The organism is Sphaerochaeta sp. UBA5849 (assembly GCA_002432715.1).
GTDB lineage: Bacteria > Spirochaetota > Spirochaetia > Sphaerochaetales > Sphaerochaetaceae > Sphaerochaeta.
In genome coordinates this window covers 1-40407 of record DJGJ01000018.1, presented here as the reverse complement: position 1 = coordinate 40407, position 40407 = coordinate 1, and the positions used below count along the sequence as shown (strand labels likewise).

38 protein-coding genes and 1 pseudogene are annotated in these 40407 nt (G+C 51.2%); 23 read left to right on the top strand and 16 right to left on the bottom strand.

Annotation, left to right across the window (positions count from 1 at the left end; all coding sequences use genetic code 11):
• On the bottom strand, positions 1-1112 hold a 1112-nt coding region (locus tag B3K89_RS02330; protein WP_345907018.1), incomplete at its 3' end, for an LON peptidase substrate-binding domain-containing protein.
• A gap of 86 nt (positions 1113-1198) precedes the next feature.
• Positions 1199-1840 (bottom strand): queuosine precursor transporter, encoded by a 642-nt coding sequence (locus tag B3K89_RS02325; RefSeq protein ID WP_298503357.1) that lies wholly within the window; start codon positions 1838-1840, stop codon positions 1199-1201.
• A gap of 478 nt (positions 1841-2318) precedes the next feature.
• Between B3K89_RS02325 and arcC the strand changes: the two genes are divergently transcribed.
• Both arcC and B3K89_RS02315 read left to right on the top strand, forming a co-directional pair.
• Entirely contained in the window at positions 2319-3263 is a 945-nt protein-coding gene (arcC, locus tag B3K89_RS02320; protein WP_293894849.1) for a carbamate kinase, read from the top strand.
• A gap of 7 nt (positions 3264-3270) precedes the next feature.
• Positions 3271-3813: a hypothetical protein gene (locus tag B3K89_RS02315; protein ID WP_293894851.1), complete on the top strand. Its 543-nt coding sequence runs from the start codon at positions 3271-3273 to the stop codon at positions 3811-3813.
• On the opposite strand, the gene B3K89_RS02310 is transcribed toward B3K89_RS02315, so the two are convergent.
• On the bottom strand, positions 3769-5043 hold the full coding sequence (locus B3K89_RS02310) for a DUF4105 domain-containing protein (protein WP_293894854.1): 1275 nt from the start codon (positions 5041-5043) through the stop codon (positions 3769-3771). The two genes, B3K89_RS02315 and B3K89_RS02310, sit on opposite strands and share 45 nt — an antisense overlap.
• A gap of 85 nt (positions 5044-5128) precedes the next feature.
• On the opposite strand from B3K89_RS02310, the gene recO reads away from it, so the two are divergent.
• The 9 genes from recO to B3K89_RS02265 all read left to right on the top strand — a co-directional run bounded on the left by recO (position 5129) and on the right by B3K89_RS02265 (position 13873).
• Entirely contained in the window at positions 5129-5884 is a 756-nt protein-coding gene (gene recO, locus B3K89_RS02305; RefSeq protein ID WP_293894857.1) for a DNA repair protein RecO, read from the top strand.
• A gap of 30 nt (positions 5885-5914) precedes the next feature.
• Positions 5915-8044 carry a single-stranded-DNA-specific exonuclease RecJ gene (gene recJ / locus B3K89_RS02300; protein ID WP_293894860.1) on the top strand — a complete coding sequence of 710 codons (2130 nt, stop codon included), beginning with the start codon at positions 5915-5917 and terminating at the stop codon, positions 8042-8044.
• A gap of 96 nt (positions 8045-8140) precedes the next feature.
• Positions 8141-8350: a 30S ribosomal protein S21 gene (rpsU, locus tag B3K89_RS02295; protein ID WP_293894863.1), complete on the top strand. Its 210-nt coding sequence runs from the start codon at positions 8141-8143 to the stop codon at positions 8348-8350.
• A gap of 243 nt (positions 8351-8593) precedes the next feature.
• Positions 8594-9478, top strand: a complete 885-nt coding sequence (locus B3K89_RS02290; protein ID WP_293894866.1) for an NAD(P)-dependent oxidoreductase — start codon at positions 8594-8596, stop codon at positions 9476-9478.
• Complete coding sequence (serC, locus tag B3K89_RS02285) at positions 9478-10560, top strand: 3-phosphoserine/phosphohydroxythreonine transaminase (RefSeq protein ID WP_293894869.1); 1083 nt, start codon at positions 9478-9480, stop codon at positions 10558-10560. The genes B3K89_RS02290 and serC overlap by 1 nt, the downstream gene beginning before the upstream one ends.
• A gap of 6 nt (positions 10561-10566) precedes the next feature.
• A complete protein-coding gene (locus B3K89_RS02280) occupies positions 10567-11022 on the top strand; it encodes an Lrp/AsnC family transcriptional regulator (RefSeq protein WP_293894871.1) in 456 nt (151 codons plus the stop codon).
• 150 nt (positions 11023-11172) lie between these two features.
• On the top strand, positions 11173-12165 hold the full coding sequence (locus B3K89_RS02275; RefSeq protein ID WP_293894873.1) for a dihydroorotate dehydrogenase-like protein: 993 nt from the start codon (positions 11173-11175) through the stop codon (positions 12163-12165).
• A 3-nt stretch (positions 12166-12168) separates the two neighbouring features.
• Positions 12169-13302 (top strand): 1-acyl-sn-glycerol-3-phosphate acyltransferase, encoded by a 1134-nt coding sequence (locus tag B3K89_RS02270; RefSeq protein WP_293894875.1) that lies wholly within the window; start codon positions 12169-12171, stop codon positions 13300-13302.
• Entirely contained in the window at positions 13286-13873 is a 588-nt protein-coding gene (locus B3K89_RS02265; protein WP_345907010.1) for a hypothetical protein, read from the top strand. Before B3K89_RS02270 ends, B3K89_RS02265 begins: the two co-directional genes overlap by 17 nt.
• Here B3K89_RS02265 and mutL read toward each other — a convergent pair.
• From mutL to B3K89_RS02240, 5 genes are all read right to left on the bottom strand, one after another.
• Positions 13870-15636, bottom strand: coding sequence for a DNA mismatch repair endonuclease MutL (gene mutL / locus B3K89_RS02260; protein WP_345907009.1), 1767 nt, complete (start codon positions 15634-15636; stop codon positions 13870-13872). The genes B3K89_RS02265 and mutL overlap by 4 nt on opposite strands.
• 38 nt (positions 15637-15674) lie before the next feature.
• Positions 15675-18161 carry a hypothetical protein gene (locus B3K89_RS02255; RefSeq protein ID WP_345907008.1) on the bottom strand — a complete coding sequence of 829 codons (2487 nt, stop codon included), beginning with the start codon at positions 18159-18161 and terminating at the stop codon, positions 15675-15677.
• 20 nt (positions 18162-18181) lie between these two features.
• Positions 18182-19606 (bottom strand): hypothetical protein, encoded by a 1425-nt coding sequence (locus B3K89_RS02250; RefSeq protein WP_345907007.1) that lies wholly within the window; start codon positions 19604-19606, stop codon positions 18182-18184.
• A 74-nt stretch (positions 19607-19680) separates the two neighbouring features.
• Positions 19681-20430, bottom strand: coding sequence for a tRNA 2-thiocytidine biosynthesis TtcA family protein (locus tag B3K89_RS02245; protein WP_293894890.1), 750 nt, complete (start codon positions 20428-20430; stop codon positions 19681-19683).
• A gap of 4 nt (positions 20431-20434) precedes the next feature.
• Positions 20435-21694, bottom strand: a complete 1260-nt coding sequence (locus B3K89_RS02240) for an HD domain-containing protein (protein WP_293894892.1) — start codon at positions 21692-21694, stop codon at positions 20435-20437.
• A gap of 110 nt (positions 21695-21804) precedes the next feature.
• Here B3K89_RS02240 and B3K89_RS02235 point away from each other — a divergent pair, with 110 nt between their 5' ends.
• Both B3K89_RS02235 and pdxA read left to right on the top strand, forming a co-directional pair.
• A complete protein-coding gene (locus B3K89_RS02235; protein WP_293894895.1) occupies positions 21805-23016 on the top strand; it encodes a four-carbon acid sugar kinase family protein in 1212 nt (403 codons plus the stop codon).
• A 9-nt stretch (positions 23017-23025) separates the two neighbouring features.
• Entirely contained in the window at positions 23026-23994 is a 969-nt protein-coding gene (gene pdxA / locus B3K89_RS02230; protein ID WP_293894898.1) for a 4-hydroxythreonine-4-phosphate dehydrogenase PdxA, read from the top strand.
• Positions 23995-24046: 52 nt separating this feature from the next.
• Here the strand turns inward: pdxA and larA are convergent, their stop codons facing one another.
• Both larA and B3K89_RS02220 read right to left on the bottom strand, forming a co-directional pair.
• Positions 24047-25396: a nickel-dependent lactate racemase gene (larA, locus tag B3K89_RS02225; RefSeq protein WP_345907006.1), complete on the bottom strand. Its 1350-nt coding sequence runs from the start codon at positions 25394-25396 to the stop codon at positions 24047-24049.
• Positions 25397-25473: 77 nt separating this feature from the next.
• Positions 25474-26502, bottom strand: coding sequence for a 2-keto-3-deoxygluconate permease (locus B3K89_RS02220; RefSeq protein WP_293894904.1), 1029 nt, complete (start codon positions 26500-26502; stop codon positions 25474-25476).
• A gap of 119 nt (positions 26503-26621) precedes the next feature.
• On the opposite strand from B3K89_RS02220, the gene B3K89_RS02215 reads away from it, so the two are divergent.
• The 4 genes from B3K89_RS02215 to B3K89_RS02200 all read left to right on the top strand — a co-directional run bounded on the left by B3K89_RS02215 (position 26622) and on the right by B3K89_RS02200 (position 31017).
• Complete coding sequence (locus tag B3K89_RS02215; RefSeq protein WP_293894907.1) at positions 26622-27065, top strand: hypothetical protein; 444 nt, start codon at positions 26622-26624, stop codon at positions 27063-27065.
• Between the two features lie 86 nt (positions 27066-27151).
• The gene (locus B3K89_RS02210) at positions 27152-28177 is read left to right on the top strand and encodes an ABC transporter substrate-binding protein (RefSeq protein WP_293894910.1); all 1026 of its coding nucleotides are present in this window, start codon (positions 27152-27154) and stop codon (positions 28175-28177) included.
• Positions 28178-28233: 56 nt separating this feature from the next.
• Entirely contained in the window at positions 28234-29925 is a 1692-nt protein-coding gene (locus B3K89_RS02205; RefSeq protein ID WP_293894913.1) for an ABC transporter permease, read from the top strand.
• Positions 29926-29934: 9 nt separating this feature from the next.
• Positions 29935-31017 (top strand): ABC transporter ATP-binding protein, encoded by a 1083-nt coding sequence (locus B3K89_RS02200; protein ID WP_293894916.1) that lies wholly within the window; start codon positions 29935-29937, stop codon positions 31015-31017.
• A 3-nt stretch (positions 31018-31020) separates the two neighbouring features.
• On the opposite strand, the gene B3K89_RS02195 is transcribed toward B3K89_RS02200, so the two are convergent.
• Positions 31021-31350: a hypothetical protein gene (locus B3K89_RS02195; protein WP_293894919.1), complete on the bottom strand. Its 330-nt coding sequence runs from the start codon at positions 31348-31350 to the stop codon at positions 31021-31023.
• Between the two features lie 79 nt (positions 31351-31429).
• Here B3K89_RS02195 and B3K89_RS02190 point away from each other — a divergent pair, with 79 nt between their 5' ends.
• Together B3K89_RS02190 and B3K89_RS02185 are read left to right on the top strand one after the other, a co-directional pair.
• A complete protein-coding gene (locus B3K89_RS02190) occupies positions 31430-31603 on the top strand; it encodes a hypothetical protein (RefSeq protein WP_345907005.1) in 174 nt (57 codons plus the stop codon).
• Positions 31596-32039: a hypothetical protein gene (locus tag B3K89_RS02185; RefSeq protein ID WP_345907004.1), complete on the top strand. Its 444-nt coding sequence runs from the start codon at positions 31596-31598 to the stop codon at positions 32037-32039. The genes B3K89_RS02190 and B3K89_RS02185 overlap by 8 nt, the downstream gene beginning before the upstream one ends.
• On the opposite strand, the gene B3K89_RS02180 is transcribed toward B3K89_RS02185, so the two are convergent.
• Positions 32006-32911 (bottom strand): cation transporter, encoded by a 906-nt coding sequence (locus B3K89_RS02180; RefSeq protein WP_293894925.1) that lies wholly within the window; start codon positions 32909-32911, stop codon positions 32006-32008. The two genes, B3K89_RS02185 and B3K89_RS02180, sit on opposite strands and share 34 nt — an antisense overlap.
• 457 nt (positions 32912-33368) lie before the next feature.
• Here B3K89_RS02180 and B3K89_RS02175 point away from each other — a divergent pair, with 457 nt between their 5' ends.
• Together B3K89_RS02175 and B3K89_RS02170 are read left to right on the top strand one after the other, a co-directional pair.
• A complete protein-coding gene (locus B3K89_RS02175; RefSeq protein WP_345907003.1) occupies positions 33369-33707 on the top strand; it encodes a hypothetical protein in 339 nt (112 codons plus the stop codon).
• Complete coding sequence (locus B3K89_RS02170) at positions 33704-34168, top strand: hypothetical protein (protein WP_345907002.1); 465 nt, start codon at positions 33704-33706, stop codon at positions 34166-34168. Before B3K89_RS02175 ends, B3K89_RS02170 begins: the two co-directional genes overlap by 4 nt.
• Here the strand turns inward: B3K89_RS02170 and B3K89_RS02165 are convergent.
• Together B3K89_RS02165 and B3K89_RS02160 are read right to left on the bottom strand one after the other, a co-directional pair.
• On the bottom strand, positions 34151-35260 hold the full coding sequence (locus B3K89_RS02165) for a GGDEF domain-containing protein (protein ID WP_293892314.1): 1110 nt from the start codon (positions 35258-35260) through the stop codon (positions 34151-34153). The genes B3K89_RS02170 and B3K89_RS02165 overlap by 18 nt on opposite strands.
• 109 nt (positions 35261-35369) lie before the next feature.
• Positions 35370-35570 carry a hypothetical protein gene (locus B3K89_RS02160; RefSeq protein ID WP_345907001.1) on the bottom strand — a complete coding sequence of 67 codons (201 nt, stop codon included), beginning with the start codon at positions 35568-35570 and terminating at the stop codon, positions 35370-35372.
• A 221-nt stretch (positions 35571-35791) separates the two neighbouring features.
• On the opposite strand from B3K89_RS02160, the gene B3K89_RS02155 reads away from it, so the two are divergent.
• Positions 35792-36199 (top strand): hypothetical protein, encoded by a 408-nt coding sequence (locus B3K89_RS02155; protein WP_293892311.1) that lies wholly within the window; start codon positions 35792-35794, stop codon positions 36197-36199.
• A 17-nt stretch (positions 36200-36216) separates the two neighbouring features.
• Here the strand turns inward: B3K89_RS02155 and B3K89_RS02150 are convergent.
• A pseudogene (locus B3K89_RS02150) lies at positions 36217-37769 on the bottom strand (TRAP transporter permease).
• 173 nt (positions 37770-37942) lie between these two features.
• Between B3K89_RS02150 and B3K89_RS02145 the strand changes: the two are divergent.
• Positions 37943-38857, top strand: a complete 915-nt coding sequence (locus tag B3K89_RS02145) for a prenyltransferase (protein WP_293892305.1) — start codon at positions 37943-37945, stop codon at positions 38855-38857.
• On the opposite strand, the gene B3K89_RS02140 is transcribed toward B3K89_RS02145, so the two are convergent.
• Complete coding sequence (locus tag B3K89_RS02140; RefSeq protein ID WP_293892320.1) at positions 38826-40046, bottom strand: MFS transporter; 1221 nt, start codon at positions 40044-40046, stop codon at positions 38826-38828. The genes B3K89_RS02145 and B3K89_RS02140 overlap by 32 nt on opposite strands.
• Positions 40047-40407 lie beyond the last annotated feature (361 nt).

Genomic DNA, 40407 nt, shown 5'->3' with positions numbered 1-40407 from the left:
GTCTTTCCGACTCCGGGAGGGCCGACCAAGCAGATGATGGAACCCTTGGTGTCCTGCTTTTTCTTGCGCACGGCCAAAAATTCGAGAATTCGGTCCTTGACGTCCTTCATCCCGTAATGGTCCCGCTCAAGAATCTTTCGGGCGCTGTCGATGCTGAAGTTCTCCGGCTTCGGCTCCTTCCAAGGAAGATCGCTGATGATCTCCAAGTAGGTGCGGCTGATGGAGTACTCAGGACTGGACGGATCCATCGCCTCCAGGCGGCTCATCTCGCGGTCGACGGTCTCCTGGGCTTCAGCTGAAAGCGGAAGACCCTTGAACTTGGCCTTGAGCCGGTTGATCAACTCAATCTTGGGGTTGGTTGACAGACCGAGCTCCTGTTGGATGGATTTAAGCTCCTCGCGCAAGAAGTACTCGCGCTGGTTCTTCTCGATCTTCTGGTTCACCCTTGCCTGGATTTTTGCCTGCACTTGGGCGATGTTCTGCTCGTTCTTGATGAATACAAGCACTTTCTCGATGCGCCTGCGCACCACCAGCGTTTCCAGGATGTCCTGCTGTTGTTTGCGTTCGACATTCAGGATGCTTGCGATGAAATCGGCAAGCTTGCCTGGATGATCGATGTTGACCATGTTCAGCCGCATCTCCTCACTGAAGATTTGGTTGTTTTTGGTGAGCATTTTCATTTCGGAAAGCAGAAGCCTGGTCCATGCCCGCAGCTCCTCCGGCTCATCCTCGATGTCCTCGAGGTATTGCACCTCGGCCACAAGGTAAGGCCCGCTGGGATAGTACTGCTTGGTCTCAAAGCGCTTCAGCGTCGAGATGAATATGCTGATGCCCCCGTCGGGGAGCTTGATTTTCTTGACAATCTTGGCAACGGTTCCCACAGTATACAGATTCTCATGGGAGTATTCTTCACTATCATTCTCCTCCTTGACGAGGAGCAAGCCCAGAAAACCACCATGCTTGATGGCCTGGTTGACGATTTCCACATCCTGGTTATCGGTGATCATCAACGGGGTAAACAGTCCGGGAAACACAGGGTTTCCGGTTACTGGGAGAATAAATAAATTATTGGGAAGCAGTTGCTCGATTGGCATCAGTTCCTGTTCAGACATAGCGCCTCCATATGACAAATACATTCGGGCACATAATCCATGCGCCCGAACTAAAGGTAATCAAACTTTCTCCTAAAGGAAAGTGCCTACTTCTCTTTGGACAGCCACGTAACCCCAAGGTAGCAGAACGGGGTATCCAGAAGGGCGAATGCAACCTTGAAAAGCCAGTAGGGGATGATCAGGCTGAAGACAAACGCAGCGGTGAATTTTGGTGTTGTCCGATAAAATGCAATAAACATGAAAATTACGGTGTCGATGAATTGGCTGGTGATGGTGCTGAGGTTGTTTCTCAGCCAAAGCAGCTTTCCGTTGCTCATTTTCTTGAATAGCAAAAAGATATTTACATCGATTGTTTGGCTGATGGAAAAGCTTATCAGCGAGGCAAGGCTCATCCGCATGCTCATTCCGAATATCTGCCTGTACTCGTCCTGCAAATCCCAGCTTGGATGCGGCGCGACTTGTACGAACAGCGCTGTAGAGATGAAAAGAATGACCAACATGAAAATGGAGTAGTGGACGAACAAGGTTGCATGGTCGTGTCCTTTCACCTCGCCGACTATGTCTGTGATCAAAAAGAGCACCGGCATGAAGAAAATACCGACAGAAACTCGTACACCGAACAGGCTGATGATCTTGCTGCCGACTGTGTTGACCAATACCATGCCTGTTATGTAAAGAGCGAAGAGAAAGAGCTCTTTTTTATTCATTCCTGTTGTCACCTTATCCATGCTGTCCTCACTTGGCGCAAGTGTAGCAAAAAGCATTCAGAGGGTCAAATAGGAAGCAATTTTCTCAGTTTTCCACTGTCTCGAATAGGAAGATGCATGGAAGAAGCTGATCAGTCTCTCGTAGAGCATTTCGGGCTTAAGGATACTCGAAATACCTTACCTCGTCTGCCATCAGGAAACCGGTGACCGCCACCTTGAAATTCTCAAAGGTTGCATGAAGAGCCTTTTTTATTATATCAAATAAATATGAAAATTGAACAATAAAATGGGGTATAAATCAAAAAACGTATAGTAAGCATATTTCAGGGTAGAGAAAAAGGTAAAGCATCTCCCATTCTCTGCGAGCTGCTTTTGGATCTGGATAAATTTCAACCAATTTTCCCTGGAAAGAGCACAGGGAAATATGTTGCATTTTGTTGCAGTCGTGCTATGATGCAGATACGGATGAATCGTCTCTGAACACAAGGAAGGAATCTTTATGGATAGCAAACTTATTGTAATAGCCATCGGCGGGAACTCTCTGATCGAGGACCCAAAACATGTAACCGTTGAAGCCCAATATGAGGCTGCACGGAAGACGGCGGCACATATCGCAAAATTGGTCAAGGCAGGACACAGGGTGGTCATCACCCATGGCAACGGACCCCAGGTGGGCTTCATCCTTCTCAGGGCGGAGTTCGCCCGCTCCATCCTGCATTCAGTCCCCTTGGACAGCTGTGTTGCCGATACCCAGGGAGCCATCGGCTATCAACTGCAGATGGCCCTGAAGAATGAGTTTGCCAAAATAGGCTTGAAAGACGAGGTTGCAACGGTGGTGACCCAGGTGGAGGTGAGCGACAACGATCCCTCCTTCGGCAAGCCGACCAAGCCGATCGGGTCCTTCATGACCAAGGATGATGCCGACTACCACAGCCAACATGATGGTTGGGTGTGCGTCGAGGATGCCGGTCGTGGCTATCGCAGGGTTGTAGCCAGCCCCAAGCCGAAGGCCATCGTCGAGATTGAAACGATCAGGATACTGCTTGACAACAAGGTCATCGTGATCGCAGGCGGTGGTGGTGGAATCCCGGTGGTGCGCGATGAGCAGGGAATGCTCAGCGGCAGGGAAGCGGTCATCGACAAGGATCTTGCAGCCGCCCTGATGGCAAAGCAGTTGAATGCCGACTTGTTCGTAATTTCCACAGCGGTGGAGAAAGTCTGTCTGAATTACGGAAAACCCAACCAGAAGACCTTGGATACCATTACGATAGAGGAAGCCGAGCGGTATATTGCAGAAGGGCACTTCGCACCCGGCAGCATGTTGCCGAAAGTCCAGGCCATCGTCGATTTTGTTCGCTCCACCGGCAATGAAGGCTTGATCACCGATCCCGCCAACTTGTACGGAGCTCTCTACGAAGGAAAAGGTACGAAGATTGTCCGCTAGGCAACCCATGTTTCCCAACCTCCGCAGTGCAGTGATCAGCATTGCGGTGGTTGTGGTTCTGATTATATTTGCAGTGGTTGCAATAGACCGGAGCAACGTCAACCGTCTTGGACGATACGAGAAGCAGGCGCTTGCCGAGCTGAAGAACGTTGAGTCGCATCTTGCTCTCCGCCAGGATTATGCGACTACGCTCTGTGCAATGCTTGAGCAGAAGGGCCATGCAGCAGAGCTTGCAGGCTTGATAGCCCTTGCCGAACAGGCTCGTACGGCAAGCGAGATAAGTGAAACCTATCTGGCAATGGATACCGTTCTCGCCTTGTTGCAGAAAGAGCTCTTTGCCGATGCAGCCTATCGTACCTATGCGCCGTATTTTGAGAAAATGTATGAAGAGGAGCTGCTTTTAGCCGAGGCGTTGCTCTCTTATCATGCAAAAGCCGAGTACTTCAATCGGCAGAAGCATGCCTTTCCGGCTGTGTTGGTTGCCAATCGCCTGGAGATGGAGGACCTACCGATCTTTACGGTTTCGGCGGCCCTGAAAGGACGACCCTAGCAGATAGACGGGAAGCAGGACAGCCATGGTCCGCAGGTTGTCCTGCAGGGCGAAGGCGGGTGCCAGAAACTTGAGGCCGAGCAGGACAATCATGATGACAGAGCAATAGGCCAAAAGCCTGGAGCTCTGCTTTTTTTGGACCAAAAACTTGAAAGCAACGACAAAAAGCAGGGGATTCAGAAAGAGGATGTTCTCATTGAAGTAGGTCATGTCCATGTCGGAGAAGAGCATCATGAAGAGCAATAGCAATCCAAGCACTCCAAGACCAAGGAAGACAAGCCCCAGCAGGATTCGCTTGATGGATGGGAGTTTGCGTCCGAGGATGAAAAGCAGCAGTGCGAAAACGAAGCCGAAGAGCGCGTAGGCCCAGTCGTAGTCGACCAGCTCCTCCTTGACGGTGAAGCGCACATCCATTGTAGCGGTATCCTGAAGCACCTGCTCCTCGGCGGCCAGTCTTGTTCCGTCGGGGTAGGAGAAATCCAGTACCGCCTGATGAAGTTTTTCAGGCAGGAACAACTCTTCATACCGGTTGAGCCGGGTATCGATGATTCTGCTTTGCAGGGTGTCGAGCACCCAGAAGAGGGCCGGGCTGTGGATCATGTACTGTGCGGTCAACTGGCGATAACTGCCCTGTCCCGGTTCCTGTTCCGCCCATTCACGGAAAGCCCCCAAGGTTGCAAAGTCGATGATATCCCTGATTCTGGTCGCACAGTTGTCATAATAAAAATGATAGAGATAGGTGCTGTATTCATTTGTTATATGTTTCTGCAGGAAACTGATAAGGGCGAATTTTGCTTCTCTGCTGAGATTGAGCTCTACCAGGCGGACGTCGCGGACTTCGTCGATCGCCTCTTGGATACGCCAGGCGGCTTCACTGGCCACAACGTAGTAATACATCCGGCCGCGGGCGAAATTCAGATAAAAATGTTCCTGTTCGTAATCGAATATCCCCCAGTCATACATGATCTTGGTACCGGATGGCTGCTTGACAATCAAGGCGGAGTGGCCGAACCAGGCATACAGCGGGTCGCCCGGTCCTACTGTCAAGAGGGATACCGAGGTATTGTCGACCCATTCTTCTTGATTGGCGGCCAGACTTTGCGAAAAATCTATCTTGGAAAGTTCCTTTGTGCTGTCAAAGGGCTGCTCCACCTGCCGGGGATGTATACTGTAGGCCGACAGCGCCACCATGCAAAACAGCAGCCAAAGGCTGAGGAATGTCCGTTTCATTGCAGTCAGCATAGCACAGAGATGCATTACTTCCAACCAGTTGATTTTTTGCCCTCTTCCTTCTACTCTAGTTGGTGGAGGGCCCATGGAGCGCAACGTATCGTCTTTGGCTATTGTTTTGCACAGTCAGCGGTACGGTCAGCTGAATCGACGACTGAAGTTGTTGAGTGTGGACTTCGGAATCATCGATGTTGTCAGCTATGGAGCTCGAAAATCCTTGAAATCGGTAAAGGCCGAGGTATTCTCCGATGGACAGTTTTTCCTGTATTATAATCCGGTAAAGAAGGATTACACGCTCAAGGATGCCCAAATCATTGCCACCCACGACGATATTCGAAAAGATTTGGTTAGCACCTACAGCGCCCTCTTTTTCTGCGAATTGCTGCTCAGGACCAACGGTGGGGAGAGTGCGGAGGAGTATCAACTGCTCAGTACCGCTTTGGACTTACTTTCAGGGCTTCCCTTGTACACTGACCGGATTCTCATCCAGTTCATCCATCGGTTGACTGATCTGCTTGGTCTGCGCACCGATTTGACCAGTTGCCCTATTTGTGAGCGGGAATATGGACCGCAAGAGGTGATTTCTTTCTCATCCTCGCTCTCTTGTCCCTGCTGCAGCCGATGTGCTTCCCTGGAGTCGAATATGTTGCTGCCCCCGGGTGCCCGCCGCTATCTCGTGGTTACCTCCCCCATGGGGTATGAGGAGAGTGTGCAGGTACCGCTCAGTCCGACTGCCGCCAGCCGTATCAAGAACTACCTGCTCAGGTATGCTCAGATCATTGCCGGCGGAGCGCTGAAAACCTTGTCTGCGGGCATCCTGCAAACAGCGGTGGATCTATGATTGGAAAAATAAAAGAAAGGTTGTATATACATGGTTTGGAAAAAGTTACCCGTCAGCGCGCAGGAGATGCGACGCTTGCATGAGCAGTACGGACTGGATGTACTGAGTGCCTCCATTCTGGCAAGAAGAGGTCAGACATCCAGCGAACAAGTAAAGTTTTTTTTGGAGCAGGAGCTTACCTATTTGCACAACCCCTTCCTCTTCGATGACATGGAAGAGGTGGTCGACCGCATCAATGAAGCGGTTGCAGAAGGGGAGAAGGTGTGCGTCATCGGAGATCGCGATGTGGATGGTATTACCAGCACTGCATTGTTGGTCCAGGAACTGAGGAGCATGGGTCTGGATGTTTCCTATCAGCTGCCCGAAGGTGACGATCCGTATGGCATGACTCTCTCTGGCGTTGACAAGGCTCATGAAGACAAGGTCACGTTGATGATCACCGTCGATTGCGGCATTTCCAATTTTGCGGAGATTGCCCATGCCCACAGCCTCGGCATCGATACGATCGTCCTTGATCATCACATCAGCGGTAATACCTTGCCGCCTGCCTTGGCCATCATCGATCCCAAAATGCCTGGTTCCGGATACCCTTTCGAGCATCTGGCCGGTTGTGGTGTCGTAGCCAAGGTGATTTGGGCATTGCGTTTCAGCCAGACGGATTTCTATCGTGAGGAGTGCCTTCTGCTGCATGCCCAGCCCGGACACGACACGATCATCATTCAGGCGATGCGCATTCAGAACCTCCTGGTCATCGACCGGGTGATCGAGGAGGTCAATCCAGGCCTGATCTCTGTGTCGCAGAGCAAGGTTCTCTCCTTCCTCTCCTGCGGCCTTCCCATCCTGGTGCTCGATGCCCAAGCCGAACTTGTCCAGCTCAAGCAGGCTTTCGGCAAGAAGGTGGATATGCATCTGGTGGAAATGCGGCCTCAGATGGAAGCTGTGATGCCGGTGATGAAGAACAAGGGCTTGTTCGCCCTCTCCAATCTGAGCAGGGCCATCAAATACTCTTCGTTCGGACGTGATGAACTGCAGGTGCTCTATACCTTGTTTATTGCCTACTGTATGAAGCGGTATCCCAGCTTGGACAGCGACTATGAGTCGATTCTAGACTTGGTCGCCATCGGGACCGTTGCCGACCTGATGCCGATGGAGGATGAGAACCGCATCCTCGTCAAACGGGGACTGAAGGTGCTGACGCAAGGCCGGAGAGAGTCCTTGCTGCCGCTGTTCTCCATGCAGAACCTGCTTGGCAAACAGCTTTCAACCAGTGATATCTCCTGGCAGATCAGCCCGGTGATCAATGCCTCGGGAAGGATGGGAAAGCCGTCGGTTGCATTGGAGATGATGCTCAGCACCGATCCAGGCCAAGCCGAAGAGCTGGCCGGCCAACTGCTGCGGCTCAACAAGGAGCGTCAGAAGCTCGGGGAGGACGCTTGGACTCGATTGCTTTCGATGGCTAAGGAGAGCTTCGAAGCTAGCGGATCCAAGCTGGTGGTGGTTGAGGATTCAACGCTCTCGCGCGGTATAACCGGAGTGATGGCAAGCCGCCTGCTCAAGCAGTTCAACGCTCCCGCCATTGTACTGGCGACGGTCGGGGAGGAGCGGGTCAGCGCCTCCATGCGAAGCCCGGACTCGTTCAATGCCCGTGAATTTCTCAGCAGATTCAGTGATTTATTTCTTGATTACGGCGGACATGCCTGTGCAGGCGGTTTTTCCATGGATGTCTCTCAGCTTAAGGTTTTCAAGCAGAGAGTCATGGATGAGATCGATACCATGGACTGCCTGCCTGAAGAGGTGGAGGAGGTCACCATCGACTGCACGCTGCCTGAAGCCTATATGACTCCCGATATCATCAAGGTGGTTGAGTTTTTCGAGCCGTACGGAGAGAAGAACCCACCTTTGGTGTTGCTGATGGAAGGAGCAGTCATTGAAAACATCCAAGTCATGAATAACAAGAACGGCTCGGTGCAACATGTGAAGATGACCCTTGCCTTCGGCCAGTACAAATGGCCGGCGCTCTACTGGAGTGCCGCCGACCGTATCGGCAAGGATTTCGATGTGGGAACGGCTGTGGATATCGTCTTCAGGTTGGGAAGAAACTACTTCAGGAATCAGGAATCCTTGCAGATAACAATAATTGACCTGAAGCCTACAGCATGAAGAGCGTGTGTACTTGACACAGAGCCCTTGTTTCGGGCACTCTAATGCAGGTGAAAATGAACCCAGTAATCGGGAAGGGGGGTGATTAATTAATATATGGCATACGTAAAAGTAGACGACAATGAACCTCTTGAAAAGTCGATCAAGCGTTTTAAGCGCATGGTTGAGAAAGAAGGCATCATCCGTGAATGGAAAAAGCGGGAGTACTTTGAAAAGCCCTCCACCATCCTTAACAGGAAGAAGAAAGCTCTTGCTCGCAAGCAGATGAAGAAGGTGCGCAAGCTCCATGGCTCAAAAGGCTTATAATGGATAGGTCAACCGCCGGTCTCCGGCGGTTTTCTCATTCTTGGGATGTTCAACCATCAAATTTTACTCTGGCACTCTATCAATTCTTCCTATCCGGAAACATTTACCCCTAATTTTTATTAATACGTCATATTTTGTAAAATAAATTAGACAAAATGCATATTTTTGGTGTACACTTACTCCAGACAAATGTTCAAGGGGTCCATGCCCCTTGGCAAACCGCAAAGAGAGGAAAGTAACGCCATGCTAATTCTGATTTCTGATGCCTTTGATGCTTCACTTCCACAAAAGCTCAAGCCGTTCGGCGAAGTTACTACGGACAAGAACCGTCTGGGTGAGGCTCATGTCGTGCTGGTGCGCAGCAAAACCAAGTGCACCAAAGAGTATATCGACCAAGCGCCGAATCTGAAGTTGATCATTCGTGGTGGAGTCGGGATCGACAACATTGACAAGGCCTATGCAGAAAGCAAGGGGATCATTGTTCGCAACACTCCCAAATCTTCTGCGATTGCCGTAGCGGAACTTGCATTCGCCCTGATGTTGAGCACCCCGAACAATCTGGTTGCCTACCACAATGGCATGAAGAGCGGCCAATGGCTTAAGGACCTCAAACGCACCGAGCTGTACGGAAAGACTCTCTGCCTTTTTGGCATCGGCAATATTGCTTCCAAGGTTGCCGAACGTGCAAAGGCTTTCGGCATGACTGTCGTGGCGTATGACAAGTATGTCTCTTCCTCTCCTCTGGCCCGCATGGTTCCCACTGCTGAGGAAGCGGTAGCCGATGCAGATTACATCTCGTTGCACCTTCCCTTGACCGATGAGACTCGGGGCATGGTGAACGAGAAACTGATCTCCCACTGCAAAAAGCAACCAGTGGTCATCAACACCGGAAGGGCTCTGTGTGTGGATGCCGCCGACATGGTTGCAGCCCTTGAGAAGGGAACTGTCGCTTGGTACTGCACCGATGTGTATCCTACCGACCCCCCTGCTGAAGACTACCCGATTCTCAAGGCAGAGCACGTGACGCTCACCCCGCATGCCGGTGCCAATAGTGAAGAGAACCTCGGCCGTATCAGCGATGAGGTATGTGAAATCATGGATGAGTTGAAGAAGGGAGGAAAAATCTGATGGAACGCAAAAAGAATTATTTTGCAGGCCCCTCGGTAATGCCGGTGGAGGTGTTGGAGAAGCTTCGTGACCAAATGGTTGAATACAACGGCCAAGGGTTGTCCATGATAGAAGCAAGTCACCGCGGTGGCATGTTCGAGGATATGTACGATGAGTGCCTTGCCCTTTTCAAGGAGTTGCTTGGCATCAGCGACGAGTACGATGTCTATTTCCTCGGCGGCGGCGCGACGCTGCAGTTCACCATGATTCCGATGAACTTCCTCCGCCCCGGGACTGTAGCCGATTACATCAGAAGCGGTACCTGGTCCAACAAGGCTGCCGATGATGCTGCAAAGCTTGGCAACGTGAACTATTACTATGACGGCAAGGCCAACAAGTATACATCGCTTCCCGATCCGAAGACCGTCAAGCCGAGCAAGGATTCCAGCTATCTCTATCTCTGCTCGAATGAGACCATCGGGGGCATCGAGTGGCAGGACTGGCCGGATACCGGCTCTGTTCCTCTCATTGCCGATATGTCCAGTGATATTTTCAGTCGGCCGGTTCCCGTGGATAAGTTTTCCATGATTTATGGCGGTGTCCAGAAGAATCTTGGTCCTGCAGGAGCTACTTTCATCATCATGAAGAAATCCATGCTTGAGAGACAGAACACCAATCTCACTGCATATATGGACTATAGTCTGCACAGCAAGGAGAAGGGGCTCTACAACACTCCACCTGTTTTCGCCATCTGGGCCGTGAAGCTCGTTCTTGAGTGGATCAAGGCAAATGGAGGCACCGTCGGCATGCAAAAGCGCGCTGACCAAAAGAGCAAGCTTATCTATGATGTCATCGACTCCTCTTCCTTCTTCCATAGCCCGGTCGATCCTGCTTTCCGCTCGAAGATGAACCTTGTGTTCCGTCTGCCCAGTGAAGAGCTGGAAGAGAAATTCCTTGGGGAAGCCAAGAAGCTGGGGATGCTTGGACTGAAGGGCCACCGATCCGTTGGAGGGTTGCGTGCAAGCCTGTACAATGCACTGCCTGTAGAGGATGCAGTAGCGCTTGCTCAGTTCATGAAGGACTTCGAAAGGAAAAATGGGTGATAAGACATGAAAGTAAAGATGGACGAGACGAACAAGGCGATTATCAGACAGCTGTGTGATGGGCGAAAACCGTTCAGTGCCATCGCTGAAGAGCTGAGCATCACAGAGAATACCGTTCGCTCACGGGTCAATAAATTGATTGATGAGGGGGTGCTCCAGATATCCGGCCTGATCAACCCTGAAACCATTCCGGGGCTTCAGGTCGTGATGATGGGCGTGAAACTAAAAACACTGGATCTGGAACGGAAAGCCAAGGAGTTTTCTGAACTGCGAGGCGTCATCTCTGCTGCCGTGGTTACCGGTCGCTACGATCTTATCGTCCAATTGGTGCTCAGCGAGGAAGAGGGCTTGAGCCTGCTCGATTTTTTCAAGTTTGAACTTGATAAGATCAGCGAAATTTCCGAAGTTGAAACCTTTGTTGTCTATCAATCCCATAATTTCAAGATTCCCTATATCCTGTAGATGGGTGTACCTTTTCGTGTGGGTGTCCTTCGGGCACCCATTTTTTATGCTCGGATGCCAAGTTGACTGGAGAAAAAGTCATATTCATGGTATAGTTGTTCCGACTGTGCCGGAGGGCACTGCTTAGTTGTACGAGTTGAGGAGAAAAGCATGGCAGACCTGTCTACATCATATCTTGGATTAAAACTGAAGAACCCCCTTATTGCAGGAAGCAGCCCCCTGACCGCGTCGTTGGACAACCTCAAGCGCTGTGAAGACGCAGGTCTCTCCGCTGTGGTTTTAAAATCCATTTTTGAGGAACAGATCGAATTGGACAGCGACTCTGCCGTTGACGGGGCGCAAGACTACCTGGCCCATGCTGATGCGTACGGCTTTGTAAAGAGTGCAAGCATGGAGCGTCATATCGATGCATATCTGACCCTGCTTGAAGACGCAAAACAGGCATTGGAGATTCCTGTGATCGCATCCATCAACTGTCGCCAGAGCGGCAGCTGGATTGAATATGCCAATCGCTTCGCCGCCTGCGGCGCCGATGCCATCGAGCTCAACCACTATGTGGTTGCCGCCGATGTGGAGGTCGATGGTGCGGCCATTGAGAAAGAGTATTTCTCTCTGGTCAAGGCCGCCCGAAAGCAGATCAAGCTTCCGTTGAGCCTGAAGATGGGGCCTGCCTTTTCATCCCTTGCAAACATGCTCCGCCGTTTCGACGAACTTTCCATCGATGGAGTGGTTCTCTTCAATAGATTCTACAGCCCCGACATCGATATTGAAAAACTCTCCTTGGTGCCAGCCCACATGCTCAGCAGCAAGGATGAATATGCACTTTCTCTGAGGTGGACCGCATTGATGAGCGACGAGGTTCGCTACGATATTTGCGCATCCACAGGTATTCATAGCGGCAGTACTGTAGTCAAGCAGTTGCTTGCCGGGGCCAAGGCCGTTCAGCTGTGCTCGGTGCTTCTCAAACAGGGACTCTCTGCGGTAGCCAAAATAGAGTCGGAGCTTGCACAATGGATGGATTCACACTCCTACTCCATGATTTCTGACTTCAATGGAAAACTCGCACAGGAGCGTATGCCCGATCCAGCCAAGTGGGAACGCGTGCAGTATATGAAGTCAATTCTGGATGCACAAAAGGGTTGAGCCATGGAAATTACCAAGTATAAGGATATCGCTCCCTACCGGGGGCAGGATGTCCGCGACGCCATAACTCGCATTCTGGAGAACAAGGATGCCATTTATAAGATTCTGGCATCGCTGGGGCCTGCCGAAACCGCCGAGCAACAGAAAAAGCTTGCCCAAAGCGCGGCGTATATTGCCGGGATTCTGGAAAAAGTCGAAACCTACGATGATTTTCAGCGGCATATCGCCGCAGGTATTTTTTTACCTGCAATCATCCAAAAGAGTATGCATGCGTTTACCTATAGTGGTACCGAGCATACCAAAAAGGATACTTCCTACTTGTTCATGAGCAATCATCGGGATATCGTGCTTGACTGCGCCTTGATCGACATGGCTCTGCTCCAAGGCGACCGTATGCTGTGCGAGATGGCTATCGGAGACAATCTGCTGACCAATCAGTTTATCACCGATCTCTTCAAGCTCAACGGCGGGGTGACTGTCAAAAGAACTCTTCCCATGCGTGAGAAGTATCTGGAGTCCATCCGCTTGAGCTCCTACTTTGTTGAATTGATCACTGAGGAGAACAAGTCCATCTGGGTCGCCCAGAAAAGCGGTCGTGCCAAAGATGGACTTGATGTCACCACACCTGCCATCATAAAAATGTTGCATCTCTCCCAGAAATCGAAGGGTCGAAGGTTCAGTGACGTGGTGAACAGCTGCCGCATCGTTCCCGTGGCTGTAAGTTATGAATATGATCCATGCGATCTCCTTAAGGCGGGAGAGGAAGTTGCACGCATAAAAAGCGGTGAACACACCAAGAAACGATATGAGGACCTCATCTCCATCTCCCGGGGGATGAAAGGATACAAGGGCAACGTACACATCGCCTTCGGCAAGCCCCTGCAAGGCGACTTTGAGAATTCCGACCAGGTTGCCCGGCTAATCGACCGGCAAATCCACCAGCTCTATAAGCTGTGGCCAACCAATTTGTTTGCCTATGACTATCTGGAGGGTACTGACATGTTTGCCCCGTCGTATCAGGATTTCGATAGTGAGGCCTTCCTCTATCGGTTCAAGGGTGCACGGGAGGATGTCAGACTCTACGCGCTCAATGCATATGCGAATCCGGTGCGGTCCTTCCTTGCCACACAGGCATAGTGCTGTATTTCTCCTGCTGCTGCTCCTCCTGCTTGCTTCCTGCAGCAGGGAGGAGCTTGCGCTGGTAGACCTGCAAACAAACGTAGCGATTCACGTCTATCCAGCAGAGGGCAGGAAGGAGCAGCTTTTGACGCTTGTGTTCACCCTGACAGGACAGCCGGCTGAGAAACAGGTTCATGTCGTTGCCGGCAATCAGAAAAGCTCCTGGGTGGTGAAGGCCCGCTCAGACGAGAGAAGCACCTATACCATCGGTCCGCTTTCGATGGGCAGTGATGTGCTGCTTCCCAAAGGTCAATGGAGCCTCTCGATTCTCAGTAGTGACGGGCAGACACTCGAAGAGGTCTTTGTAGTCGACTATCCGACCTTCAAGGAACTGGTTGCGTATGATAAGGCGACCCATACACTCACCCTTGCGACAGCAGGAGCCCTGCTGAGCCTGTATGACAGAGGCGGCGCCCTGATTTCCACCCACCAGCTGGAACCCGACTCTGATTTCTTCATTGATGAGACAGCCGAAACAGCCGTGGTGTATGTAGAAAAACAAAACGCCACGTATACCATCACCCGCTAGATGCGCTGGACTGCCTTCATCAGCTCTTCCTTGCTCAGTCGTACTACGAACGTCCTGCCGTGAGGGCAGGTGGGCTCATCGAGCTGGAATACCTTGGTCAAGAGAGAAATCGCCATCATTCGGTCGATGCTGTCACCTGCCTTGATCGCAGCATGACAGGCAACCACTGCATAGAGACCTTTCTCAACTTCCTGGCTGTCACCGGTGGTTTTCTGAATGAAGGCTATCAGCTGTGATTCGATGTTCCGGTACAAGGCAGGGAGGGCCGTGATCTGCCAAAGCAGGTCCTCGGTCCGCTCCAACTTGATGCCAAGATTCAAATAGACATCCTGGCTTTCCAACAAGTAGGCATCCACATCCCGTTCCACCTCGAAGGAGAGGGGAATCATCAACTGTTGGACGTTTTTCTTCTCCCTTACCTCATCAAAAATCAGACGCTCATGGGCTGCATGCTGGTCGACCAGGTAGAGGTCATCCTTCTTCTGGGCAACCAGAAAGAGGTTGAATGCCTGACCGAGGTAGACAAATTCCTGGTCGTCTTCCTGTTGTGCCCAGATATCCTCACGCTCGGTACTTCGTGAAGACTTCATGTCAAGCAGCTCCCGCGCTTTCTGGAACCAATCGCTGTCAGGAGGGGCTTTCTGCGGGACAGCCTCATACCGACCCGAACGTTCAGCGGCTTGGTGGGTTTGATGCGAACTCGGTCTTTCTTGGTAAATCGGAGCAAGCAAGGGAGCGTCTTCCACTTCCAACTCTTGTTTCACCATTCGCGGGATGGTTCGCTTGATCTGGCTTGCGATCATGCTCACCACCTGGTGGTGAATCTCCGCCTTGTTGCGCAGCTTTACTTCACGCTTGGTGGGGTGGATGTTGAAATCGACCAAGGTGGGATCGACATTGATGAAGAGATAGCAGTAGGGAAACGACCCTCCTGCAAGCAACTCACCATAGCCGTAGGTGACCGCCTGCACCAATGAGTACTCTTCGACCGGCCGATTGTTCACATAGATTTTGATGTATGATCGATCACTTCTCGACAGGGCGGGGGAGGAACAGACGGCATACAAATCGAAGCGGCCTGCTGTATCATACAGCTCCAGCATCTCCGACGGGACAATATTCTGATTGAGGGAAAGGACGTCCAAGACCCGCTGTTTTCTCGTTGTTGGAACCAGGTCGACCCGGACAGTCTGGTCGCTGATGAAGCGAAAGGCGCGGTCGGGGAAAGCCAGGGCCTTTTCCAGGAGAACCGATCTTGCCATGGCGGCCTCCGTGGAAGGACGCTTGAGAAACTGCCGCCTGGCTGGAAGTTCCTTGAACAGCCCTTGCACGGTTACCATGGTACCGGTACGAGGACCACCGGGAAGCACTGCTTCCTTTTTTCCGTTGTCTATGGTGATTTGATACGGGTCGCTGCCTTGATAGCTGCTTGCAATGGTGATTCTCGATACTGCTGCTATACTGTACAACGCTTCACCGCGGAAGCCCATGCTCTTGATATGGTACAAATCATCAAGTTCGCGCACCTTGCTGGTTGCGTGGCTTTCACACAGCAGCGGAAGGTCTTCGCGTTCTATGCCTTCGCCGTCATCGATGACCATGATCTGTTCAAGCCCCCCCTCGGTTACGCTTGCAAGAATGGTTTTGCCACCTGCATCAAGGGCGTTGTCCAAGAGTTCCCGCATTACCGAGGCTGGTCGTTCAATAACCTCACCGGCAGCAATTCGTTGGGCTACCAAAGGGTCGAGTAGTTGTATCTTCATAGCAAGACTCTATCACAGAAGATGTACAAGCGCAAAAGCTAGAAGGCCTTATCCAGCTGTATTCTTGCTGTAACACTCACAACCGGTACCGTATACGCGGTACTTGAAGCAGGGTAGGCTGCCTTTGCCATGAGGTTGAGGACACCAAAATCATATCCTGCATAGAGGTAACTGGTCGCATAGGTGCCAACGAAAAGATTGGTAAGCGACTGTGGATCCGCTATGACCTCCCTGATCGTTTCAAAGAGTCCGAAGTTTGCAAGTCCGAGTCCGAACGCAAACTTCTTGATCTTGATCCCCAACGAGAGCTGGCTATAGTCGGCGTTCTGGCCTCCTGTCAGCTTTGCAAGAGTGAAATTGTTGGTGAACGGTACATTGAGCAAGGCTTTTGCCTCAAACTTCGAACCCTCATACCTGATGTCGGCAAGTATATCGAATGCTGATGCATAGGTTGTGTCGATGCCTGTGTAGGCAAAGTCATTGACAAGCAGATTATGGTTCTTTCCATCGTTCACAGAAGCGAGAATCTTGGCGTTAAACTGGTTGCGTTTGACTGAAAAACCTGCTCCCAAAGAGTAATTGGGGAAGAATGTAGCAAGCGACGTATCAATAAACTGGTCGGCATCGATGACGGGATACACCGGCAAATATCCATGTGCTTGCACAATGGCACTGAACCGGGTGGTTCTGGTATTGATGATAGGGAAGCGGAAACTCAGCAAGGGATAGAGATCAACCGACCAAGCGGGAGAATTCTCCACCTTTGCAAGGCCGCCGAGGGCGATGGTAAGGGGATACCCTCTTGATGGGGTGAAATGCAGGATTGATGAACCGAATTGGGCACGGTTTGCAAGAAGATTGGCTAGATACAAATCATCAAAAGCTGTGATCAAGGTGAAGGGGCCGGCTATGATTTGGTTTTGCAGAACCAGCTTGTCGCTCTGTCCGAATTGGGCTGCGGTAAAACTGGCCATGTCACTGACGAGGCTTCGATTGTGGTCGAGTGTCAGATAGAAGCCGGATGTGCTATAGCCGATCCTCAACTGATCGAGAAATGAGAAAGCATAGCTGATACGGGCCAGAGTTGAGCTCGGCAGGGGATTCGTATTGCTGGTAAAGGTGGCAAAGTCCTGAGTCTGCACATACGACTGCAAAGAGATGCTGAAGGGTCCTTTGGCATAAAACGGCTTGAGCGTCAAGCGATGGCTCATGGCGTCGGAGTTGGTCTCATCAAACTGGAACCGATAGTCGGCGACTATTCCAAAGGAGCCTTGCAGACGGCTTGCCTCGGAGGAGGTGAAGAGGCTGGTCGTACTGATGGAAGCGGAAGAGGAGGTGACGCTAGGTTCACTTGCCGTTTCTTGAGCAACAACGGCTTGTTCCAGCTCTTCACTCTGCTTTGACTCGATGGGGATGGTAAAGGCCAAATCGAGCTGCTCGTTCAAGGCTGCTACCGTCAATTCGGGTTGCACATCCAAAGGAATCGAAACATCGAGCAATTGGGTCTCGCTTGTCTGCTGGACGATTGCTGCCTCGTCCTTTTCAGATACCACCTTTGCTGCAGAGGGAATGGGCGGAACAGCAACCGTGGTTGTCACTTGAACAGCAGAGGGTATCTCTGGAACCATCGGACGAATCGTGACAATAATTCGGGAAGAGGGGGCTTTGAGAATCCTGGAAGTAATGGTCCTGACTTTCTCTGGTACCGGTATCTTTTTGACTTCGACCGAGATCACCTGCACCTCTTGGGGGATGTACGGCTCCTGTCGGGCGACAGTCAGACTGGTAACAGGCTCGGCCAGCGGCACCGTCACGACTTTCTCCACCTGCCTCTGGTCGATCACCAATTCAGCGGATTTTGCTTTGGGGGCCAGAGGGGTAGGTGCAATGATTGGCTTTGAAAGATCTTGGACTATTTGCTTGGCGAGCATCATATCCGGATAGGTTGCATAGGTCAGGTAATACCCGATTTCTATGGGTTCGGGCCGGGCACTCTGCTCTTGCATGAATAGTTTGTCGAATGGACGAATCGTCCTGGTGAAGCCTGTCAATGCGTTGTATGAGGATACTTTGCCGGAAAAAGCAGTGACACTCTCCTCGTCCTCGGTGGTGATGACCAGCATCTCCCCATCCCCTTCGAGACGGTGACGCGATACAGGGGTGGAGACGGTAAGAACCCCATGTTCCATGGCATTGGTATTGAAGGTGGCCTTTCCCGATACGAGATAGAGATCGGAAGTTTGGCTGCTCAAGTTGCCGGTGATCAACAAGGAGTCTTCATAGACATTGATCGTCCCACGGGGGGTGATGATGAGAATGGGTGTGTCCGGGTTCTGGATGATCCAGCCCACTCCGATTTTGCTGGCATTTTCGCTGGTCGGATCAAGCCGGTTGCCTTGGCTGTCAAAGAGCTTCAGGGCGCCGATGTCACCATCACCGATGAAGACTGAATCATCAGCATACAGGTTACCGATGAGGCAGGCGGCCAAGAGAAGCAGACCAACATGCTTGCATAACCGATTCATATACACTCCCTACACTGAAGTTACAGGATGGATATCCTCACTGCAGTATCTAACGTATAGGTTGCATGGGCTTGTTCATCGAAGAAGATGCTCAGCCCAAGGTCGAAAGAGTACGGTTTGACTTTGACTACTGCAGAGGCTGAAAGTATGACATTCTTGAGAGTCTGCAAGCCTTCAAGGAACCGTTCTCCTGTAGTGGTAGGATAAAGCTTTTCATAGCTCAAGTCTAGGGAAACAATATTGAATAGGCGCTTGTCTATGCGTGCATTTGCAAGAAAACGGTAATCGTGATAATCGCCGTAAGAATAATTGCTTACCATTTTTGCCCTGAGATATACACCTTCCCTGACAAAGTTCAGGCCGAACATTGCATCCAGGCGGGTGGTACCCTCCTCTATGACCAGTTCGTCAAGATCTTCCGCACTGCGACTCTCAAAATCGGAGGAGAAGTACTCTGCATAATACCTGCCAAAAAACGGAACCGTCACACTTGCATTGAAGATGAAAAAGCTTTTGGTATGTCCCCACAACCCATAGCGATAGGCGAACGCCGGCTGGCTCTCCTCACGATCGGGGGTTTGGGCGATGAAATCGGTGAAAAAGTCGGCGTTGAACCAGTTCCAGGTTATGACAGGCAGGGAGATGTCCAAAGCAACAAGCTTGCGTCCCAACAGTTGTCCTTCTTGCTCCTCAGGCGACGCGGGGCTTTGGGCGAAGGAGAGACCTATCTGCAGGGCGGCGACGGACTCATACTCAGGATACCCTCCCAAGGGTCTGGAAAATATTCTCCAGGCAGTGAGGGTGGGATTGAATACGTCGTTGGTGATGAACTCAAATCCTGCATTCGGGATACCGAGCAACATTGCGTCAACCATGAGCTCCAGACCCGGCCGGCTGCTGCGAGCCGATACGCTGCGGTCGAAGTAGCCGTTGACCAATGCACCATCACCGAGCGTGATACCCAGTAGTTTGCCGAACCGTACATACAGAGAATCATAGCGTTCCCCATACTGGATTGTACGGATGAACCGGCTGTAGTGCTTGAACACATCGATCGTATAGTCACCAAGACTCTCCCCCTCATCTCGTGCGGGAGCTTCCCAATCGGAGAAATCCAATGCCAAGCCGAACGGTTCGGTTTCATACGAACCCTTGATTTTTACATCGAACTGGAAGGTAAACTTGCCGATGCTGAAGTCCGGCATATAGGAGAGGGCGAAGAAACCATCGCTGGTGGCCATACCCTCGAGCAAGCCGGTCGAACTCTCAGTTCCGGCGATCGGCCAAGAACCTTCTGTGGTGGAGTATGAAGAGGTCTGAGCATCTGGTTCGACAGGTTGCTGCGACTGCTCTGGGGGCATGACAAAATCACCCTCGCTTTCAGCACTCAAAGGGAGGGTTGCAAGCAGGATCATCAGTAGAAGCAGACCAAGACGTCTTGGCAATCTGTCACCCCTCCTTCCTAAGGCTATCATCCCACATTTCAGGTATGGATGTAAACAGGCCAGAGAGCCATAAGTTACAGCCTGCCCGTAAATTGATGGGCATGATAGATGTGCTCGCGGGTCAGCTTGTCGAGTCGGCCGAGGTCCTTGACAATGGGTTTGAGCCGGGCTCTGATGTTGGTCTGGTCGTAGGGACATACAGGCTTTACCACCGGCAGGTCATATGCATCTGCAAGTCGCTGGGTGACAGCTTCGTGAATCTCTATCATCGGCCTGATGATATGGATTTTTCCCTGAAAAAACGGCTGGACGGGTTGCATGGTGGAAAAGCTTGCACGAAAGCAGAGGTTCATCAGGCTGGTTTCCACAAGATCGTCGAGGTGATGACCCATGGCAACCAATTCGATATTGTTCTGCTCACAGTAGTTGAATAGTACTCTCCTTCGGTTTCTCGAGCAGAGGTAACAGTTGAACTCACCGTTGAAGGATGCCGGGTATTGGTGCTCATCAACAATGGTAAAATCATAGCCGAGATCGGTAAAGTACGTAGTCAGCTTCCGGCGGTATTCATCGGGGATGGGATGCTCGATCCAGTTGATCATCAACGCCTTCAATTCGTAGGAGATCGGCAGCCAGCTGCGACGAATCGAAAGGGCGAGGGCCAAAGCAAGGCTGTCTTTTCCCCCAGAGGCTGAAAGGAGCACTGTTTCGTTTTCTCGAATCATTGAGTAGGTATTGATCGCCTTGCCGGTGTGTTTGATGAAACGCATCACCCAAGGGGGGATGTCTCCATCGATGAGGGTGCGATACGAGAGTTTTTCCATGCAGTCAGAGCTCCAATGCCTCCAAAATCGCTTTTTGTGCAATACAGGAGGGTGTGAAGATTCTGAATTTTCTCAGGCTTTTTGTAAAGACCTTACCAATATCATAGGAAAATATTTGGTCGAAATCCCAAAAGCGCTTGAGCGTTCCCCCTTCACCAAGAATGGGAATATCCGATTCAAAAGAGATGGGTTCAGGAATATCGACGATGACCTGGGACTCTGGAACCCCGAGCCTGGAGGCAAGGGCAGATTCGAATGCAGTCCGGCCGGCCACCTCTCCTGTTTGTGCTTCCAGCACTCCCTGTGCCTCATACGTTTTCTCAAAGCCGAGACGGTAGAGACGATTGTCCCGTACTGCAGCAAACAGCGGGGCGTTGGGAAACTTCTTCAGTGATGGGAGCATGAAGAACTGCTGGTCATCCAACCCATAGAGGTCATCAAAGCTGAGACTCCCGTCGGCAAGCGAGAGCAGCACAGCCTTCTTGATCATTGCTGTTGCACTGCGGGTGGTCTTATGCCAGTACACATTGCGGTACATCAAGTACTTGCTGAACAGAAGGTGTTCAATTGATCCGATGGCTTGCTCGGTGACGGCAAGCTTGGAGTCGACAACCGTCAGTTGGTCGGTGATATACGAGACATCCTGGGTACCGTAGGGAACCCCGCAAAAGAAAGCATCACGGTTCAAGTAATCAAGCTTATCGGGATCGAGGGTGCCTGAGAGGATAGTGCGGTACAGCTTGATTTCTTCATCGTCACAGGGGATCTGCTCATCGATGATCAGTCCAACCTTCTCACTTTGGATTCCGGCTTGCTCGATGGCCTGCCTCAGGGATTCGTTGCCGCAGATGAGACGGTTTGCCATTGCCTCATGACTGGAAAGCGGCAGTTCCTTCAAGGAGTGGGCGAAAGGAAAGTGGCCGATGTCATGCAGGAGGCATGCACACAAAAAGGTCTTCATCCCTTCTTCGGTGCAGGGGAGAACCAAATTCCCTGAGTTGGCTTGCTTCAAAAGACTGGTAAGAATGGAAAACCCGATATGGTAGACGCCCAGGCTATGGTCGAGCCTGGTGTGCACCGCTCCGGGGTAGAGGTGAAAGGTCGGCCCCAGTTGCTTGATCCTTCCCAGTTTCTGAAATACTGCATCGGCGATGATCGGCTTGAACGACAGTGGCAGATGGATATCCTTCCACAGCGGATCGCGGATGCTGAACTGTTGTTCGCCGTAGAGGCTGCAAAGTAACGAAGTGTAGGTGCGCTGCATGCATAGATAGTAGAACAGTGCTCCTCCTGTGTAAAGTGAAGAGAGAAATGAGTGGCGCCCTCGCATCAGGGCGGATTAGAATGATGACAAGCTATGAAAAGGAGTAGTGCATGCAAACCTATTTGATCATCGCCGATGATTTTACCGGAGCCAACGACACCGGCCTGCAGCTTGTCCGCCGCGGTGTACCTACGAGGGTGCAGATAGGACATCTGCGGGAACTTCCCGCACGGTATTCGCTGGTGCTCGATACCGAGTCGAGGAATCTGTGTCCTCAGGAAGCAAGAGAGACTGTCAGGGCGGCCCTCTCGGATGTGGATCCATCCTCATTTTCCATCATCATGAAGAAAATCGACTCTACGCTTCGAGGCAACATCGTCGATGAGGTGGGCGAGGTGGCAAAGCACATGCATGTCGATATTATCGTTGTAGCAACGGCGTTTCCCGATATGGGACGCATTTGCATGGACTCGGTGGTCTATGTGCACGAGAAACGGTTGAAAGAGACCGAGCATGGCAGAGACCCCCACAAGCCGGTGACCGAGGATAACCTGTGTACGCTGTTTGGCTCGTTCCATCGGGTGGTGCATCTTGGTCTGGATACCATCCGGTCCCGTTCCTGGCCGATGTTGCGCGATGGAGTGGTGGTGTGTGACTCCACCAGCAATGAGGATCTGAATCTCATTGCCGCATGGGCGCTCTCTTTGAACAAGAGAGTGCTCTTTGTTGGGAGCGCCGGCCTTGCCGAGGCTTTGGTCAACCAACAACACCCTACAAAACCAGTGTTGGGCTTGGTCGCCAGCTTGAGCGAGGTGAGCCGCAAGCAGGTGCTGTATGCCCGGAAAAAAGGTATCTGTACCGTCAGTGTCTCCGTGTGCGACCTGTTGGAGAAAAAAGGCCTTCACAGTTATGCCGAACGGATTCGTCTTCTGCTCTCGCAGAACAAGGACGTCCTGCTGGTCGCCTCCTCTGTTTTGGAGCATGCAGAGTATGAAGCTTCCTTGGAGACAGGTGCGCGCTTGGGCCTTACGGAAAGCCAGATTGGGATTGCAGTTCGACTGGCTCTGAGCTCCATTGCCAAGGAAGTGATGGAAACACATCAGATAGGCGGCTTGTTCCTTACCGGAGGCGATACCGCCTTCGGCATCCTCGAGCTGCTTCAAATCAACGAGGTTGAGATTCGTGAAGAGGTCTTGTTGGGCCTTCCCCTGCTGGAAGTGGTAGGTACGAAGTATGATTCGCTCAGGCTTGTCACCAAAGCCGGGGCGTTCGGAGGCGAAGATGCAATTGCATACGCACTTCGGGTATTGCGGGAACTATAGGAGCATACTATGAAACGATTTGGAATAACAGTCGGAGATCCTTGCGGGATCGGACCGGAAATCACCTTGAAGGCACTGCATGCATCGACCGCCTATCAGCAGCAGGCGCTTCTCTTTGGAAGCCGCGCCATCCTCGAACACTACAACAAGGCCCTCGGCTTTGGGTTTGCATTCAACGCCATCACAACCATCGGCGATTGGAAGGAGGGGATGATCAACCTCTTCGACCCCATGCCGGAAGTCAAAGCCGAGGACATCGAAATCGGCAAAGTAACGGTGCTTGGTGGAGAACTGGCTTTCCAGAGCGTCTTGGCATCGATAGAATTTGCCTTGCGAGGAGATATCTCATCGGTGGTCACCGCTCCCTTGAACAAGGAGGCCCTGCACCTGGCAGGGCACAAGTTCGCCGGCCATACCGAAATTTTCGGAGCCTACACGCACGGGACCTCCTATGCCATGCTGCTCTGGAGTGAGAAGCTGAAAGCCATCCATGTCTCCACCCATGTTTCCCTTCGACAGGCGTGCGATGCCTGCACCAAGGAGCGTGTACTGACAGTCATCCATCTTGCTGACGAGACCCTCAGGAAGGCCGGGTATGCAAGGCCCCGGATCGCCGTTGCGGGGTTGAATCCCCATGCAGGGGAGAACGGCCTGTTCGGAAGTGAGGAAATCGAGCACATCATCCCGGCAGTCGAAGAGGCAAAAGCCGAAGGCCTTGCAGTCGATGGACCCATCCCACCTGATACCGTGTTTCTCAAAACGATGAATGGCTCCTACGATGTGGTGGTGGCTATGTATCACGACCAGGGACATATCCCGTTGAAGATGCTTGCATTCGACAGCGCTGTGAATATCACCGTGGGCTTGGATGTCATCCGCACCTCGGTCGATCATGGCACGGCTTTTGATATTGCCGGCAAGCTCATCGCCAGCGAAAAGAGCCTGCTTGAAGCAATCTCGATAGGAATGAAACTCTAGGTGCAAAAAAACAGGGAGAAAAAGCCTCTCCCTGTCTTGAAACACTCCACACCTATTGTACATAGGGGATGGAGTACGGGCCATCGCTGAGCCAGACAATCTTCAAAGGTCGTCCGCCTTCGCGCTTTTTGATCAGGTCCAGCACGGTTTTGACTACCTCGCTGTACTCCTTGCTGTCGGTCAGAGTCGCAGCATTGATGCCGGGAAGCCCCGGTCCATCGGCTTTCGTAAGCTGGGGTGCAAAGTAGTAGTAGTGGTCCAAGGGAATCTTCTCAAAGACCGGTGCCCACTTCTGAACCTGCCACTGGTCGGGGATGAAGGGCCAATCCTTGCTGTGCAGCACCTTGATCAAAGCCTCAGCGCCGCAGAGTGACAAGATTGCCAGAACGGTTTTGTACGTGATTGAACCAATGATGTCCTTCTTGTCGGTGAAGTTTGCGATGCTGATCAAATACCCGTTCTTCTTCAACGCACCGATTGAGGCAAAGGCGGCTTTGGCGCTCTGGTAGTGGTTGATGCCGACAAAGCCGCCGTGGGTGATGACAATGTCTGCTTCTTCGGCGATGGGAACCTTGGCATAGCCTTTCACCATCTCGAAGGCGGCCAGATGCGCAGCCTCAAGATCGCCTGCGTACACTCCCGTGATGGCAAACTTGTGGTCAAGGGTGACATTGACAATGAAATCGACTCCTGCCATTTTGGCGAAGGCCAGCGACTCTTCATGCACCGGGTTCCCTTCCAGATTGAGATCGCGGGAGTCCGGATGGCCCATGAGGTCGGCCCCATGGAAGAGGAAGGTCCCGTGTTCACTGATCAGGCCGGGACAGACCGACTTGCGTCCTCCACTGACTCCTGCCATGAAGTGGCTTTCCACCAAACCGGTGAGGATCTTCAGGTCGGCTTGCACATAGATGTTGTTGATTTTCACCTCGCTGCCGCGTTCGGTTTTGCCAAGGTAGGTAAGAATTGACTCATCCTTGCAGTCATGATTGACCACTGCGATGCCTTTCTCAAACACCCACGGATCGATGATGCGATCGATTTCCTCGGCGGTCATCGGACGATGGGTGCCGGTGGCGATCAACACGGTGATATTCCGACTCTTGTACCCTGTCTCGAGCAAGGTGGTGAGAATGGGAACGAGGATGTTGCCCTTTCCCTTGTACGGAACCGGTCTGGTATTGTCCGAGATGACAATGACAGCCGTAGCATCCTTCTTTTTACCAAGCTTCTCCTTGGCAATTACTGAAAGCGGCTTGCTCTGAATAGGTTCGTTGAGTGCTTGCACAATGGCAGCCTCGGGCTCGGAGAGGGCAGGGGGGGCCGACATCCCGTAGCATACGGTTGCATCGGGAAGCAGTAGATCCCTGTTTGCAGGATCTATAGGATTGTGTACACGCATAAAGTCCTCCTGAGACTGAGAAAGACGAGCAATTGCTCGTCTTTCTGATCGATTGTATACAAACGAGTGCTTCTAGCTTAAAGCTGTTGGCCTGTTGCGTCAACCGCAACGCTTGCCGTGATGGCATGCTCATTGACCAACCCTCGTTTCAGTTCCCAGCGGTAGAAGAAGTCCACCAAGAACGGCACCAAGATTGCAGTAACAATGATGGATGCGGCTACCTGTACAGTGGCTTTCTCAGCAAACGGCAACCAGGAAGGATCGACAGCTGCAATAGCAGCAGGAGTTGCAATGGCGTTTCCTGCGGTTGTCCCGACGCCGGCACCAACTGCAGAAGTTCTTCGCATTTTCTTGGGTACCAACCACTTGTAGATGAAGTAGGAAGGGACACCGGTGACGATCAGGGTCATGACACCCAGAATGATACCGGGAATACCCGCTTGGATGATTGTCTGGAAACTCAAACCTGCACCAAGGGGGAATGAGAAGGTGAAAATGGCGATGAACATACCGGGCTTGAGGAAGTCGCGGAACTTCTCATCCAGGTTGCCCAGGACCATACCGACAAGAATGGGAACGATGACGGCTACCAAGCTCATGATAGGGATGGTTGCAACACCGGCGATTCCCATGAACATCATTTCAAAGAACGGCCCGTCGTTCGATGAGATGACTGCAATGGCACCGACGTCGGATTCATCACCGTACTTTGAAGCAAGAGCAGTATAAAGTCCTCCATTGGAGTTGGACATGGCCGAGATCATGGCAAGCGGGGTAACGCCTAAAAATGCTGCGGTAGGTCCCGCTGTCCGAGCGAAAAGGATACCGATGATAAGGCCGAAGAACACCTTGCTGGTGTTCAACACGACACCTTTATACAGCGAAATACCGGCGGTTTTCAGATTGATCTGGGCTCCACTGCAGAAGAACAGCAGAGCAATCAAGGTGAGCGACCCGGTTTTAAAGAATGCTGTGGTGAAGCTGCCTATGTTCAGTGCACCAGGGAAAAACGTATTGAAAATTACACCAAGAACCAAAGGAACAACCATCATACCGCCAGGAATCTTGTTGATCGTGTCAAAAATCGGAACTTTTCCCATCTTCATGTTGTGCTCTCCTGTTTGTTCTTGTTGTCTTTGCGACATTTTTGTGTATACAATAACACATCGATGTATAATGTCCAGAAAAATATTGTACAAGTAATTATTTTCCGTTTGGAGTGCGTATGAAGCGTGGAATTATGTTGAAAAAGAATACAATGAGAAGGGATTGTATACTGCTCGCCCTTGTTGCCTTGCTCCATTCTCCGCTTTTTTCAAGCCCGAAGCCTCTGCTTCCCATCGATCAAAACATCGGCCAGATCATTGCAGTGGAACCACAGAGCGTTGAAGAGCAGGCGAAGCGCTCCCTCAGTCAGGACTACTCTCTTTCCTGGGTTGAAACCTATGTACCCGAGTCCATCAGGACGGGCTTTGTCCATACCTATGACCGACTCCTGGCAGCATTGCTGCCGCTTGAACAGATACAGATGGCTTCTCATATCCAAAGAGGCCATCTGCTTGAAGTTCCCTTTTGCTATCATGCACCGGCCTACGGATATGGCAGCATGACATGGATGCAGAATGAGGATGGAAAGTTTGTCTTGCTCTCCCTGTCGGTGCACGAATGAATTTGTGAACACTATGGTAAAACCCTTCCATTGCCAGGCGCTTAAACAATGGTAAAATGTTGTGTAGCTATTCTATGGAGGTTCTTATGAAACAGTGTCTGGCAAGTGTGTTATTGCTTCTGTGTCTGTTCACTCCTCTTGCTGCCCAGGGGTCGAAGGAGGATGGGCAGGCGGCAAAGGAATTGGTCGTGTATGCAAGCGTTGATGAAGCGAATGCAGTGAAGATCCTCGATGCGTTCACCAAGGATTCAGGCATCAAGACAAGCTTTGTACAGCTTTCCAGCGGTCCTGCCCTCACAAGAATCCAGGCAGAGAGCGGCCGTCCGCAGGCCGATGTCTGGCTCGGCGCCCCCAGCGACAACCATGTGATTGCAAAAACGCAAGGTTTGACGATTCCGTATAAAGGGGCTGCATTTGAGGCTCTTGGAGCAGAGTTCAAGGATGCAGAAGGCTACTGGAGAGGCTTCTATATGAATCCACTCTGTTTTGGCGTTAATACTGTTGCTTTGGCCAAGGCCGGAGCATCGATGCCTACAAGCTGGGCCGATCTGCTCAAACCGGAGTACAAGAACCTCATCCAGGTTCCGACCCCGCAGGCCAGCGGTACTGCAACCACCATGGTCTACAGCCTGATTGAGATCATGGGCGAGGATGAGGCTTTCGCTTATATGGCGAAATTGAATGCAAACATCCAAACCTACACATCCAGCGGCACCGGCCCTTCAAAGGGCGTCAATGTCGGGGATGCAGCCATCGGAATCCAATTCTCTCCTGCCTTCTTCCAGATGAAGGCCAACGGTCAACCGATTGAAATCGTGTTCCCCAAGGAAGGCTTCGGTTTCGAGTTCCCGGCCGCCTCAATCCTCAAGGGAGCCAAGAACTATGAATCAGCAAAAATCTTCATGGATTGGCTGGTCAGCAAGAAGGGCCAGGATGTACTGAAGTCGACCGGTACCTACTTCTATCCGGTGATAGACGATGCAGAGATCGATCCGGTCATGCCCGCATTCTCCACCCTCAATGTGGTGGGAGTCGATTTGGCGTATTACAGCTCCCGCAAGGCCGAATTGGTCGAACGCTGGGTCAGTGAAGTACTCTCTGCCAAAAAGTAAGACGTTCCACGTTCTCCGGTGGTTCTTACACCGGAGAACCTTGATCTGAGGTGTTCATGAAACAACGAATCATCTCCTCGTGGCATGATGTAATCCGGTTAAGCAAGGATCCCCTGCTTCTGGGGGTGATTCTCCTGCTTTTAATCTCCTTGGTTTTATTTATCATCTATCCTCTGTATAAAGTCGTTGTAGTAAGTTTTCAGGTCGACGGTTCCTTTTCCATCAAGAATTTCACCGACGTAATGACCTATTCCAACGGCTATTACCTGAAGGCTCTGTTCAACTCATTGTGGATGGGCGTTGCTACAGCCGTGCTCGGAACGTTCATCGCCTACATATTTGCGTATTCCCTCACCAGGGCGAATATCCCTGGCAGGAAATTTTTCAATTTGATCGCCACCATTCCCATCATCAGCCCTCCCTTCATCGGGGCTCTGGCGGTGATCATGCTCTTCGGCCGCAATGGATTTGTAAGTTCAACCCTGCTCGGCATGCAGAACGCCAATGTGTATGGGCCGCGGGGTTTGTTGTTTGCCCAGGTCCTGACATTCTTTCCCGTTGCTTACATCACCCTCCGGGGTGTGCTGGAATCGATCAGTCCGACCTTGGAGGATGCCGCAATGGATCTGGGTGGCAACCGGTTCACCATCTTCCGAAAGGTCACCCTCCCTCTCTCCATTCCTGGTATTGCCAGTTCGATGCTGGTGCTCTTTGTGGAATCGCTTGCCGATTTCGGCAACCCGCTTGTGTTGGCAGGGGCCCAGTTTCCCATTCTCAGCGTCCAAGCGTACCTGGAGATTACTGGAATGGGCAACTTCGCTAAAGGTGCGGCTCTTGCCTTCATCCTCCTGGTTCCCTCGGTTTCAGCCTACTTGCTGCAAAAGTATTGGGTCAGCAAGAAACAGTATGTGACGGTGACAGGAAAGCCGACGCAATCGAGCAATGATGTGGTCAGCCCCACTGCGCGCCGGCTCTTGTTTGTTGTCTGCTGCCTCATTGCAGCCTGTATTATTCTCGTGTATGCAAGTATTGTTTGGGGTGCTTTCGCCGAGTCATGGGGAAACAGCAACAAGCTTACCCTGCAAAACTTTGTCTATGTGTGGCGTGTGGGATTTGAGTCGGTACTCGATACCTTGGTCATAGCAGGGCTCTCGACTCCGCTTGCAGGAACCATCGGCATGGTTATAGCATTCCTTGTTGTCCGTAAACAATTCTGGGGCCGCAAGTTCATGGAGTTCTCCTCCATGCTCAGCTTTGCCCTGCCGGGAACGGTTGTGGGTATCGGATACATTCTTGCGTTCAACCAACACCCTTTCTACCTTACCGGGACGTTGCTCATCCTCCTGCTCAATTTCATTTTCCGATATCTGCCGGTAGGTGTGCAGGGCGGGGTTGCCGTTCTCAAGCAAATCGATCCTTCAATCGAGGAGGCTGCCATCGACCTGGGGGCGGACAGCAACAAGACCTTCCGAAAGGTCACCCTGCCCTTGATGATCCCGGCTTTTTTCAGCTCCTTGATATTCAGCTTTGTCCGTAGCATGACAGCCATCAGTGCTGCAATCTTTTTGGTCTCGGCACGATGGAAGTTGATGACCGTGCAGATCATGAGCCAGGTGGAGAGCGGCCGCATCGGGGCGGCTGCCGCCTTCAGCCTCATCCTGGTTGCCATTATTCTGGCAGCCATGGCCGTCATCAAACTGATTCTTCGGTTGAAGTATCATACCACCAGCTCTATTCTCAGCCACTAGGAGTTCTCAATGAGTGTAACCTTAAAAAATATTACAAAAATTTTTACCGACCAGGATGACAAGAGTAAGGAGTTCACTGCAGTCGATTCGGTCAACATTGAGATCAAAGAGGGTGAGATGGTCACCTTCCTTGGTCCTTCCGGCTGTGGAAAGACTACTACGCTAAGGATCATCAGTGGTTTTGAGAAACAAACCAAGGGGGATGTCTTCATTGATGGGCAGTTGGTGAACGACCTGCCTGCGAACAAGCGCAACTCATCAATGGTATTCCAATCCTACGCCATCTTCCCCCACCTGACGGTGGAGCAGAATATCGGCTTCGGTTTGGAGTTGAAGGGCATGAAGAAGAGCCAGATCAAGGGCGAGGTTGATACCATCATGGCAACCATGGGCTTGTCCGCCTTGGGTGCACGTCAGCCAAGTCAGCTCTCGGGTGGACAACAACAGCGCGTCGCCTTGGCACGGGCCATCGTAACAAAACCCAGGGTCCTCTTGTTTGACGAGCCGCTTTCCAATCTCGATGCGAAGCTTCGCGACCAAATGCGGACTGAAATCCGCAGAATTCAGCAACAGTTCGGGATCACCAGCATCTACGTCACCCATGACCAGGCTGAAGCGATGACGGTCAGCGACCGAATCATGGTGATGGACAAGGGGAGAATCCAGCAATTGGGTACTCCGTTTGAAATTTACAGCCGCCCGACCAACCACTTTGTGGCCGACTTCATCGGCAGGGCGAATTTCTTCAAAGGGATGGTCAAGAAGATTGACACGGACTTGACCCTTGAGATCAATCAGAAAGAGTATCGCTTCCCTTCCTTCAACAAGGATGTCGTGGTAGGCAAGCGTGCAACGGTGGTCCTGCGTCCCGAAGGCTTGAAAATCGAGAAGCCCAATGATCAGGCATTTTTCAATGGAGTGGTGCAGGAAGCTGTCTATTTAGGATCTACCGTAGAGTATCAGATAACGGTCAAAGGAAGAACCGAACCCATCGTGGCAATTTCCTACAATCCGGTCAAAGAGGGACTGTATCGGGTAGGGGACCAAGTCGGGGTAAGCTTTGATGCCATCAGCGCCCATGTGATCAGTTGAATATTAAGGCTGTTGCTTCTGGATAACCAGTACAAACTCACTGGTTTCTTGAGCCGGTGGTACCATCTGGTTTCCTTTTTCAGCTAAATAGGCAGTCAATAACGAAAGGTCTGCATCCAGGTCTTCGAGACTGAGAACGATAGTGGTGTCTCGGGGCTTCACCACAATCTGCACATGTTCCATATCAGCTTGGTCGAGCAACGGGCCCTCCCACTCGCTCTGATCTGGATTGACAGGCGGGATTTTACTGTAGACACCACAACCTGTGAGCAGAAGTGTGCAGAGAGCCAGCAGTGCAAACTTGTAGTGTATTGCATGCTTGTTGCATTTCATCTGCTGCCTCCCACCTTGAAAACCTTCAACTTCATACCTAAAACAACCGAACATTGAAAAGATTACAAACAGAAATCGTGTGGCCACAGATGAGAAATACGCTACGGTAAGCCCGATGTGGAGGGGCTGTGGCACTCAATCGGTTCTGATGTATCTGAAAGTCGATACTGCTGGGCAGATTATTGTACCGCAGAAGTGTGAACGAAGTCCCAACGCAGGATTGCCACCCTACAAGGTGCTCAGCCTTGACTGAAGAGCTCCCACACCTGTCGGCCATTCTGTTTCCCATCAGCACCAAGTGGGAGGAGTGCAATCGCCGGTCTTTCAATGGGTGGGTATGGAGTGTTGAAGGCTGTCCTGACCAATCCAATGCAGTCGCCAGTATGAGCGGAGCGCTCGACATTGTATCCCCGGCAAACCGGAAGCAGGACGAAAAGCCGCCGTTTCCCGCCGAATTTGAAAACACCTTCGGCCCGCTTTCCTGTCTTGCGGGCAGCAATGATGATCTGTTTGCACTTGCCCAAGGTATTGGGGCGGTGCAACCACGATTGTATATAACCTGTAAAGCGGAGGATTTTTTCTATGAGGACAACAAACATTTTGTTCAAACGTTCTCAGGGCGTCTGAACATCACCTATGAAGAGCTTTCCGACTCTCATGCCTGCTGCAGTGACGGCAAGGCTGTGTAGTCCACCCAGCGGTCGTCAAGGGTGAAGATGATATCGGCCTCACACCAGTTGCTGTAGGAGTAGAGGGCTTTGAGTATTTCCAGCCTGATGGAATCGAGCTGCAATACAGATCGTTCTTCTTTCAGATAGATATACATGAGTATGTTCAATGACCTGCCCTGTTTGGATGCAAAGACTTCGGCTTTCAGAAAATCATACTTGCGCACAAACTTGTATGCGATTCGTTCCAAGGCTGCTTGAGTCGAACTTGCCGGTGCGGCTCCAAGCAGTTCCTTGCTGTATTGGACCAAATCCTTGCCCAAAAGAGGAATCATGCAGACAAGGAACCCCAAGGTGAGGACCGGATCGATGTATCGCATCAACAAGGTCAGGGAAAATCTTGAGGCAATGTAGGCGATCAGCATCGCCGACAGGGAAGCAAGGCTGAGCAGGGTATCAAGCAGCCAAGCCTTGCTCTCCGCCCTGAGAACCGGGCTTTTTGCACGGTTGGCTTCGCGTTTGAGGATGGTATACACCGCAGCGCATACCACAAGCGATAATGCTGAGATGGGAAGTGTGATATTCACCGAAATCTCATAGCCGCCGGTAAACAGCGAGAGAAAGGCTGAGGATCCAATGGCAAGGACCATGACCAAGAGCGTGATCGACCTCATTACCAAAAAGAAGGGTTCGAAGGCCGCAAAGCCGAATGGAAATTTGTCGTTGTCACGTTTGAACAACAACGTTACCACCTGGCCTGAGCCAAGTATGAACAGGCTTTGGATGAGAGAGTACAATCCATCAAGGAGGAGTGAACGTGAAGAGGCTAGCTGTGAAGCCACTACTCCCAAAAGGCCGAAGAGCAGGCATACAACGGTTGTAAACCGCAACATTGAAATTTCTCGTGTTTTGATACGCATAAGGTTTTATGAGTCCGGCACCGCTGCTTATACTCCTCTGAATATCCGCCGAAGGTGCGAAGTATTCACTCCAAAGAAAAGGGAACAGAGAGATGGTGCTGGAAACTATATAACTATACTACAAAAAAAAGGCTGTTGGCACAAGAGCCCGGGTTGTCTGTGTGCGCAGGCCGTGATTGGGATATTGCAAAAATATAAGAAACACTATACTAATTGGTATAAATTCTTATTCTTTTCCTGCGATTGGCACAAAAAAGGCCCCATTCTGGACCAATGTCAGGGAGAAATGGACTTTGGTTGCTGGTTGTTCTCCAAAATATGGTGATTGGGGTAAAAACTATGCTTTTAGGGTAAATGCTATAGTCCGAAAAATTGGGGGACTTTTACGTATCAATAGCTTCCTCTGAGTTTTTCCAACTACACGGGAGGCATGGCTCTGCCTGTACCTTGGGTATGGCATAAAGAACGGCGTCAAATACGCCAAGACCAGTACTATGTCCTGTGCAACCTTGCCAATTGCCATGCCGGTGACTGGTGGGATGGCAACTATGTGGGGATTCTCTACCCCGATGCCAACCTGAGCAGACAGAGGATCAGCGACATGCTCCTCTCCATAGGGGATGAGGGCGTTTATCGGGACTTCTTCAAGGAATATGTGAAGCTCCTTGCCAGGAGGGAGGAAGTGACCGATATCCTGATCGCCGGCACGGGCCTGCCCGACAACATCCATTTCCCCCTTACGGCCATCAGGACATCAGCAACGAGATGAGGCTCATCTCTGTCCTGCAGCAGGAAACCGGGCTCCCCCTCTTCATGCACTACTGCCCCGCAAGCGTCGTCGACGTCAATACCCTGACAAAGACCATCCTCGAGCTGAAGGCGAACGGGATACGGACCAAGTTTGCAATTCTGGACAGTGGATTCCACTCCCTCTCCGATGCCAAGGCAAAAGTGGAACAGACATACGAGAATGCCGCAGCACAAGTGAGGGCCATCCAACAGGATATCGTTACGTATCGCATGAATTTGATCCTGCAGTTGAGAGAGTATGAGAATAAGCAGGTAGTATTGGAAACCGAGCAAATACGGTTCGGTGCAGGTGTTTCCGATGCATCGATGCTTCGGCAAAAAGAGCTCGACGTCATGCAAGCTGCATTCACAGTCCTAGGCACGCTGCGTGAGCTGGAGTATCTGTATGTACGGATGCAGCTCTCAGGACTGCTCCCGTAACATCCTGCGTTGCTCGCTCTTGTTTCGATACATCGCTTCATCGGCAAGGTTGAAGGTTTTTCTCAAGCCGATGCCTGCTTCCTTGTTGCTGATCGCATACCCATAGGCGATGGAGATGGGGTGGACCCTGCTTTCGTTTGCCGAGGCAACCGATTGCAGAAGATGTTCCTGATAGACGGCAGGGTCTGCTTTTTTTGAGCGCGGGAGAAGAACAACGAACTCATCGCCACCGATGCGAAATACCTTTCCTTCAGGTTCAAAGGCTGATGTTAGGATCTGGGCAACGCATGCCAAAAGGCTGTCTCCCTCCTGATGGCCCCATACGTCGTTTGTCTGTTTCAGGTTGTTTACATCAAACATAAAGATTGCACTGTCCTGTTCGTGGTACTGTCGTGCGAGCAGTTCCTGCTCGAAGGCTTCACGGTTGTATACTTTTGTCTGGACATCGTAATCAAACTGGGCTTCCTGGGTGATGAGATAGTACAAGAGCAGCGAAACCCCTACGGTGCTGAAGACATAGATTTCATCACGTGTGGCCAATTGGAAGCCTGTGGAGAGTATCGGCAGCGTGTACACAAAGCCAAGAAGGAATTTCGAGGGGACTACCCTTGTTTTATTGATCTGCAATAATTTGATCAGAATCCATCCATAGTAATACGCCGAGAAGGCTGTGACGAACCAAAAATACGGCCCCCTCTGGTAGGTATTGTTGGTAAGAATCGTGAAATACCAACCGCTTTGCATGGATAAAATGGAAATCAGGATATTCACTGCCATGGGAATGAACAACAAGAGTTTCTTGGCAAACGACCATTCTGAGCAGTCGAGGTAGAAGAGTACGATCATCGGCACCAGGGGGGTGAGTGCGTAGCCCAATGCGTAACTGAGATAGTGCACAGCCAAAGCAGCATTGCCTGGCTTCTCACTGATGAGTGCTCCTACGATTTCCGCTATCAGCAGGATGATGGTAATGACCGAAGCGAAGATGTAGTACCAGTTCTGGCGGGACCCCGAGAGATGCCGTTTCGCCAAATAGATGGTGAAGAGCAGGGGAAAGATGCTGAAGATGTTCACGATTACTACGGTTTGCATGCAGGTGTCCGCCTGCTACCATCGTACACAAAACCGTGGCATTTGCCTATAAAATTGTTAGGCAATTCACCAAGTGGACGCAAGGCTTTCATTTTCGGGTATGCTCTATTCACATCTGCCAGTGAAGACCGGCAGAGAAAATAAGTGATGTACTATTGCCCCTGGTGCAGGGCAGGAGATTGTCGGTCCAGGTTTCTCCTACATTTTCGCTCGTTCCGTTGGCTGTTCCCCCAAAGAAACGGGCGTTTGCAAACAAGGAGTATCCTTCACTTACCAGGTATGATGATGAGTGTTCGTTTGATTGTGTCACGAAATATAGGAAAAATATTATTGTAGTAAATATAGTTGAGAGAAATATGTTACCCTTTGTTGTCATTATGTCCTTGGAATCTTCGCTCCTCGTGTCCTACTACGCTATATATCGGTGAGACATGAAAAAAGATTGAGAATCATACATCAATGTTGTATGCTACAGGTAATCAAAGCGATGATTTCTTCCCTCCTGGGGTACAATCTTTGGTAGGAGAAGGTATGAATACACATCATGAGAAAGAACGCGTTCAGAAGACCACCTTGGTATACTTGGTGGTCATGGTCCTCGTCGTTGCCTTGATTCTGATTGCAGTCTCCAATCCCACGTTCAAGGCTGTAGCCAGTATACTTGTTGTCCTGGTCTGTGCGATTGCCATCATCATTCAGTGGATGTTGCTGGGCAAGAGGCCGGAAGGGGACAAGGAACCTGTACAGCAGGCGCAAAAGGTCGAGCAGCAGAAAGCTGAACGTGTCTCCACCCAAACCGGTGCCCCTTGTGAAGTCAGTGGACAATACCACTGCAGTGAACATCCTGAGCGCAAGGTGTCCATGGAAGAGGGCAAGCGCTTTCCACCCTGCAGAGGTGACAACAAAGGCCATTCGGCAACCTGGATATTAGAGGCTTGAAGGGGATAACCGATTGGTTATGCTTGCATTTCGACGTTCTGCTTCACCTTGTTGGCTGCATGCCGCTGTACAAGCAGGATGAAGACCAAAAGCAATAAGCCGATTGCATCCTGGACGACATTGGCGGTGATAAGCAACAAGGCACCTGCAAACGCAAGGATGCGCAGGATGTTGTGCATGTTGGTGAACAGGTACCCTTCAGTTGCCATTCCGATCATACATACTCCGATGATTGCTGTAATGGAGACCCTGATCGCAATGAAGGGCGTGGTATCTATCAAAAGCAAGGCAGTGTTGTAGATGAACATATAGGGGACGATGAATCCTGCAAGCGAAAGCTTGACTGATTGCAGGCCGGTTTTCATCGGGTCGCCACCGCTCAGACCCGCAGCAGCAAACGACGCAAGGGCTACCGGCGGGGTGATGTTGGCAAACATCGCAAAGTAGAAGACGAACATATGAGCGGCAAGCGGGGGGATTCCCAGTTTCACCAAGGCAGGGGCGGCCATGGTGGCGGTAATCAGATAGGCAGGGATGGAAGGAAGGCCCATGCCCAAAATCATGCAAGTGACCATGGTAAGGACGAGCGTCAACATGAGATTTGATTGGCCGAGCTGAATGATGGCATTCGCCATATTCAAGCCGAAGCCGGTGAGGCTTACCACACCGATGATGATTCCCACCACTGCACAAGCAACGGCAACCGAGACTACCGCCCGGGTTCCTTCGCTGAATGCATCGAGAATCTGTTTGAACGTCATGCGTGTGGACTTGCGTGCCATGCTGACGGCAATGGTTGCAACAATCGCCCAGAATGCACTGAAGATGACAGTCGCTCCACTGAAGAGCAGCATGTAGAGCAAAAATGCAATGGGAATGAGCAGGTGTCCCCGCTCACGCATGACATCGCGTACCTTGGGAAGGTCTTCCTTGGGGATTCCTTTCAGGTTCTTCTTGGAAGCCCTGAGTTGAACCTGTACAAGAATGCCCAGGTAGTACAGCAGCGCGGGAATAGCAGCACTTATTACGATGGTTCCATACTTGATACCCAGCATTTCAGCCATGATGAAGGCAGCAGCTGTCCGCCGACCGAAGCCGATGATTCAAAAGCCCCGGCAAACTCCTTGCTGTATCCGGTTTTCTTCATCAACGGGATGGTAAAAGCTCCGGTGGTTACTACGTTTGCCACGGCGCTTCCGTTGATTGAAATGAGAAAACCGCTGGCGATGACGGCAACCTTGGCAGGACCTCCCTTTGAACTACCTGCAAATGCCAGTGCAAGGTCATTAAAGAACCTTCCCATTCCACACTTGTTCATAACCGTACCGAACATGATGAACAGGAAAATATAGAAGGCGGCAACGTCGACGGAGGTGCCGTAGATTCCTTCGGTGTTGATGAAAATATGGTTGACCAAGGCCCGCCAGTCATAGATGCGGTGCATGAATATTCCGGGAAGGTTCCGACCGACCAGGCCATAGAGGAGAAAGAGCAGGCTGAGTATCACAAGCGGCCAGCCTGAGATTCTTCTGCTGGCTTCCAGGACAAGTACGATGAGAATGGTTCCCATCACTACATCCGTCGTGTTGGGACTGCCCATGCGGTTTCTAAAAATCATGATTATAGAGATGCATAGAGTTTGCATCAATATGCAATACCAAGAATACCGGTAAGATTATGGTGAAATCAAGCGAAAAAGGATTTACTGTAGTAAAACAGCGAACAAATCGCTACTATACCGGCATGAAAGCAGCCCAATTCTTCCACATTGTTGAGATGCGCACCAAGATCATCAGTATGGGAACCTTCTTCTGTGCAAGCATCTATGCACTCTCACAGACAGGATCGGTGAAGCCTGTCAATGCCTTGGTCATGGGTCTTGCGACGCTCTTCATCGATATGGGAACGACTGGTTTCAACACCTTTTTTGACTACTGGAGAGGAGTCGATAATGCACTCTACACCAAGGAACCGGATAAGGTTCTGGTGCACCAGGCTGTCAGCCCCATCATGGCTTTCCTGGTTTCCCTCGCACTTTTCGCCCTGGCAGCCCTTTTGGGACTTTATCTGGCCTGCCTGACCAGCTGGAATTTGATTCTTGTCGGAGGTGTGTGCATGCTTGTCGGCTTCTTCTACACCGGCGGTCCGCTTCCCATTTCAAGAACCCCATTTGGTGAGGTGTTTGCCGGTTTCTTTCTGGGAACCATGTTGTTTCTCATCACCTTGTATGTGCAGGGTGTGCCTCCAAGTGTAAAACATGTGGTGGTTACCGTACCGTTCCTGTTGATGATCGGCATGATCCTTTCGGTGAACAACGGCTGTGATTTGGTCGGTGACAAAGCAAGCGGACGCAAGACGCTTGCCATCCTCTTGGGCAGCGACAAGGCCTTTGGCCTCATCGCTGTCGAGGGCCTGGGTGCCTATGCCATCTCATTTCTTCTTGTAATCCTGGGCTATCATCCATCGACTCTGGCCTTTTGCCTGGTCCCTTCGCTCGTGTTGTACAGCAAAGCACTGATCGAAGTGAAAAAGGCAGGTCTCGATGCCGAACACAAGTCGGTACACATGCAGTTCGCATCAAAAAGCTATCTGCATTTCTGTCTGGCCTTTATCGCAGCCTATGCGCTTAGTATAGGGTTCTCTGCTCCGGCTTCTTGATGGTTGCAGCAAAGATTGAATTGATTACTCCCAATACGGCCGAGAGGGTGAACAGCACCTCGATTCCCAGTGTTTTCCAAATGTAGCCACCCAGTAATGCAATCATGACGCTGATCAGGTGGTTGACTGAAATGCCGGTTGTAAGGGTTGCCGTAAGCTCTTCGCGGCTTGAGGAAAGGTCGCGTACATAGACGTTGGTCGCCATGCTTGCCAAGCTGATGATCGAGTCCAGCACAAAGTTGATGCAAACCACGATGAAGGCGATATGCATGGGAAAGATGCGGTGTGCAAAGCCGTACATGAGGCACACGACAACCAGGATCAGGGTGTCGGCCACCATGATTTTCTTATAACCCAGCTTGTCCACCAGCATTCCGATGGCAGGACTGAGGAGCATTCCAAAGACTGCACAAATGGCTAGAAGCAGGGCGATGACCGAGGTGTCTGCCCCATAGAAGAGGATGAGGGCATAGGGTGCGAAGGTGAGAAAAATCTGCTTGCGCGCCCCGTAGAAAATTTCCAGCATATAAAACTTGTTGTATTTCTTATTGAAGTACAATCGAGAACGCTTTACCGGTTTCCCTTTGTCCTTCATGGTAAGGGCGATCATGGTGGAGAGAAGCAGCAGGATGGCGGCGATCAGGAAGACTATGCGAAAACCTACAAGAGAGTCCCGTGCATAGCCCAAGCCGCCAAGCACGAAAAAAAGCAGCGATACCATCATGTAGCCTATGATGTTGCCCCCGTGGCTGATACTGGAAGTCACTCCCAGGCTGGCTCCACCCTTGTCGCTTTTTGCGTAGGAGAGGGACATCGAGCTCTTGATGGGCATGACGATATGCTCGCCGGTACTGAACACCACCATGAACAGGATGACAACCACCTTGCTCGACCCGAGCAGCAGCAGGCCGAGCACGCCGCACAGCATGATCGCCGTTCCAATCTTGAACACCTTGGTTTCAGAAAGCCGGTACATCCAGGCAAGGATGAAGACGAGCATAAGACCGGGAAGCTCTCGGAAGAATTCTACAATACCTCGTTCAAATTCGGAGATCTTTACGATTTCAGCCAGGTAATTGTCCTGGATGCCCCGATAAAATCCATAGGCGAGACCCGAAAATAAAATGGTGGCCAAGAAGATTTTCACTCCCTTGTCCCCTGAATAGATGGATGGTTTTTTTGCGTGCATGACAGGTTCTCCCGTTCCCTTACAGCCGACTATGCTTATAAACGGAAAGGATGTCAACAATGATTCTACTGCTGGCCTTCGAGAACCTTGTTAATATCGGGCATATCCCTCATCAAACCGATAGTCGGCAGAGCTGCAACGAACGATGTCAAATTATAGTGACCCCTCTTTGGTCAAGCAGGTTATACGGTGCACTATGCTGATACCTTCACTGGAATGGCCTGAGCTCAGAATCGAAGGAGCTCTCAAGCGCATAGAAGCCTATCTTTAGGTTGCCAATTTGCAGTATCCATCGTAGCCTAGCGTGAGTTTACAAGTTATCTGCCCCGTTTGGGGCTTTTTTTTACCCTAAAAGGAATTG

Excerpts from the sequence above, each read along its gene's own strand:
- B3K89_RS02200 (WP_293894916.1), top strand. The coding sequence starts at position 29,935 with ATGAGTGTAACCTTAAAAAATATTACAAAAATTTTTACCGACCAGGAT.
- B3K89_RS02290 (WP_293894866.1), top strand. The coding sequence starts at position 8,594 with ATGCTAATTCTGATTTCTGATGCCTTTGATGCTTCACTTCCACAAAAG.
- B3K89_RS02140 (WP_293892320.1), bottom strand. The coding sequence starts at position 40,046 with ATGCACGCAAAAAAACCATCCATCTATTCAGGGGACAAGGGAGTGAAA.
- B3K89_RS02275 (WP_293894873.1), top strand. The coding sequence starts at position 11,173 with ATGGCAGACCTGTCTACATCATATCTTGGATTAAAACTGAAGAACCCC.
- B3K89_RS02205 (WP_293894913.1), top strand. The coding sequence starts at position 28,234 with ATGAAACAACGAATCATCTCCTCGTGGCATGATGTAATCCGGTTAAGC.
- rpsU (WP_293894863.1), top strand. The coding sequence starts at position 8,141 with ATGGCATACGTAAAAGTAGACGACAATGAACCTCTTGAAAAGTCGATC.
- B3K89_RS02210 (WP_293894910.1), top strand. The coding sequence starts at position 27,152 with ATGAAACAGTGTCTGGCAAGTGTGTTATTGCTTCTGTGTCTGTTCACT.
- B3K89_RS02325 (WP_298503357.1), bottom strand. The coding sequence starts at position 1,840 with ATGGATAAGGTGACAACAGGAATGAATAAAAAAGAGCTCTTTCTCTTC.
- B3K89_RS02180 (WP_293894925.1), bottom strand. The coding sequence starts at position 32,911 with ATGTTGCGGTTTACAACCGTTGTATGCCTGCTCTTCGGCCTTTTGGGA.
- B3K89_RS02165 (WP_293892314.1), bottom strand. The coding sequence starts at position 35,260 with ATGCAAACCGTAGTAATCGTGAACATCTTCAGCATCTTTCCCCTGCTC.
- pdxA (WP_293894898.1), top strand. The coding sequence starts at position 23,026 with ATGAAACGATTTGGAATAACAGTCGGAGATCCTTGCGGGATCGGACCG.
- B3K89_RS02170 (WP_345907002.1), top strand. The coding sequence starts at position 33,704 with ATGAGGCTCATCTCTGTCCTGCAGCAGGAAACCGGGCTCCCCCTCTTC.
- B3K89_RS02175 (WP_345907003.1), top strand. The coding sequence starts at position 33,369 with ATGGCTCTGCCTGTACCTTGGGTATGGCATAAAGAACGGCGTCAAATA.
- B3K89_RS02220 (WP_293894904.1), bottom strand. The coding sequence starts at position 26,502 with ATGAAGATGGGAAAAGTTCCGATTTTTGACACGATCAACAAGATTCCT.
- B3K89_RS02315 (WP_293894851.1), top strand. The coding sequence starts at position 3,271 with ATGTTTCCCAACCTCCGCAGTGCAGTGATCAGCATTGCGGTGGTTGTG.
- B3K89_RS02270 (WP_293894875.1), top strand. The coding sequence starts at position 12,169 with ATGGAAATTACCAAGTATAAGGATATCGCTCCCTACCGGGGGCAGGAT.
- B3K89_RS02195 (WP_293894919.1), bottom strand. The coding sequence starts at position 31,350 with ATGAAATGCAACAAGCATGCAATACACTACAAGTTTGCACTGCTGGCT.
- recJ (WP_293894860.1), top strand. The coding sequence starts at position 5,915 with ATGGTTTGGAAAAAGTTACCCGTCAGCGCGCAGGAGATGCGACGCTTG.
- B3K89_RS02280 (WP_293894871.1), top strand. The coding sequence starts at position 10,567 with ATGAAAGTAAAGATGGACGAGACGAACAAGGCGATTATCAGACAGCTG.
- mutL (WP_345907009.1), bottom strand. The coding sequence starts at position 15,636 with ATGAAGATACAACTACTCGACCCTTTGGTAGCCCAACGAATTGCTGCC.
- B3K89_RS02255 (WP_345907008.1), bottom strand. The coding sequence starts at position 18,161 with ATGAATCGGTTATGCAAGCATGTTGGTCTGCTTCTCTTGGCCGCCTGC.
- B3K89_RS02240 (WP_293894892.1), bottom strand. The coding sequence starts at position 21,694 with ATGCAGCGCACCTACACTTCGTTACTTTGCAGCCTCTACGGCGAACAA.
- serC (WP_293894869.1), top strand. The coding sequence starts at position 9,478 with ATGGAACGCAAAAAGAATTATTTTGCAGGCCCCTCGGTAATGCCGGTG.
- recO (WP_293894857.1), top strand. The coding sequence starts at position 5,129 with ATGGAGCGCAACGTATCGTCTTTGGCTATTGTTTTGCACAGTCAGCGG.
- B3K89_RS02215 (WP_293894907.1), top strand. The coding sequence starts at position 26,622 with ATGAAGCGTGGAATTATGTTGAAAAAGAATACAATGAGAAGGGATTGT.
- B3K89_RS02310 (WP_293894854.1), bottom strand. The coding sequence starts at position 5,043 with ATGAAACGGACATTCCTCAGCCTTTGGCTGCTGTTTTGCATGGTGGCG.
- B3K89_RS02235 (WP_293894895.1), top strand. The coding sequence starts at position 21,805 with ATGCAAACCTATTTGATCATCGCCGATGATTTTACCGGAGCCAACGAC.
- arcC (WP_293894849.1), top strand. The coding sequence starts at position 2,319 with ATGGATAGCAAACTTATTGTAATAGCCATCGGCGGGAACTCTCTGATC.
- B3K89_RS02145 (WP_293892305.1), top strand. The coding sequence starts at position 37,943 with ATGAAAGCAGCCCAATTCTTCCACATTGTTGAGATGCGCACCAAGATC.
- larA (WP_345907006.1), bottom strand. The coding sequence starts at position 25,396 with ATGCGTGTACACAATCCTATAGATCCTGCAAACAGGGATCTACTGCTT.
- B3K89_RS02155 (WP_293892311.1), top strand. The coding sequence starts at position 35,792 with ATGAATACACATCATGAGAAAGAACGCGTTCAGAAGACCACCTTGGTA.
- B3K89_RS02245 (WP_293894890.1), bottom strand. The coding sequence starts at position 20,430 with ATGGAAAAACTCTCGTATCGCACCCTCATCGATGGAGACATCCCCCCT.